The 57,253-nt window shown below is 60.9% G+C and carries 52 protein-coding genes, 8 pseudogenes and 1 riboswitch (1 of these 61 cut by a window edge); of the genes and pseudogenes, 22 read left to right on the top strand and 38 right to left on the bottom strand.

Features of this window, described 5'->3' with window-relative positions:
• The 24 genes and pseudogenes from NKH17_RS09895 to NKH17_RS09780 form a co-directional block, all read right to left on the bottom strand.
• Window positions 1-335 carry the 5' portion of a thiamine phosphate synthase gene (locus NKH17_RS09895; RefSeq protein ID WP_352707751.1) on the bottom strand. It extends 271 nt beyond the left edge of the window, so only the first 335 of its 606 coding nucleotides appear in the window; it begins with the start codon at window positions 333-335; the stop codon falls past the left edge of the window.
• Window positions 332-1,105, bottom strand: coding sequence for a thiazole synthase (locus NKH17_RS09890; RefSeq protein ID WP_352895606.1), 774 nt, complete (start codon window positions 1,103-1,105; stop codon window positions 332-334). Before NKH17_RS09890 ends, NKH17_RS09895 begins: the two co-directional genes overlap by 4 nt.
• A gap of 3 nt (window positions 1,106-1,108) precedes the next feature.
• Entirely contained in the window at window positions 1,109-1,306 is a 198-nt protein-coding gene (gene thiS, locus NKH17_RS09885) for a sulfur carrier protein ThiS (RefSeq protein WP_254818579.1), read from the bottom strand.
• A complete protein-coding gene (thiO, locus tag NKH17_RS09880; protein ID WP_352895604.1) occupies window positions 1,275-2,276 on the bottom strand; it encodes a glycine oxidase ThiO in 1,002 nt (333 codons plus the stop codon). The genes thiS and thiO overlap by 32 nt, the downstream gene beginning before the upstream one ends.
• Window positions 2,273-4,108 carry a phosphomethylpyrimidine synthase ThiC gene (thiC, locus tag NKH17_RS09875; RefSeq protein ID WP_352895602.1) on the bottom strand — a complete coding sequence of 612 codons (1,836 nt, stop codon included), beginning with the start codon at window positions 4,106-4,108 and terminating at the stop codon, window positions 2,273-2,275. The genes thiO and thiC overlap by 4 nt, the downstream gene beginning before the upstream one ends.
• 103 nt (window positions 4,109-4,211) lie before the next feature.
• A riboswitch (TPP riboswitch) is annotated at window positions 4,212-4,328 on the bottom strand.
• Window positions 4,329-4,494: 166 nt separating this feature from the next.
• Window positions 4,495-6,039 carry a Fic family protein gene (locus NKH17_RS09870; RefSeq protein ID WP_352895600.1) on the bottom strand — a complete coding sequence of 515 codons (1,545 nt, stop codon included), beginning with the start codon at window positions 6,037-6,039 and terminating at the stop codon, window positions 4,495-4,497.
• Between the two features lie 149 nt (window positions 6,040-6,188).
• Window positions 6,189-6,534 (bottom strand): annotated as a pseudogene (locus NKH17_RS09865) (cyclic nucleotide-binding domain-containing protein); the annotation flags it as partial.
• A gap of 355 nt (window positions 6,535-6,889) precedes the next feature.
• Window positions 6,890-7,960 (bottom strand): ABC transporter ATP-binding protein, encoded by a 1,071-nt coding sequence (locus tag NKH17_RS09860; RefSeq protein ID WP_352895598.1) that lies wholly within the window; start codon window positions 7,958-7,960, stop codon window positions 6,890-6,892.
• Complete coding sequence (locus tag NKH17_RS09855; protein WP_352452724.1) at window positions 7,960-8,748, bottom strand: ABC transporter permease; 789 nt, start codon at window positions 8,746-8,748, stop codon at window positions 7,960-7,962. Before NKH17_RS09855 ends, NKH17_RS09860 begins: the two co-directional genes overlap by 1 nt.
• Window positions 8,748-9,617, bottom strand: coding sequence for an ABC transporter permease (locus tag NKH17_RS09850; RefSeq protein WP_254816071.1), 870 nt, complete (start codon window positions 9,615-9,617; stop codon window positions 8,748-8,750). Before NKH17_RS09850 ends, NKH17_RS09855 begins: the two co-directional genes overlap by 1 nt.
• Before the next feature lie 60 nt (window positions 9,618-9,677).
• Entirely contained in the window at window positions 9,678-10,739 is a 1,062-nt protein-coding gene (locus tag NKH17_RS09845; RefSeq protein ID WP_352895596.1) for an ABC transporter substrate-binding protein, read from the bottom strand.
• Window positions 10,740-10,777: 38 nt separating this feature from the next.
• Complete coding sequence (locus NKH17_RS09840; protein ID WP_352895595.1) at window positions 10,778-11,761, bottom strand: PfkB family carbohydrate kinase; 984 nt, start codon at window positions 11,759-11,761, stop codon at window positions 10,778-10,780.
• The gene (locus NKH17_RS09835; RefSeq protein WP_352895593.1) at window positions 11,758-12,813 is read right to left on the bottom strand and encodes an ADP-ribosylglycohydrolase family protein; all 1,056 of its coding nucleotides are present in this window, start codon (window positions 12,811-12,813) and stop codon (window positions 11,758-11,760) included. Before NKH17_RS09835 ends, NKH17_RS09840 begins: the two co-directional genes overlap by 4 nt.
• 3 nt (window positions 12,814-12,816) lie before the next feature.
• Entirely contained in the window at window positions 12,817-13,542 is a 726-nt protein-coding gene (locus tag NKH17_RS09830) for a GntR family transcriptional regulator (RefSeq protein WP_352895591.1), read from the bottom strand.
• Between the two features lie 478 nt (window positions 13,543-14,020).
• Window positions 14,021-15,439, bottom strand: coding sequence for an NAD(P)/FAD-dependent oxidoreductase (locus NKH17_RS09825; RefSeq protein WP_352895589.1), 1,419 nt, complete (start codon window positions 15,437-15,439; stop codon window positions 14,021-14,023).
• Between the two features lie 2 nt (window positions 15,440-15,441).
• Window positions 15,442-16,308, bottom strand: a complete 867-nt coding sequence (locus NKH17_RS09820; protein ID WP_352895587.1) for a PfkB family carbohydrate kinase — start codon at window positions 16,306-16,308, stop codon at window positions 15,442-15,444.
• A complete protein-coding gene (locus tag NKH17_RS09815; RefSeq protein WP_352806602.1) occupies window positions 16,305-17,159 on the bottom strand; it encodes a sugar phosphate isomerase/epimerase family protein in 855 nt (284 codons plus the stop codon). The genes NKH17_RS09820 and NKH17_RS09815 overlap by 4 nt, the downstream gene beginning before the upstream one ends.
• A gap of 21 nt (window positions 17,160-17,180) precedes the next feature.
• A complete protein-coding gene (locus tag NKH17_RS09810; protein ID WP_352895585.1) occupies window positions 17,181-18,041 on the bottom strand; it encodes a carbohydrate ABC transporter permease in 861 nt (286 codons plus the stop codon).
• Window positions 18,038-19,003: a carbohydrate ABC transporter permease gene (locus tag NKH17_RS09805; RefSeq protein WP_352895583.1), complete on the bottom strand. Its 966-nt coding sequence runs from the start codon at window positions 19,001-19,003 to the stop codon at window positions 18,038-18,040. The genes NKH17_RS09810 and NKH17_RS09805 overlap by 4 nt, the downstream gene beginning before the upstream one ends.
• A gap of 8 nt (window positions 19,004-19,011) precedes the next feature.
• Window positions 19,012-20,331 (bottom strand): ABC transporter substrate-binding protein, encoded by a 1,320-nt coding sequence (locus tag NKH17_RS09800; RefSeq protein ID WP_352895581.1) that lies wholly within the window; start codon window positions 20,329-20,331, stop codon window positions 19,012-19,014.
• A gap of 28 nt (window positions 20,332-20,359) precedes the next feature.
• Window positions 20,360-21,373: an SIS domain-containing protein gene (locus NKH17_RS09795; protein ID WP_352895579.1), complete on the bottom strand. Its 1,014-nt coding sequence runs from the start codon at window positions 21,371-21,373 to the stop codon at window positions 20,360-20,362.
• A gap of 192 nt (window positions 21,374-21,565) precedes the next feature.
• Window positions 21,566-22,588 carry a LacI family DNA-binding transcriptional regulator gene (locus NKH17_RS09790; protein ID WP_352895577.1) on the bottom strand — a complete coding sequence of 341 codons (1,023 nt, stop codon included), beginning with the start codon at window positions 22,586-22,588 and terminating at the stop codon, window positions 21,566-21,568.
• Window positions 22,589-23,280: 692 nt separating this feature from the next.
• The gene (locus tag NKH17_RS09785; RefSeq protein ID WP_352970657.1) at window positions 23,281-24,360 is read right to left on the bottom strand and encodes an FAD-binding oxidoreductase; all 1,080 of its coding nucleotides are present in this window, start codon (window positions 24,358-24,360) and stop codon (window positions 23,281-23,283) included.
• An 88-nt stretch (window positions 24,361-24,448) separates the two neighbouring features.
• Window positions 24,449-25,306, bottom strand: coding sequence for a LysR family transcriptional regulator (locus NKH17_RS09780; protein ID WP_352705746.1), 858 nt, complete (start codon window positions 25,304-25,306; stop codon window positions 24,449-24,451).
• Window positions 25,307-25,439: 133 nt separating this feature from the next.
• On the opposite strand from NKH17_RS09780, the gene NKH17_RS09775 reads away from it, so the two are divergent.
• The 6 genes from NKH17_RS09775 (at window position 25,440) to NKH17_RS09750 (ending at window position 32,257) form a co-directional block, all read left to right on the top strand.
• Complete coding sequence (locus tag NKH17_RS09775) at window positions 25,440-26,522, top strand: amidohydrolase family protein (RefSeq protein WP_352895573.1); 1,083 nt, start codon at window positions 25,440-25,442, stop codon at window positions 26,520-26,522.
• Between the two features lie 11 nt (window positions 26,523-26,533).
• Window positions 26,534-26,887 carry a Rieske (2Fe-2S) protein gene (locus tag NKH17_RS09770; RefSeq protein WP_292653661.1) on the top strand — a complete coding sequence of 118 codons (354 nt, stop codon included), beginning with the start codon at window positions 26,534-26,536 and terminating at the stop codon, window positions 26,885-26,887.
• Window positions 26,888-27,000: 113 nt separating this feature from the next.
• Window positions 27,001-28,608, top strand: a complete 1,608-nt coding sequence (locus NKH17_RS09765) for an ABC transporter substrate-binding protein (protein WP_352895571.1) — start codon at window positions 27,001-27,003, stop codon at window positions 28,606-28,608.
• Window positions 28,609-28,708: 100 nt separating this feature from the next.
• Complete coding sequence (locus NKH17_RS09760) at window positions 28,709-29,755, top strand: ABC transporter permease (protein WP_352531700.1); 1,047 nt, start codon at window positions 28,709-28,711, stop codon at window positions 29,753-29,755.
• The gene (locus tag NKH17_RS09755) at window positions 29,752-30,636 is read left to right on the top strand and encodes an ABC transporter permease (RefSeq protein WP_352647125.1); all 885 of its coding nucleotides are present in this window, start codon (window positions 29,752-29,754) and stop codon (window positions 30,634-30,636) included. The genes NKH17_RS09760 and NKH17_RS09755 overlap by 4 nt, the downstream gene beginning before the upstream one ends.
• Window positions 30,626-32,257 (top strand): ABC transporter ATP-binding protein, encoded by a 1,632-nt coding sequence (locus NKH17_RS09750; RefSeq protein WP_352806575.1) that lies wholly within the window; start codon window positions 30,626-30,628, stop codon window positions 32,255-32,257. Before NKH17_RS09755 ends, NKH17_RS09750 begins: the two co-directional genes overlap by 11 nt.
• A gap of 342 nt (window positions 32,258-32,599) precedes the next feature.
• Here the strand turns inward: NKH17_RS09750 and NKH17_RS09745 are convergent, their stop codons facing one another.
• Window positions 32,600-32,767, bottom strand: a complete 168-nt coding sequence (locus tag NKH17_RS09745) for a hypothetical protein (RefSeq protein WP_352806573.1) — start codon at window positions 32,765-32,767, stop codon at window positions 32,600-32,602.
• A gap of 382 nt (window positions 32,768-33,149) precedes the next feature.
• Window positions 33,150-33,334, bottom strand: a pseudogene (locus NKH17_RS09740) (type II toxin-antitoxin system VapC family toxin); the annotation flags it as partial.
• A gap of 311 nt (window positions 33,335-33,645) precedes the next feature.
• Between NKH17_RS09740 and NKH17_RS09735 the strand changes: the two are divergent.
• The 3 genes from NKH17_RS09735 to NKH17_RS09725 all read left to right on the top strand — a co-directional run bounded on the left by NKH17_RS09735 (window position 33,646) and on the right by NKH17_RS09725 (window position 34,994).
• Window positions 33,646-33,900 carry a type II toxin-antitoxin system VapB family antitoxin gene (locus NKH17_RS09735; RefSeq protein ID WP_352806571.1) on the top strand — a complete coding sequence of 85 codons (255 nt, stop codon included), beginning with the start codon at window positions 33,646-33,648 and terminating at the stop codon, window positions 33,898-33,900.
• A complete protein-coding gene (locus NKH17_RS09730) occupies window positions 33,900-34,304 on the top strand; it encodes a type II toxin-antitoxin system VapC family toxin (protein WP_352895567.1) in 405 nt (134 codons plus the stop codon). Before NKH17_RS09735 ends, NKH17_RS09730 begins: the two co-directional genes overlap by 1 nt.
• 312 nt (window positions 34,305-34,616) lie before the next feature.
• Window positions 34,617-34,994, top strand: coding sequence for a hypothetical protein (locus NKH17_RS09725; RefSeq protein WP_352895565.1), 378 nt, complete (start codon window positions 34,617-34,619; stop codon window positions 34,992-34,994).
• Window positions 34,995-35,196: 202 nt separating this feature from the next.
• Here NKH17_RS09725 and NKH17_RS09720 read toward each other — a convergent pair whose 3' ends face one another.
• Window positions 35,197-35,445: a hypothetical protein gene (locus NKH17_RS09720; protein WP_502910591.1), complete on the bottom strand. Its 249-nt coding sequence runs from the start codon at window positions 35,443-35,445 to the stop codon at window positions 35,197-35,199.
• 464 nt (window positions 35,446-35,909) lie between these two features.
• Between NKH17_RS09720 and traG the strand changes: the two are divergent.
• The 4 genes and pseudogenes from traG to NKH17_RS09705 form a co-directional block, all read left to right on the top strand.
• Window positions 35,910-37,325, top strand: a pseudogene (traG, locus tag NKH17_RS09715) (IncP-type conjugal transfer protein TraG); the annotation flags it as partial.
• Window positions 37,319-38,740, top strand: a pseudogene (locus NKH17_RS09710) (transketolase-like TK C-terminal-containing protein); the annotation flags it as partial. The pseudogenes traG and NKH17_RS09710, both read left to right, overlap by 7 nt.
• Window positions 38,741-38,945: 205 nt before the next feature.
• Window positions 38,946-39,296, top strand: coding sequence for a hypothetical protein (locus NKH17_RS33400; RefSeq protein WP_502910583.1), 351 nt, complete (start codon window positions 38,946-38,948; stop codon window positions 39,294-39,296).
• 86 nt (window positions 39,297-39,382) lie between these two features.
• The gene (locus NKH17_RS09705) at window positions 39,383-39,838 is read left to right on the top strand and encodes a Ros/MucR family transcriptional regulator (protein WP_352970650.1); all 456 of its coding nucleotides are present in this window, start codon (window positions 39,383-39,385) and stop codon (window positions 39,836-39,838) included.
• A 130-nt stretch (window positions 39,839-39,968) separates the two neighbouring features.
• On the opposite strand, the gene NKH17_RS09700 is transcribed toward NKH17_RS09705, so the two are convergent.
• From NKH17_RS09700 to NKH17_RS09685, 4 genes are all read right to left on the bottom strand, one after another.
• A complete protein-coding gene (locus NKH17_RS09700) occupies window positions 39,969-40,142 on the bottom strand; it encodes a Fic/DOC family N-terminal domain-containing protein (protein WP_352806482.1) in 174 nt (57 codons plus the stop codon).
• Between the two features lie 206 nt (window positions 40,143-40,348).
• A complete protein-coding gene (locus NKH17_RS09695) occupies window positions 40,349-41,401 on the bottom strand; it encodes a Fic family protein (protein WP_352895562.1) in 1,053 nt (350 codons plus the stop codon).
• A 1,229-nt stretch (window positions 41,402-42,630) separates the two neighbouring features.
• On the bottom strand, window positions 42,631-42,924 hold the full coding sequence (locus tag NKH17_RS09690) for a hypothetical protein (RefSeq protein WP_352806477.1): 294 nt from the start codon (window positions 42,922-42,924) through the stop codon (window positions 42,631-42,633).
• Window positions 42,925-43,016: 92 nt separating this feature from the next.
• Window positions 43,017-43,268: a type II toxin-antitoxin system Phd/YefM family antitoxin gene (locus NKH17_RS09685; RefSeq protein WP_352507601.1), complete on the bottom strand. Its 252-nt coding sequence runs from the start codon at window positions 43,266-43,268 to the stop codon at window positions 43,017-43,019.
• A 272-nt stretch (window positions 43,269-43,540) separates the two neighbouring features.
• Between NKH17_RS09685 and NKH17_RS09680 the strand changes: the two are divergent.
• Window positions 43,541-43,723, top strand: a pseudogene (locus tag NKH17_RS09680) (aspartate/glutamate racemase family protein); the annotation flags it as partial.
• 222 nt (window positions 43,724-43,945) lie between these two features.
• Here the strand turns inward: NKH17_RS09680 and NKH17_RS09675 are convergent.
• Both NKH17_RS09675 and NKH17_RS09670 read right to left on the bottom strand, forming a co-directional pair.
• Window positions 43,946-44,233: a hypothetical protein gene (locus NKH17_RS09675; RefSeq protein WP_254818635.1), complete on the bottom strand. Its 288-nt coding sequence runs from the start codon at window positions 44,231-44,233 to the stop codon at window positions 43,946-43,948.
• Window positions 44,234-44,601: 368 nt separating this feature from the next.
• Window positions 44,602-44,826 (bottom strand): annotated as a pseudogene (locus tag NKH17_RS09670) (hypothetical protein); the annotation flags it as partial.
• A 253-nt stretch (window positions 44,827-45,079) separates the two neighbouring features.
• On the opposite strand from NKH17_RS09670, the gene NKH17_RS09665 reads away from it, so the two are divergent.
• Entirely contained in the window at window positions 45,080-45,997 is a 918-nt protein-coding gene (locus NKH17_RS09665; RefSeq protein WP_352806472.1) for an NADP-dependent oxidoreductase, read from the top strand.
• Window positions 45,998-46,124: 127 nt separating this feature from the next.
• A complete protein-coding gene (locus tag NKH17_RS09660; protein ID WP_352806469.1) occupies window positions 46,125-46,337 on the top strand; it encodes a hypothetical protein in 213 nt (70 codons plus the stop codon).
• A gap of 150 nt (window positions 46,338-46,487) precedes the next feature.
• Here the strand turns inward: NKH17_RS09660 and NKH17_RS09655 are convergent, their stop codons facing one another.
• From NKH17_RS09655 to NKH17_RS09635, 5 genes and pseudogenes are all read right to left on the bottom strand, one after another.
• Window positions 46,488-46,991, bottom strand: a complete 504-nt coding sequence (locus NKH17_RS09655; RefSeq protein ID WP_352806466.1) for an SRPBCC domain-containing protein — start codon at window positions 46,989-46,991, stop codon at window positions 46,488-46,490.
• A 3-nt stretch (window positions 46,992-46,994) separates the two neighbouring features.
• Window positions 46,995-47,596 (bottom strand): annotated as a pseudogene (locus NKH17_RS09650) (NADPH-dependent F420 reductase).
• Between the two features lie 577 nt (window positions 47,597-48,173).
• Window positions 48,174-51,377, bottom strand: coding sequence for an efflux RND transporter permease subunit (locus NKH17_RS09645; RefSeq protein WP_352806463.1), 3,204 nt, complete (start codon window positions 51,375-51,377; stop codon window positions 48,174-48,176).
• Window positions 51,374-52,477: an efflux RND transporter periplasmic adaptor subunit gene (locus NKH17_RS09640; protein ID WP_352806625.1), complete on the bottom strand. Its 1,104-nt coding sequence runs from the start codon at window positions 52,475-52,477 to the stop codon at window positions 51,374-51,376. The genes NKH17_RS09645 and NKH17_RS09640 overlap by 4 nt, the downstream gene beginning before the upstream one ends.
• A gap of 696 nt (window positions 52,478-53,173) precedes the next feature.
• A complete protein-coding gene (locus NKH17_RS09635) occupies window positions 53,174-53,473 on the bottom strand; it encodes a YidB family protein (protein WP_352895559.1) in 300 nt (99 codons plus the stop codon).
• A 954-nt stretch (window positions 53,474-54,427) separates the two neighbouring features.
• Between NKH17_RS09635 and NKH17_RS09630 the strand changes: the two genes are divergently transcribed.
• The 6 genes and pseudogenes from NKH17_RS09630 to NKH17_RS09605 form a co-directional block, all read left to right on the top strand.
• On the top strand, window positions 54,428-54,727 hold the full coding sequence (locus NKH17_RS09630; RefSeq protein ID WP_352480134.1) for a DUF1236 domain-containing protein: 300 nt from the start codon (window positions 54,428-54,430) through the stop codon (window positions 54,725-54,727).
• A gap of 506 nt (window positions 54,728-55,233) precedes the next feature.
• Window positions 55,234-55,422 (top strand): hypothetical protein, encoded by a 189-nt coding sequence (locus tag NKH17_RS09625; RefSeq protein WP_352689862.1) that lies wholly within the window; start codon window positions 55,234-55,236, stop codon window positions 55,420-55,422.
• A 385-nt stretch (window positions 55,423-55,807) separates the two neighbouring features.
• A pseudogene (locus tag NKH17_RS09620) lies at window positions 55,808-55,963 on the top strand (helix-turn-helix transcriptional regulator); the annotation flags it as partial.
• 341 nt (window positions 55,964-56,304) lie between these two features.
• Window positions 56,305-56,520: a ribbon-helix-helix protein, CopG family gene (locus NKH17_RS09615; protein WP_352806456.1), complete on the top strand. Its 216-nt coding sequence runs from the start codon at window positions 56,305-56,307 to the stop codon at window positions 56,518-56,520.
• Window positions 56,514-56,879 (top strand): type II toxin-antitoxin system VapC family toxin, encoded by a 366-nt coding sequence (locus tag NKH17_RS09610; protein ID WP_352507629.1) that lies wholly within the window; start codon window positions 56,514-56,516, stop codon window positions 56,877-56,879. Before NKH17_RS09615 ends, NKH17_RS09610 begins: the two co-directional genes overlap by 7 nt.
• Window positions 56,880-57,094: 215 nt before the next feature.
• A partial coding sequence (locus NKH17_RS09605) for a transposase (protein WP_352970776.1) occupies window positions 57,095-57,253 on the top strand: 159 nt, incomplete at its 3' end.

The raw sequence follows: 57,253 nt of genomic DNA, 5'->3' as shown, positions 1-57,253 counted from the left end.
GCCGCTAGCGCCGTTTCCAGTTCGGTATGATCGTGGGTCGAAAGCCCGAGCTTCAATCCGGCGTACTTAATCGCCAGCAGGTCAGCCGCAGCCAAATCCTCTTGGCCGAGATGTACGAAGTCGCAGCCTTCCTCAATGGCGAGTCGCCAATAGTCGTTGACAATCAGTTGGCAACCATGGACCGCGCAGACGTCGTTCGCGCGGCGGATTTCCGAGCGCAGCGTGACCTCGTCCCTATCCTTGATGCGCAGCTGCACCAGCCTGACGCCGAGTGGCACTAGCCGTTCGATCCAGGCAGCGCTGTCGACGATCAGGTAGAAGGGATCGAGCTTCATGAAAAAACTGCTCTGCCGATCGTCGGTGTCGATGGCACGGCGACGTCGCGCGGTTCGAGCATTCCCGAACTGAAAGCCTCACGGCCGGCGTCGACCGCCTTGCCGAACGCACGCGCCATGCCGACCGGATCGGCCGCCCTGGCGACCGCTGTGTTCAGGAGGACGGCGTCAAAGCCGAGTTCCATGACGGTGGCCGCGTGCGAAGGTCGTCCCAGCCCCGCATCCACAATCAGCGGGACGCCAGGGAAATGTCCGCGCATCGAGCGCAGCGCTGTGATGTTGACCGGCCCCAGCGCCGAACCGATCGGCGCGGACCATGGCATCAAGACCTTGCAGCCCGCCTCCAGCAGCCGCTCGGCGACGACAAGGTCATCGGTGGTATAAGGGAATACATCAAAACCGTCCTCGCACAGGATGCGCGCGGCTTTGACCAGGCCGAACACGTCCGGCTGCAGCGTGTCGTGATTGCCGATCACTTCGAGCTTGATCCAGCTGGTGCCGAAGACCTCGCGCGCCATTTTCGCGGTCGTGACCGCTTCCTTGACGGAGTGACAGCCAGCAGTGTTGGGCAGGATTCTGACGCCGAGCGAGCGGATCAGTGACCAGAATTTTTCGCCAGCCCTGCCGCCTGCCATCTCGCGGCGCAGCGAGACGGTCACCACCGAGGTTCCCGACGCCTTGACGGCCTCGGCAAGGATGGCCGGCGAAGGATATTGAGCGGTACCGAGAAGCAGGCGCGACGGAAGCTCGGTTCCATAAAGCTCTAACATGGTCTAACCGCCTTGCATGGGCGAGAGGATTTCGATCCGGTCGCCGTCGCTCAACTGGAATTCCGCCCGCTTGGCTTTGTGCACGAGGTCGCTGTTGACCGCCGTCGCCAGCCAATCGCCCTCATAGTCGAGCGCGGCAAGCAGTTCGGCCAGCGTGGCGGCGGCAACCTCATGCGCCTCGCCGTTGACCATCAGTTTCATGAGCAAGTTCCTTGGTTGCGTCTTGATTGAAAACGAGGTCGGCAGCCTGGCGCGCCATGGCAGGGGCGAGAAGAAAACCATGGCGATAGAGTCCATTGATCGCGACGGCAGTTCCAAGTGCCTCCACGCGCGGCAGATTGTCGGGAAAGGCTGGACGGATGCCGACACCTGTTTCAACGATCCCGGCCTCGCCAAAAGCCGGGTGGAGGGCATAGGCGGCACCGAGCAGTTCCATCATCGAACGCGCCGTCACCGGTCCGGCGGACTGGCTTTCAACCATAGTCGCGCCGATCATGAACTGCGTGTCGGCACGCGGCACCGCATAAAGCGGAAAGCGCGGATGCAGCAGCCTGACCGGGCGCGACAGCGAGATATCAGGCGTGCGCAGGATCAGCATTTCGCCGCGAACGCCGCGCAGCCTGTCATCGGCTGCTGCGATTCCAGTGCAGTCGATCTGACGATCGAAATCGGAAACAGGCTGGGCGTCGGCGCCGAAGCGGAATTCGACGCCCATGGCCGCGAGCTTGTCATGAAGTGCTACCATTGCCTGGCGCGGGTCGAGATGAGCCTCATCGGGGAAGAGCAATCCGCGCCAGAAGCGGCCGGCGAGGTCGGGTTCCAGGAGTGAAATTTCGTCTTCGTCGACCCGCCGATATCCCGACGTGCGGCTGGCGAACCGGTCGAGCTCGCCAGTATCACGCAGCGCGGCCACGACCAACGTTCCGGCACGTATCACCTGACCCGGTAGCACCGCATCCCACCAGTCGGCAGCATCGCGTCCGAGATCCAGCACCGGCTGCTCGGCGCTTTCACGCTCGCACCATGGCGCGAGCATACCACCGGCGAACCACGACGCATTGCCCTCGATAGCAGGCCTTGTCTCGGCAACGGTGGTCGCCGCGCCGCGTGCGGCGAGCTCGAAGGCGGCGGTGAGGCCGGCAACGCCGGCCCCTTTGACCAGCACCCTCATGATGGCGCACGCGCCTGTGGCATGGCCGGTGCGCCGGTCTCGTCAGCCGGTATGTAGAGATTGCCGCCCTCGCGGTATTTCGCCGCCATCGCCGCCATGCCCTCCGTCTGCGCCTCGGCGCGGATGTCGTGGGAGATACGCATCGAGCAGAATTTCGGCCCGCACATCGAGCAGAAATGCGCCAGCTTGTGCGCCTCCTTGGGCAAGGTCTGATCGTGGAAGGACCGCGCGGTTTCGGGGTCGAGCGACAGGTTGAACTGGTCCTCCCAGCGGAACTCGAAGCGCGCGCGGGAAAGGGCATCATCCCTGAGTTTCGCCGCCGGATGACCCTTCGCCAGATCAGCGGCGTGTGCGGCTATCTTGTAGGTGATGACGCCCGTCTTGACGTCGTTGCGATCGGGAAGGCCGAGATGTTCCTTGGGCGTGACGTAGCAGAGCATGGCGGTGCCGAACCAACCGATCATCGCCGCGCCGATGCCGGAGGTGATGTGGTCGTAGCCCGGCGCGATGTCGGTCGTCAGCGGCCCAAGCGTATAGAACGGCGCCTCGCCGCAGACGGCGAGCTGCTTGTCCATGTTCTCCTTGATCTTGTGCATAGGCACGTGGCCGGGGCCTTCGATCATTACCTGGCAATCCTTCGCCCAGGCGATCTGTGTCAGCTCGCCGAGCGTCTCCAGCTCGGCGAATTGTGCTGCGTCATTGGCGTCGGCGATCGAGCCGGGACGAAGGCCGTCGCCCAGCGAAAAGGACACGTCATAGCCGCGGCAAATGTCGCAGATCTCGGCGAAATGTTCGTAGAGGAAGCTTTCCCGGTGATGGTGCAGGCACCATTTGGCCATGATCGAGCCACCGCGCGAGACGATGCCAGTGACCCGGTCAACGGTCAGCGGGATGTAGTGCAGCCGCACGCCCGCATGGATGGTGAAATAGTCGACGCCCTGTTCGGCCTGCTCGATCAGCGTGTCGCGGTAGACCTCCCAGGTCAGATCCTCGGCAATGCCGCCAACCTTCTCGAGCGCCTGGTAGAGCGGCACCGTGCCGATCGGCACCGGCGAGTTGCGCACGATCCAGTCGCGGATGTTGTGGATGTTGCGGCCGGTCGACAGGTCCATCACCGTATCGGCGCCCCAGCGGATCGCCCACACCATCTTTTCGACCTCTTCGGCCATGGACGAGGTGACGGCGGAGTTACCGATATTGGCGTTGATCTTGACCAGGAAATTGCGACCGATGATCATCGGTTCGCTCTCGGGATGGTTGATGTTGGCGGGAATGATTGCGCGTCCGCGCGCCACCTCCTCTCGGACGAATTCCGGCGTCACGAAATCGGGCAGCGTCGCGCCGAAAGCCTCGCCGTCACGGTCAAGCTTGCCATGCAGGATCTCACGACCAAGGTTCTCGCGGATGGCGACGAACTCCATTTCGGGCGTGATGATGCCGGCGCGCGCATAGGCAAGCTGTGTCACCGCCTTGCCGGCCCTGGCCCTAAGTGGCCGGTTGCGAATGGGAAATTCTGGCGTCAGGCGTTCGCCCGTAGCGAACCCGTTGTCCTCCGGCCGGACATGGCGCCCGTCACAGGCCTCGGCATCACCGCGCGCCAAAATCCATTCGTGGCGAAGTCGGGCTAGGCCTTTTTCGATGCTGGTTGCGACAGCCGGATCGGTATAGGGGCCGGACGGATCGTAGACGGTGACGGGCGGCTCGCCGGCCGTCGGATGGACGGAGACTTCGCGCATCGGCACCCTAATCTGTGGGTGGATGGTGCCGGGCTTGTGGATTTTCCGTGAGGCAGGCAGCGGTCCCGTTGAGACGGCTGGGGTGAGGGCATTCATCTTGAGGCTCCTTTGCTCATGCATTGGAGACCCAGTTCTGTGCCGGAAGGATGAAAAGACGCTTTGGTTGACCTGCCGAAACAGGACCTGGGGCGTAAACTCCCGCTAAGCGCTTGCACCGTCCCTACGCCAGTATGAACTGGATCAGGTTCAACGGGTCACTGCGCCGCGAAAGCCAGCAGTATCTCAGCCCCTTGCCGGGACCCCCCTGGTGAATGCCTCAGGTTGAACGGGCCGGCGTCGATTTGTCAAGCGCATTTGGGCCGAGGCCGTGATCGGCGGTCGGTCAGACGGTGCGGAAAAAACTCGACAACCAAGAGTTGGTGACGAAGGCCGGGATAAGGATCGCAACCGTTGGCCTGAAGATCCTTGTGAAGGTTACGCCTTCACTTGCCACCAAAGGTTTGCGCGTAGATGGCCTCGATTCTCCCTGCCTCCTCATTGGTCAGCGCGGCGAATTCCTTTTCGCATGCGCGATTGGACAGATGGCCACCATTCTGGTGAAGGAAACGGAAGAGCAGGTCCGTCAGCCGCTCGGGCATGTCGATAGAGGCGTCCACCTGCCGCCGAAATTGGTCATAGCGCTGCAAAAAAGCGGTTTCCTCCGGAAGGTCCCGTTCGATCGTCCGCTGAACGCAGGCATAGAGGAATTCGGCGTGTGGGGTTGCATCGAAGAAACGGTAGAAATCACCGGTGTCATTCAGAACCCGGACGTTGAATTCGGGCGTCGGTTCCCATTCAACCAACGGCAGAAGGCGTTGCGAATAGCTCTCGAGCACGCCCCTGTACTCGTTGATCTTGTCCTGGATCGCCGCTGAGACGGGAAAGACCACTCCCGGTGGATTGAAACCGTGCATGGCAAGGACGTGGTGGATTAGGTAGCGGTGAATGCGGCCGTTTCCGTCCTCGAACGGGTGGATGTAGACAAAGCCGAAGGCGAGAATTGCGGCGGCTATAACTGCATCAAGGTTTTGCGCCGCGCCTTGATCGAAGGCCACCATTCCATCAATTAGCTGCGGCAGGTCCTCGGGCCGAGCGCTAATGTGATCGGGCAGGGGCATGCGGTTGTCTCGGTCATGCCCACCGACGAATCCTCCTTCTTTTCGGAAGCCCAGTCTGACGAAACGGGCGTCGCCGAGTACAATTCTTTGCAGACGCAGCAGCTCATCGCGATCTATTGGCCGGCCGCCGGCTTCGCCGATCGCGCGGCCCCAGCGTTGGATGCGATCTTGCGGCGGCCGCTCGCCCTCGATCGCGTAACTTGATCGCGAGTCTTTGAGCAAAAGAAAGGCGGCGGTCCGAGCAAGGACGTCGCGCGGCACGTCCGCTACGATTGCCTCCGCGCGCCTCGATAGTCCGAGGCCGATGAATTTTTCGAGAATCTTGGTGCGGAACACCAGAGGGCAGAACTCACGCGTGCCGGGGAGATTGTCCCTTACACGGTAGCGCGAAGCGGTCTTCTCGCGTCCGGGCCACTGCAGCTCAGGATCGACAACCGGAACGTATCTTCCGGCATCCGCGTCCGGCAGATCGATACGCGCGCCCCTCAGCCATTCATATAAAAACCAGATGCGGCGGGCATAACTGCCGGTCCGACTTTCACGGACCAGCGCCTCGATCGGCGCGGGACCGGTCACTTGGAACAGCCGCTTGAGGACGGCAAGGTCCAGTCCCTCGTACTTGAGCGCGAAGGTCAGGTGACCTTCGAGGGTAGGATTTGGGGCATGGCGGGGAGTCATGATCCGCCAGCCATCCCGTTCGGTAATGCGATGATGCTCGCCAGTAGCGAACAACGTGCGGGGCAAGGGCACGGCGAGCCTGTAGGCTCCTATCAGGGCGCTGTACCCGGCCGGGGTGGCCCTTTCAGGAAGGCGGATTTCCTGAAAAACAGTAACAGGACCTGAAAATTGGTGCTGTTGCGCCGCAGGCATGAAAAGCGAATCCTTTTATCGAATTTTGGTCAGTTCCGCCGAAACTATGAAAAATGATCCTATTCCATGAAAATTGATGCCACAAGGCCACTTTTTCCGAAAAACGATTCTAACACATTGCTGAAGTCGACAAAGTAACAATTCCGCCATCGGCTGATATTTGCACCAGTGGCAAAGCGGATGACGCGCACACCCGTGGCATTGATGGCTTCGGCGAAGAAATGATGGGTTGTGTCGGCTTCGAAGCCGAATGTCTCCCCAGCCAGATGGAAGGCGCTTATCTGCCTGCGACCGTCCGCAAGCAGGCGGTAAATACGGACGCCGCCAAACTCGACCTGATAGAAGGCTCCGGCTTTTTCACCTTGGGCATAGATCTCCGAACCGGAGGGAAAGAAGCTGACCGGCTGTAGCGGTGTCGGATCGAACGCGAGCAGGCAGGCTCGACTGCAAAGAGTGTGACGGCAGCGAAATTCTGGAGGTCGATTGGGCGTGCATGGCTGTTTTCCCGGTTGGTCCGTGACACGGCAATCGCGCGATTCCGCAGGCCGCGAAATTCGGTTATGTCCCTCCGGGAAATTACCTAGCGCAGAGGCGCTAGCGGTCTGGCCCAATGCTGCACAGGATCGTCAGGCCGTTGGGAGCAATGCAGAACGGTTTTCGGGGTACCATGCACGATCCGGGAGAGAAGAGGGCGCCGGATTGACACCATCCAAATACACCGACCGATCCTGTCGCTCAGGGAAATTGAGGCGCCGACCTCAACCAGGAATGCTGCAATCTTTTTGCCATCACAAACGCCATGCCATCCACACTCCCCATCTGAGTCGGTCAGTGGTGCATCTTTGGCCTGCTACCCCGACACGATCGAGACCGTGCTTTCCGGCGACCAACGCAGCACGACATCCTGACCTTCCGGCAGCCTGACGGCACCGGTGTTCAGCACAATCACCTTGAGCGTCTGGCCAGCACGCTCGACAAAGTAGGTGCTGCTATTTCCGGCGAAGATGCGCTTCGACACCTGGCCTCGCAGCACATTCGCATTGGCCGCATCCGTAGCCTCGGCATCATCAGTGAAGATGCGGATGCGTTCGGGCCGTACGGCGCAACTGGCCTTTGCGCCAGGGGCAAGGTTGGCGCCAGATCCAGCGAAAATCGCTGTGCCGTCCGGCAGCCGGATGCCGTTGCCTGTGCTCTCGCCACGAAAAATGTTGGCATCGCCGAGGAAGGTGGCGGCGAACTCGCTCTTCGGCCGATTGTAGATCTCCTCGGGCGGGCCTTCCTGCACCAGCTTGCCGTCTCGCAGAATGCCGACGCGGTCGCTCATCGTCAGCGCTTCTTCCTGGTCGTGGGTGACGAAGATTGTGGTGATGCCGATCTCGCGTTGGATGCGCTTGAGCTCGAGCTGCATTCCGACGCGCAGCGCTTTGTCGAGAGCGCCGAGCGGCTCGTCGAGCAGAAGCACACGCGGCTTGGTGATGATGGCGCGAGCGAGCGCCACCCGTTGGCGCTGGCCGCCGGAGAGCTGGTGTGGCCGGCGACCACCGAGCTTGCCGAGTTGCACGAGGTCGAGCGCCCCCTGCACCTCGGCAGCAATCACTGCCTTGGGCTCGCCGCGCACGGACAAGCCGAAGGCGACATTGTCGGCGACGCTCATATTGGGAAACAGCGCGTAGTTCTGGAACACCATGCCGATGCGCCGCTTCTCCACTGGCACCCGCTCAACACTTTCGCCGCCTATGGAGATGCGGCCAGAGTCGGGAAAGTCGAAGCCGGCGATCTGGCGCAGCAGCGTGGTCTTGCCGCTGCCGGAGGGACCGAGCAGGGCGTAGAAGCCGCCGTCGGCAAAATCGATGGAGACATCGTCCAGCGCCTTGTGCGCGCCAAAACTGCGCGACACATTCGATACCTGCACGCCCGCCATTATTTCTCTCCGCCGAATTTGAAGAAGCGCGCCGTGAGCAGCATCAATGCCATCGACACGACAATGATGATTGTCGAGACCGCATTGATCTCAGGTGTGAATCCCTTACGGATCGCGGCGTAGATTTCGACCGGCAGCGTCGTTTGGCCGGGCGTCGACAGAAAGTAGGATACGACGAACTGGTCGAAGGACACGGCGAAAGCGAACAGCCCTCCGGCAATGACACCCGGCATGATCCAGGGCAGCGTGACGCGGTTCGTCACCTGCCATTGATTGGCGCCGAGCGAGCGCGCCGCCTCTTCCAACTCGGGCGCGAAGGTCTGCAGCCGGGCCGATACGACGACGATGACATAGGGCAGTGCAAGCGCGACGTGGCCGAGCAGGATGGCGAACAGACCGCGCCCGATGCCGACGCCGAAGAAGAAGATCAGCATCGCCGTGCCGGTAATCAGCCACGGAATGGCGATTGGCGGAAACAGCAGCGCCTGCAGGAATTTTTTGCCGCGAAACTCATAGCGGTAGAGCGCCAGTGACGCCGCGGAGCCAAGCACCACGCAAATGATGGTGGTGATGACCGCGATCTCGAGGCTGTTCCAGGTGGCTGAGATGAGCTGGTCGTTCTGCCACAGCGAGGCATACCATTCCGTCGTCCATTCGAACGGCAGCTGATAGAAGGGCGAAACGTTGAAAGACATCAGCGCCATGATGATGATGGGCACATAGAGGAAGGCGAGCAATAGCCAGATGTAGAGGCGGCCGAGCCATTCGAGGACCCGTGTCGTCGCCATCACATAGCCCTCCTCAGCACCGGCGAGGCAACCGCCAGGATGACCAGCACGACGGCCAGCAGGATAAAGGAGAGCGCAGCACCCAGCGGCCAATTGAACACGGCGACGAACTGGTCCTCGATGACAGTGCCGTAAAAGGTGCCGGTACGGCCGCCAAGTATGCGCGGCTCCATGAACGAGCCAACGACCGGGACGAAGATGAGGGCCGCGCCAGCCACCAGCCCCGGCATCGACAGCGGAATGATGACCCGCTTCAGCATCTGCAGCCGCGATGCGCCGAGCGAGCGCCCGGCCTCGATCAGCGAGTCGTCGATGGCCTGTAGGGTCAGGTAGCAGGTCAGCACCATGTAAGGAACGTAGGAGTGCACTAGCCCGATGATGACAGCCGGATAGGAATACATCAGGTCGATATTGATCTTGAACGGCAGCACGGCGTTGAGCGCGGTATCGAGAATGCCCCCTTCGCGCAGCACCATCGCCCAGGAGAAGATGCGCACAAGCCCATTTGACCAGAACGGCAGGATGACGAGCAGGAAAATCGCTTCGCGGCTACGGCCTTTCAGCACCTTGGCTAGCACATAAGCGGCGGGATAACCGACGATGATGCACCACAGCGTCACTTCGAGGCCGAGGCGCAGCGAGGCGAGCAGAAGCGTCAGATAGAGGCTTTGCGAGAAGAAGGCGGTATAGTTTTCGAGCGTGAACGCCCACGGCTTGCCCGACAACGGCAGCTCGGTCATCAGAGAGAAGAAGACCATGGCTGAGAGCGGCAAGAAGATCGCAACGGTCAGCCAGAGATAGGCAGGCGCCAGCAGTGGCAAGGCCGATCTCAGCCCGCTGCGCGACGCGGCCGCAACCTGTGCTGCCATGACATCCTCCCAGGGAAGGATCAGCCGACATGTAAGATCGGCTGATCCCGCTTTCTGCTGTTACTTCACGTTGACCTTGAGCTGCTGCCAGAGCGACAGATAGGCTTCGCGCTGGGCGTCTGTGATCGGCGCCTGGAACTGAATGCGCTTGGCAACTGCCGGGTCACCCATCACCTTGCGGTTGAACGCATCCTCGGGAAGTGCTTCCACAGCCTTGGTATTGGCGGATACCGGGGCTCCGACCTTGGTGACCCATTCGACATAGAACGTCGGGTCGACCATGTAGTTGATGAAGGCCTCGGCGCCGGCGACATTCTTGGAACCGACGGGAATGGAGAAGGCGTCGAGCCAGGCGACAGCGCCCTCCCGCGGGATCACGAGCGAGACCGGCAGCTTGAAATGGGTCTTGGCGCGGTCGGCCGAGCCGCTCCAATAGGTGCCGATGTCGATCTGGTTAGAGGCAACCATCTGGTTCCAGTCGTTCTCCGAGCTCCAGAACGTCTTGATCTGCGGCATGAGCGAGGTGAGTTTCGCCTTGACCGCCTCCATGTCCTTGACATCGTTGATGTTCTGGCCGGTGGCAATGGCGCCGAACTGCACCGCCTCGACGGCATCGTCACGGATGGTGACGCGGCCCTTGTGGGCGGGATCCCACATTTCAGCGATGCTCGTTGGCGGCTTGTCGAAGGACTTGTCGTTGATGGCGAGCGCCGTCAGTCCCCAGACCCACGGTACCCCATAGACCTTGCCGTTATGGACAAGCATCGGCGAACTCGCCTTGTCCTTGCTGATGTCGGCATAGTTCGGCAGCTTGGATGTGTCGATCGGCTGGATCAGCTTTTCCGCCATTGCCTGGTCGTTGAAGGCGGCGTTGATCATAACGACGTCGTAGAGGCCGGGATTGGTCCTGAGCTTGGTCAGCATTTCCTGTTCGGAATTGAAGAAGTCGTTGACGACCTTGTTGCCGGTCGCCTTCTCGAAGGCCTCGATGGCCCACGGCTCGTCGGCGCCGTAGCCCTTCCAGTTGAGTACGTGCACCTCGTCGGCGTTTGCGGCAAATGCAAGTGCGGAGGTGAGGACGGCGGTCGCCGTCAGCAGGGCAGTCAAGTCGGGCATGCGCATGTTCGTTCCTCTCTGTGTTTGCCCGCTTCCCGGGCTTGTCAGGCTGTCGGGCGTTTGGCCTCTTGCTTCTGGCCATGGAGGCCGATCGGCGGACCGCCATGGCTCAGGAATGTCTGGATCTCGTGGTCGGTCGGCGCTGATGAACCACCGTGGCGGGTGACGGAAATGGCCGCCGCCGCATTGGCGTAGCGCGCTGCCGCAAAAGGCGGCATGCCGCGCGCCAGCGCACTGACGAAAGCGCCGATATGGGTGTCGCCGGCGCCATTGGTGTCGAGGGCGGCGACCTCGAAGCCGGCAATCGTTTGCGCCGAGCCGTCGGCCAGCCGCACATGGCAGCCTTTCGCGCCAGCACGAATGACGACGCCAACGGCCTTAGGGGAGTGGTCACTTAGCAGCCGTGACGCGAGTGTCTCGACGGCGCCCGGACCGGCAATCGCGGCCGCTTCCGTCGTGTTGCAGCTCAACCAGGTAGTACGGGCGAGTATCCGCGACAGGATAGGGTAGGGAATGTCGGTGATGACAGGTGTCGGGTCGAGGACAAGCGGTGTGTCGGCCGGAAGCGCCTCGATCCAGTCGGTGAGCGCGTCGCGGCCCTTGGGATAGCTCAGCGTATAGCCTGACGTGAACACCCAGTCGTCTGCAGCGACCACCACGGGCGCCAGCATGTCGAGGCTGAGTACGCTTTCAGCGCCCGGCCAAGACACGAAGGTGCGTTCGGCATCGCTCGAGATCAAGGCGACGCAATGGCCGCTGTCCATCATGGGCGATGGCGGGGTCACAGTACTGATACCCTCGGCGTTGAAGGCGCTGCGCAGGAAGTCGCCATTGGGTCCGCTGCCGAGTTGGCCGCCGAACACCACCTTCATGCCGGTGCGGCTGGCCGCGACCATCATGTTGAAGCCGCCGCCGGCGACTCGTGCATAGCTCGACGCAGTCTTCTCCGTGCCCGGGGCCGGCAAGGCATCGATGCGGTAAACATAGTCGACCACCGCGCTGCCGACATGGACGAGACGCCCTCTCATGCCGCCGCATCCTTGCCGCCACTGCCCTTGTCCACACGGCCCTTGGACATCCGCGCCACAACAAGGTCGGCGGCGAGCGCGCTAACCCCCGTCATGTCGATGCCCTTGAGGTTTGCAATGCGGTTCTGAGGCAATCGGGAAAAGCCGGTGCAGGCACCGGCCATGCCGGCCGCGATGGCGCCGATCGTGTCGGTGTCGCCACCGAGATTGGCACTGATGACTGCCGCCTGCCAAGGGTCACCACCGGCGACTTCCAGCACTGCGAATGCAGCCGGAACCGACTCCTGGCTGGCGACGCCGGTGCCGACCAGATCGATGATCAGTCGGATCGCGTCCTTCGTCGCCTTGCCGCGCACAAGCTCCTGCGCCCAAGCAATGCGCGCAGCAATGTCACCGCCGGTCGCCCAATGGCCGAGCGTCGCCCCTCGTCTCGCTGCCGTGATGGCGTTGTCGGAAGCGGCACGCCAGTCGCCGCCAGCGACGCCGCGGCTGATGGCGGCAGCGACCGCTGCGGCCGAAGCGATTGCGATCGACGTGTTGTGCGTCGCCATGCAGGTTTCGGCCACTTTGGCGACCAGCGCGTCAAGCGGCTCCAGCGGCATCATGATACCTACTGGCGCGATGCGCATGGCCGCACCATTTGTGTCGCCACTGCGCCCGGCTTCCTCGGCTGGTATACCATTGTTGATGGCGTCGATGGCGCGTTTGGTTGATGGTCCCAGCAGATCGTAGCTGCCGCGCGCCTTGACATCGCGTTCCCAGTCGAGCAGCGCGTTGACCCACCGCGCATGGTCGAACCGGTTACCGGATTCGACCAAGATACGGCCAAGCAGAAGCGCCTGTTCGGTGTCGTCGGTGATCGTTCCGGCCGGGAGCCCCTTCGACACCGGATGGTCGGCGAAAGGAGTAATGAAGCCTTCGACCTGGCCGTAGAGTTCGGCAATCCGCGCCGGCGACAAAAGCTGCGTCGGCATGCCCAGCGCATCTCCCAGTGCCCCGCCGACAAGCGCTCCCATAGCCCGATCGGTCGTGTCCCGGGTGTCGTCGGGCATCTCTCAGAACCTCATATGCAGCGCAAAATGCGCCGGGTTGAGCAGGCTGGTCACATATTCGATCGGCCGGTCATCGGCGGCGCGGGTCAGCCGACGACCGCGCAGGAACGGCGTGCCTTGCGGGCAGCCGAGGATTGCAGCGTCCTCAGGGTTGAGCATTTCGATCCCGACCCATTCCTCGCCATGGTCGGGAATGAGGCCGGCGCCGCGAAGCGTCTGGTGCAGGGAGCCTTCGCGCAGGCCGCGCAACGGCACATCCTCCAATTCGGGGGATAGCGGCAGGCGGCTGCGCTCGATTGAGATAGCGTGGCCGTCGCTGGCATTGGTTCGCACCCGATCGACAGCGATGAAGAAGGGGTTTTCTATACCGAGCAGCGCGGCAAGATCAGGGTCCTCGATCACCTCGAGCCGCAGCGTGCGGGTCTCGGCATTGGCGCCGGCGTTGGCCAGCGCCCGCGACCAACCGATCGAGTCATCAACGGGCTTGCCATCGAAGGTGACGAAAGAGCCGATCCCGACTTTGGTGGTGATCAGCCCGCGGCTAGACAGTTCCTCGAGACCCTTGCGAACGGTGTTACGGCTGACGGAGAAACGCTGGACGAGCTCGTTCTCGCTTTGCAACCGGTCGCCGAAGCCCAGAACACCGGAGCGGATTTCATGTTCGAGAACGGTAGCGATCTGTTCGGGCTTGCCCGTGCCGGGAGACAGTTGAACCGAGCGCCGCTTCATATGGGTACCTGTTCAGTGAGCCTGTATAATCCTGTTCATATCACGGCAGGCTTGTCAACGAGTGCCGCATGGAGCTGCTGTTGGGCTTGATTAGGCGTCGCGACGAGCAAGCAGAGCGGCAAAAAGGCCGAGTCATCGAGCTGAAGAGGCAGGCGGCGGAGGCTGAAGCCAAGCTAACGCGATTGTGCGAGGCGATCGAATGGCGTCGCCGATTTAGATGATTGCAATCTCAAAGGGCGAATCAGTGAACTGAAGCGAGCCCGAGACGCTGCACGTGCCGACGCCAAGCGTGCTGAAGGGCACAGGGAAAGTGGGGAAACCAGGATCACGCCTGAGTTGCAGCACCTCTCTATGTCGAGGTCGATGCCGTGCAAGGATATTGACCTGCTGTATGTTTCTTCGCCTGCCTACCATGACATCGGCCCAGTGCGGATCGGCTGGGCTGAATGCAGCTGAAGCAGACTGCTAGGTAGGACTATTATGGCTTGCGATGCCCCGGCGTGAGCTGGGCAAGAAAACGGGTGAGCGCATCCGGCTTCCGGTTGTGGATCTCGACGTCGTTCTTGCGTCGGATTGCGCTGCGCACAAGCTTGGCGCCGAGATAACGGAACGGCTCCGGAGGCAATGCCTGCCGCCGGTCGATGCCGACAAGGCCGCTGGCGCTCCAGCGATCATTGTGCTCGAGCACCAGGCTGGCGAGGATGCGGCCGCCGATCGCCGTCTGCGCAATTCCGGTCCCGTTAAAGCCCATGCCATAGAAGATATTGGGATGACTGTGCAGGTGATCGAAGACGGGGACATGCTCGGGCACGCAATCGATCGGCCCGGCCCAGTCATATTCGATCGGGACGCTACGCAGCGCCGGGTAGACCCGGTGCAGTTCGCGCAAATTGTCGCGACCATGCTCCGGGCTGCGGTTGAAGCTGGAGCCGAAATTGCCTCTGAAAGCGACGTTGCCGCTTCCCCGGCCGAACACGACCCGGCCCTTTTGGGTGCGCTGATAATACAGAACCTGACTCTGCGAGTCGCAGATCGACGCGCCGTCGCGCCACCCGATGCGGTCAAGCAACTCCGGTGTTTCAGCGGTGGCGATCACCTGGCTGGCAACGACGTAAAGATGGCGGCGCAGCTCCGGCAGTGCCGAGAGCCACGCATTTGCCGCAAGCACCACTTTCTCGGCATGCACGGTGCCCTGCTGCGTACGCACCGCACATGTTTTGCCGGTTTCAATGTCGATAACCGGGCTGCGCTCATGGACGATGACGCCGCGTGAGATCGCCAGGTCGCGCAGTCCTATGGCAAGCTTGGCCGGATGCACCGTGCCTGCGTTCGCCTCGATGACGCCGACGTAGGACGCAGACGATCCAGTGCGGCGCGCGATCTCTTCTGCCGTGAGCGGCCTAAACCGGTTCTGGCCAGCTGCCGCGGTCATTTCGACCGCGCGCTCCCATGCACCCTCCTGCGCAATCGAGCTCGCCGTCCACAGCCAGCCATCTAGCCGCAGATCCATGTCGATCGTGCCCTGTCGCTGCAGCTCATCGAGCTCGGCAATGGTGTCCACCGTGTCGCCACACAGCTGCCGCGCCTCCTCGACCCCAACGACACTGCTGATCTGGTCGAGTTCGGCGAACCAAGAGTGAACCTGACCACCATTGCGGCCCGAGGCTCCCGAGCCGCAGAGATCGGCCTCTATCACGGTTACACGGGTTTCCGGAGCGAGCTCACGGATGCGCAGCGCCGTCCACAGGCCGGTGTAGCCGCCGCCGACAATCACCACGTCGGCGCGCTCGCTGCCCTGCAGCGGCTCAGTACAAGCAGCGGCACCGATGTCCTGCAGCCAGAATGAGCGACTGGACGGGGCTGCGACTGTCGGCTGTCGCAAACGAAGCGTCGCCACGTTCAAGCTCCCTGGGCGTCGATGATCGAGCTGGCATATTTGGCGAGCAGCCAGTCCGGAATAGGACGCGGCTTCTGCGGAAACCCGCCGAGATGAGTGCAGGTCTCGGCAGCCGCGACGGAGGCCCTGTGCAGCGCTTCGGCGGCGCTCAGCTTGTCGCAGCAGAAGGTGGTCAGGAATGTCGCGATAAAGCTGTCTCCCGCACCGCACGTGTCGACGACATCGACCGGCGTGGCTGCGGCGTGCACGATGCTGGTGCCATTATCGAAGTAGGAGCCGCGGCGGCCGCAGGTCAGCACCACCTGGCGTGCGCCGGCTGCCCTCAGCGCCCCTAGAAGCGGTTCAACGGGCGTATCGGCGTCGTTGGGTCCGGACGCAAACAGCAGCGACACGCCCTCGAGCGGTAGCAGCAGATGTGCCGTCGATATGTCGACACTGAACGACACATGGTCGGCCACCAGGCGGCGGACGAGCTCCTTGTTGGAGTTGGTGCCCAAATGCACCCAGTCAGCAGCAGCGATATGGGCGTAGTGTTCAGGAGCCGGCATATAGTTTTCGCCGACTCCAAAGGATTCATGCAGAAATTTCCGCTCGCCGGACTGATCACGCAACAGGGTGACGGCCGTGTCGCCAGGAAGACGTTCAACATCGCTCGGCGACAACCCGACCCTGGCCAATTCCGCAAATACGATCTCGCCCTCGGTATCCTCGCCTATGGCGCCGAAATAGCGAGCCGACCAGCCGTTGCGTCGCCATTGCGCTGCTACATTCAAGGCGTTGCCGCCAACGGTCAGCAGCCCATTCGTGAGATAGGCGTCGAGACAATTGTCGCCTACGGCGACAAGTTTTGGCGATGCCTGTGCGGTCATGCCGGCACCACGGTGCGGTTCAGATAAGGTTCGATCGCAGACAGGCAGCGTGTCCAGGCCTTTACCGGATCGAGCGCATAGGACCCGTTGCCGAACGGCTCGAAAGTAATCTTGCCTTTGTATCCAGAGTTCGCCAATTCGCTGACATAGCGACCGAGCGGCAGCGACCCGTCTCCCCAGACCAGATGTCCGGCCGGGGTGCCGTCGACCAGCTGCACATGCGCCAGCCGCGAGCCAAACAGATTGACGTAGTCCGACACCGTGTCGCCCGCCGTCGCCATGCAGACCGAGTCCAGCACGACGTCCATATTGTCGGCGCCCACCTGATCGAGCATGCGGCGCAGGCCGGCCGCATCATTGACAATGTTGGTCTCGAGCCGCTGCAGCGGCTCGAGCAGGCAACGCACGCCGTTGCGATCGGCATGCTCTGCGACCTCGCCGAGCGCCTCGGCGGCGCGTGCCCATGCCTGCTCAGGCGCCTCGCTCTCGTAGCCTCGCCCGGGCGTCAGGAAGAGGTAGCGCGCGCCCAGTATGGCGCAAATGTCGGCGGCGCGACAAAACCGCTCGATGCTGGCGCGGCGGAAATCCTCGTCACCCGAGGCTATATTGATCGGGTACAGCACCTGTTCGGGAGTGAAGCACCAGGTGGACAGGCCGTTGTCGGCGAGCACACGACGCACGGAATCGACACGGGCGTCGGTAGCATGAAATAGGTCGAGATGCGGCGCAACGCCCCATAGCTCGATCTCCCCGACGCCGAACCCACGGATCATCTCGGCGACCCGATCGAATGGAAAGTGCTGAAAGCTGAAATTGGCTCCGATCAGCTGATTGGCAGCAAGCTGCGGCATAAAGGCTCCTTTCAGGAATTGCTATTTGCCGATGCCCTCGGACAGGCCACGAATGAAGTAGCGCTGCGCGGCAAAGAACACGACCACGATAGGCAAGGCCGAGATCGTCATAGCCGCGAAGACCACGGGATAGTTGGTCCCGTGCTTTGCCATGATTGAAGTCAGGCCGACCGGCAGCGTCTGCACATTGGCGCCGCTCGTAAAGATCATCGCGAACAGGTATTCGTTCCAGGCGAACAGAACGTGCAGGATAACGCAGGAGATGATGATGGGCCGGCACAAGGGCAGAATGATCCGCCAGAATATCTGCCCCTCGCTGGCGCCGTCCATCGTCGCCGCCTCGTCGAGATCGCTGGGCAGATCGAGCATATAGGCGCGGATCAGGAAGGTGGTGAACGGCACGCGAAACGCCGTATAGAGGATGATCAGCGCCCAATATGTATTGTAGAGACCGAGCGCCTGCAGCATCTTGACCAGCGGAATGACCGCCACCGTCGGACTGAGCATCAATCCGCCGAGCACGATGGCAACGACCAACGGCTTTGCTGGCATTTTGGTTCGAGTGAGTCCAAACGCCGTCCAGGCGCTGATTAGCACGGTACACATGGCCGATGCGACCGTTACAAGGACGGAGACGGTCACATAGTCGCGCACACCGTGATTCCAGGCCTGCACATAGTTGCCCCACAACCAACGGGCAGGCAGGGCGAACGGATCGCCAAAGATCTGTGCATTGTCCTTGAAACCGTTGAGCGCCATCCAGACCAGCGGATAGATGACCACGACGCCCAGGCAGACGAGGAACGAGTACAGCAACGACCTCGCGATGACGGCCCACACATTCGCGTGCCGGGCTCGCCCAGCGGCGACGGCCGCGCTCATAGCTGCACCCTGCGGCGCCTGGTGTACCAAAGCTGCGCCACGCCGGTAAGCATCGTCACCCCGAAGATGACGGCGGCAATCGCTGCGCCATAACCGAAATTGTCCTCGATGAAGGCCTTTTGATAGAGCCATGTACCCAAGACCTGGCTGCTGTTGTTGGGCCCGCCGGCGGTCATGACCATGACCTCGTTGAATACCTGGAACGCTCCAGCCACGGTGACGATCACCATCAGTCCCGTCATCTCCCGGGTGAGCGGAAAGGTGATGCTCCACAGCCGTCTCAGCGCACCCGCGCCATCCATTGTGGCTGCGTCGTAGAGGTCGCGCGGAATCTTCTGGATCGCGATGGCAAACAGCAGTGTGGAATATCCAAAGCCCTGCCACTGGCTCATGGCGATGATCGCGTAGATCGCTGTGTGCTCATTGCCGAGCCAAGGCTGGACGAGTTGCCCAAGGCCGAGCCGAGTAAGCACCGCGTCCAACAATCCGATCTGCGGCTGGTAGATGAAGTAAAACAGCAGGCCAGTGACAGTGATCGAAATGGCCGAGGGGACGAAATACACAGCCCGCCAGAAGCGGCGCCAGCGCTCGCTTTTCAGGTCCTCGATGATTGCTGCCAGCAGAAAGGCGCCAAAGACCTGGAAGACGACGGAAATCAGAGCGTAAAGGCAGTTGTTCAGGAGCGCGACCAGCACGATAGGATCCTGCAACAGCCGCTCGTAATTGGCGAGGCCGACATTGGTGACCTCGCCCGTGTAGATGTCTTCATCCGTTGTGCTGACGATGAAGTTGTCGACGATTGGATAATAAACAAACCAGCCGATAAGAATCAGCGCGATCGTCGCCCATCGGAACGACAACAGTCTGCGCAGCCGAGCCAGGGACCTTTTGCCTGGCGCATGCCGCCTCGCGGCGCCATGGATGATGGCGCCGCTTTTCGTTGTTTCCGCAGCCTCGATCATCGTCTCAGCTATTTGGCCGCCGAGGCGGTCCGCCGGACCTCCTCCATGACCTGTTCGGGCGACATCGAACCTCCGGTGAGCGCCTGCAGGCTGGACAGCCATGCGGCGGCAACACGCGGGGGATTTGCGGTGTCGAGCCAGGGCATCAAATACGAGGCCGAGTTGATCTGCTTGATGCCCTCGATGACCGCCTTGCTCATGGTCGATTCCGACGTTCCTCCGATCGTGGCGCTGGGCTGCCCATAGGGGGGCGCGGAGAGGACCTGCGCGTTTTGCGGGGATGTGACAAACTTCATGAAGTCGATCGCCAGCGGGATGTTTTCTGACGCCGAGCTGATCATGTAGCCCTCGGGCGCTCCTTCGATCGCTTTCGGGTCACCCTTGACGCCATCGGGCACCGGCAGTTTGAAGAAGCCGAAATCGGCAGTCTTCAGGGCTGTGTCCGGCGTCGCGCTCGAGTCAAATTCGAGGATCTCCTGATAATACATGGCCGATTGCGTGTTGCTGAAGGCTTGTCCAGCAGAGTTGTAGGACGTGCCATTGACCGCGGCGCCGTCGGTGCAGCGCTCAAGAAGTTTGCCCAACTGCTTCAGAGCCTCGACATAGCCGGGATCGGTATATTGCGCCGTGCTCGGATCGAAGTCGCGTTCCAGGGCCGCCTGCGGCACGTTGTAGGCCAGCAGTTGGCCGATATAGTGGATAACGGGCCAGGCTTCCTTGTTGCCCAGAGAAATAGGCGTCATCCCGGATTTGCGAATTGCATCGCAGCTTGCGAGCAACTCTTCGAAATTCGCCGGAGCCTTCAACCCAAGTTTGCCAAAGATGTGTTTGTTGTAGCCCATGAACTTGGCATCCTGATAGAGCGGTATGCCATAGAGCTTGCCGTTGTATTCAAACGCCTTGACGGCGGCGGGAGAGAGGGTTTTGCCCCAGTTCGTGTCAGCGGCAATGACCTTGGTCAGATCGACGGCGCGATTGCCGCGTACGAAATTAGCGCCCCAACTCCCCGTCCAGGAGAAATAGATGTCGGGAAGCGAGTTCGATGCGACCAAGGTCTTGGTCTTGCCCTTGACGCTGTCGTCGCTCTCCTGAATGAGCTCCACCTTCACATCCGGATGGAGCTTCTCATATTGCTGCGCCACATTCACGAAATAGGGGGACAGCTGCTGCGACCCGAACTTGGTCAGGACCGACAATGTGCCACTGTATTCGACCTTTGCGTTGGGGTCTGCGGCAACGGCTTCGGCACTGACGGAGCTGCTGATCGACAGCCCCATCGATGATACTGCGGCCAGTGCAACCGCTCCGACTTGCAGGGAACGTTTCATGAGCAACTCCTTCAGATGTGAGAGGGGTTCAGTACTCTACGCGTTTGTAGTAGCGACGTGTCGTCAGCGGGTGATCGCGCAGCACCTCCAGGTGAGCGCTCAGCCGTTCGAGCAAGGTGGCGAGCAGGACCGGCGAGATCAGGCCGCGCACCCGGGCTGAAATACCTGGAAGCTCGACCGAGGCGGCATCCAGTGTGCGGACGCGATCGGTGTAGCGCCTGGCGAAATTCTCGACCCGGTCGGCCAGAGGGCGTGTGCCATCCTCGCCCTTGAACACGAAGACGCTGACGCCGGGTTCGACCAACTCCAGTGTGCCATGGAAGAAATCCGCGGCGTGCACCGGCCGGGTGCGGATCCACTGCATTTCCTCGAGTATGCACATGCCGTAATAGTACGCTTCGGGCCACACCGATCCGGCGCCGGTGAAGATGTGATATGTTTCGTCCTTGATCGTTTCGGCCAGCTTGGCGGCCGGTGCCTCGAACGCAGCTTTCGCGTCGGCAAGCAGACCGGGCAGCAGTTGCAGCTCCGCCACGGTGGCGTCAAAGCCACCGTATTCTCCGCGCTCGGCCAAAAGCGCCAACACGATCAGCAATGTCTGGAGATAAAACGATTCCGACGAGGTGTCGTCCTCGGCAAAATTGGTGAAGTTGTGGTCGGCTTCCTGCGCGATCGGCGTGTCCGAATGACCGGTCAGCGAGATCGTGCGGACGTCACGTGCCTTTAGAAAAGAGAGAAGTTCGACGCTTTCCTTCGTCGTGCCCGACAGCGAGGGAATGACGACCACCGCCTTGTGGTCGAGCCCAGCCGGCGGATCAAGCACGACCTGGGCAGGATACAGCGCGCTCACCGGAAAGGTGGAGTGGCGCTGCGCCAGCTCGATGGCGGGAAGGGTGAGGAGCTGCACGCCGCCGGTTCCCATGAAGTATAGCCGCTCGACTCCGTCCGAAAGCAGCTTGCGCAGCAGGGATCGCGCTTCGGCGGCGATGGAAACGGCACCGCTTTGGATTCTGACGAAGCGGTCCCTGTCGAAGTTGAGCATGCAGTTTTCCTTGTGTTTCGGGTGTACGGCAGCGCCTCGGCGTAAGCGTCCTGCGAGACGTTGCGCCAAGTTTTCGGCCCCAAGTTGAGCCGATGTGAGATCGATCTCACACCATAATATAGGGCACGCATTCTTGCGGCTGGCAAGTCCCTCGCACGAGATTTGTTAAGCAGTTTGATTTTGAAATTCGGATCAGCGTTTGGGCAGGCGCGAAACCGAGCCCCGGACGACCAGGCGTGTTGGGAACCTAATATGACGCGGTGCGACTTTCTTCCCGGCGAGCCGTTCCAGCAGCAGCTTTGCGGCAAGCGGCCCGATTTCAGAGATGGGCTGGGCGATGACGGTGATCTGCGGGTCGGTGAAGGTGGCGAGATTGAAGTCGTCGAACCCAACCAGGGACACGTCGTGCGGGATCGACAATCCCATCGAGCGCAGGCCTAGCAACGCGCCTTGCGTCATCAGGCTGTCCACGGTGAACAGCGCAGTCGGACGGTTTCGGCGGCTGAACAGGCGAATGGTGGCTTCGATGGCATGCTCGACGGTCGAGCGGGAAACACTGACCAGAGTTTCATCAAGGTCGATGCCATGCGAATGCAATGAATTCTGATATCCCGCCAGGCGTTCCTGCGCCGTGAAGATGCGGGATTCGTCTCGCAGCAGACCTATGCGGCGGTGCCCATTGGCAACGAGGTAGTCGACGGCCTCGCGCGCGCCGCCTTCATTGTCGACGACGACGCTGTCGCAGTGCACCTCTTTGGCGACGCGATCGACGAGCACGATCGGGATGCCTTCGCGAGCGAGCTGCACAATGTGCTGGCTATCGGTCGCCGATGTCGGTGCCAGAATGAAACCGCGGATGCTGAGCGAGCGCAGGCTCTCCAGCAGCTCCTTTTCCTGTTCGACATTCTCCTCACTGCTGGCAATCAGAAGATTGTGGTGGTGCTTGCGCAACTCCGCCTCGACGTCATGGGCAATGCGGGCGAAGAACGGATTCTGAATGTCGCCGGGGACGAAACCGACGAGAGGCAATTGCCCGCTGCGCAGCGCCTGGGCGACGCGGTTGGCCCGATAGCCCAACCTGTCGGCTGCCTCGATCACGCGAAGCGCGGTCTCGTCGCCGACATAGCCGTAGCTGTTGAGCGCCCGCGCAGCCGTCGCGCGCGATACGTTTGCCGCGGCGGCAACGTCTTTCAGGGTGATCCCCTTCTGCGTCAAGACCTATCGATCCTCCGGCGACCTGGGCGGCATGCCGGGACCATCCGGCCCAGCATTGCAGCCACCTTGTGCCGCATATCGGCGCGTTCTCAAACTACCAAGGCCGCTTGTGCACGTTCTTTCCAAAAATAGGTTTTAATCGTGTTGCCGGGCCGACCGGCGGGTCAAGTGCATCTGGGCAGGCAATCGTTCCGGCATCTCATAACCTGTACCCAACATAATAGATGTTCGCCGCTCGTGGCCTTTCGTTCAAAGCGAGATAGAAAGGGGAGGAGTGGACAAAAACCGCTCTCAGCGGGATTAAATATCGCACAATCAGCGAACATCGGTGGTTGCGTGTCCCCGCAACCACCGCGCTTATAAACGTCGGAGGGCTCTAGCGTCACCTTTCGGCTAGGACAACTTTACGAGTCGGGCAGATATCATTTGATGCTGTAAGTCACCGGATTCGCCACCGCATCCGAGTAGCTGCGAAGGATCTGGCTGGGCTGACCACCACTTGCCTTGGTTTTGGTTGCAAAGACAGCCAATTGGGCACTCATTCCCTAGCGATTGTGCACCAGACGATTTCGCTGGTGAAAGTGGTAGGCTGGACAACAGGTTCCGAAACGCTAACCACTTGCGGTCGCATTAGGATGGCTTGGTCGTGGAACGCAAAGGCTGACCCGATTTCGTCCCGCGATGCGCTACAGTTAGAGATCAAGCAAAACGTCGCCTTGCGGGCGGGTGCAGCACGCCAGGATGTAGCCTGCCGATTTGTCCTCCAAGGTCAGCCCGCCTAAGTCATCCATGACGACTTCGCCCGACAGCTTGGCGATCCGGCACGTACCGCAAACTCCCTGCTGGCAGGCGGTGGGGACGTAGACGCCACATTGGCGCGCCGCTTCCAGCAGGGTCTCTCCGGGCGCGCAGTGATGCACAATGCCGGAGCGGGCGAAGCGGACTGAAGACGAAATCTCTGAAGCCAGTACCGAACGCGAACTGTTGCCGCCTCCGAAGCTCTCCTCATGATACTGCGAAGGGGCGAGGCCGATCGCGTCCAGGCAGCCGCGTACCGCCTTCATGTAGGATTCCGGCCCACAGGCAAACACCGTGCGGCTGTGGAGATCGGGAACCAGATTGAGAAGCATCTGACTGTTAATGCGTCCAGTTGGACCCGTCCATGCCGGGTCTTCCCGACTGCAAATGCAAGTCACTTGAACATTGGGAAAGCGAGCGGCAAGTGCGTCCAGTTCTAGCCGAAAGATGATGTCGTCCGGCGTTCTAGCACTGTGAATGAAGCGGATATCCTGGTCGGCTGCGCGGTCGGTAAATGCGCGCAGCATCGACATGACGGGCGTTATCCCGCTGCCACCCGAAAGGAAAAGGGTCTTTCCGTGCGGCAGATCGTCGAGATTGAACGATCCGAGCGGCCCTTCGATCTCGATCCCATCGCCCGGCTTCAAATTGGCATGCAGCCAATTCGAAACGAGCCCGCCCGGCGTTCGTTTCACGGTAATCTGCAGGTCGAGCGGTCGCGTCGGCGGTGACGAAACAGAGTAGGAGCGCGTCACTGCGGCACCGTCGATCGTAAGGTGCACCAGAACATACTGGCCAGCGCTGAAGCAGAACATCCGATCTGAAACGGGTGTGAGAACGAATGTTTTCACATCGTGCGTTTCGTCGATCACGCGCCGGCAGAGCACAAGTTGCGGCGTGCTCTGGGCCCACTGCCGATGACGCTTCGTCGGGACGAAGCCGGAGGGCCCAAAGGCGGCGTGTGCATTCATCATTCAACTCGGGTTTGAAGTCGAGCCAAGATGCCATTTCAAAACCCGCTTAACAGCCGCGCAATCCTACCTTTATGATCGGCAATTTCGATTAAACTTCCAGTGACATGACCGCCACCTGGAGAGCTCGGATGCCTTTACGAATAATGGGTTCGTGTTTGCGGCGCGCAAGTATCGCGGTATGGACTGGCTGGTGCAGCGTCGGCGCGCCCTCGACGAGGAACGATGGAAGTTCAGCTGTGAACCTGCGCGCATCATCGCTGCGCATGTAGCAGGTGCCGCCCGTTCGCCGCAGCATGATCTCCGCCAGAGTTTCCGATCCTGTCGAAAGCCGGCAGATCGCCAGTTGGGCCAGCAGTTCTGCGTGCGTCTTTTCCAGCACGGCGGTGTAGCCCGGGCGAATGTAGGTTTCAGGGTCGACGTCGGACAGCGTTCTGGCAGCCGTCGAAACCATCACATATTCCTCCACCATCAGATGTTCGTAGGCGATCTCAGGCAGGTAGCGAGGCGCATAAAGGACGGCGATATCCAGATTTCCCATGCTTAGGTCGCTGACCATCTGGTTCGAATAATCCGACTCGACATGGATCGAGGATCTTGGAAGCGCCTGGCACAATGTCTCGACCCATCCGGGCAGGACCGAGCGGGTCATGCCCACCTGTGCGGCGATGCGCAAGGTGCCCTCGAAACGGTTGAATGCTCGCACATCGTGTCGAGCTTGCGACCAGGTCGACAGCAGGGATCTGGCGTAGGCTTCGAACCGCCGTCCGGCGGCTGTCGGCTCAGCACCGGCGCGCCCGCGCTGGAAGAGCTCGGACCCGATCGCGCTCTCCAGATTCTTGATCCGGGTGCTGATCGTCGACTGGGTCAACCCCAGCCGATCGGCGGTACGATTGAAATTTCGCGACTCGATGATGTCGAGAAAGGTTTCGATGTGATCTAGCTGCACGCGACCTCCGATCGAAAAAGTCGATCATATTGCGCAGGATCATAAGCTTGATCAAACAATACTCAAGGCCGAAGCTGCACTCGGTGAAATCGGCCGGCAGATCGACCAGGCTGAAGCTACGGAGCTGAGCAACGTGTTCATAGTCGACTGCGATTGTCACAATTACTGGTCAAGCGCGACCGTGTTGGAGCCTTACCTTTCCGGCCTATGGAAGGACATGTTCGTCGAAGGCGAGAAGACAGGTCCCGTTGGCGCCTTCCCGCATGGCCATCGTCCCTGGTTTCATCCGCAGGACTTCTCCCGCAAGGACGTCCGTCCGAAGACGGAAGCCGACAACTATCTCATCATGAAGGAGAAGCACCTCGACAAGTACAACGTCGATGTGGCGATCCTGACTGGCGATGAGCCGATCGAGGCTTCCACTCTCGCCAATCCCTATTATGCCAGCGCCCTCGTCAGCGCCTATAATGACTACCAGATCGACCAATGGCTGCCGAAGGACGACCGCTTCATGGGCTCGATCATCATCTCGCCACAGGATCCGAAGCTCGCGGCCGCCGAGATACGCCGCCTGGGCAATCATCCGCGCATGGTTCAGGTTCTTGCCTCGCAAGGCTCCGTCAAGCCCTATGGCGATCCGTTTTACCATCCGATCTACGAAGCATGCGCCGAGGTGGGGCTGCCCTTTGCCATACATCTGGGCGGCCATGGCGGCGTGAATTCGACTGCGATCGCTCCTGCGCCGACGACATTCTTCTGGGAGACCCATGCTATCCTGCACATGTCGGCAATTTCGCATGTCGCAAGCATGATTGCGCATGGCGTCTTCGAAAAATGGCCGGACCTCTACTTCGTCGTCATCGAATGCGGCGTCGCCTGGGTGCCGTCGGTGCTGTGGCGCCTGGACGCAGATTACAAAGCCCTACGAAAAGAGACGCCATGGCTGAAGATGCTGCCTTCCGAATATTGCCGGCGCAACATCCGCTTTTCCACACAGCCGCTGGAGCAGCCCGCAAATATTCAGCATCTCTGGTCCACTCTCGAGGCGATGGACGGTGAAAACACGCTGATGTTTGCCTCCGACTATCCGCATTGGGACTACGACGATGCCAACACGCTGCAAATCCCTCCCGCCTGGAAGAGCAAGATCATGGGGCTGAACGCGCTGGAGGTCTACAAGCGCATCCCTCGCGCGCAAGCAGCGAATGCCGCCTGAGGAAGCACACGATGCCCGAGAAGACATACATCTGCAGAGTCGACGAGATCGAAACCGGATCTCCCTTCATCGCCAAGATCCGCAGCCTTTCGGTCGGCGTTTTTCGCATCGGAGATTCATTCCACGCGCTGCTGAATGTTTGTCCGCACCGTGGAGCTCCGCTTTGCGAGGGGCCGCAATGCGGAACAACTGCACCGGTCGAAGAGGCGCAATTCATCTATCACCGCGAAAACGAGATCGTGCGCTGCGCCTGGCATGGCTGGGAATTCGACATCAAATCAGGCGCGGCTTTGGTCGATCCGTCCGTTCGCGCGCGCACATTTCCAGTCACTGTCGAGGCGGGCAGCATCTATGTGACGGCCTGATTGAGGTGCGGATTTGAGCAGTCAGAAGAAAGGGTGATCGCAGCTAACAAGCAGATTTCTACACAGGGTGCGTGACGAACAATAACGCGGAAAATCCGCAATGGGAGAGTCAAATGTCAGAATCTGAATACAAGCTTGGTATCGCTCAAAGCCTGATTGGTCGCGGCAAGATTTCCCGTCGCGACTTCATTCATCTTGGGCTGGCCGCTGGGCTGACGCTCACCGCTGCGGACAAGCTCTTCGTCAGCACGGCACGAGCCGAACCGCTGCAGGGCGGCTTCGCCAAGCTCGGCATGGCACATGGCGCAACAACCGATTCGATCGATCCGGCCGGCTACCTGGATACGTTCACACAGACCGCGTTCTCGGGCTCGATGTCCAACAGCCTCACCGAGGTCGACGCGAAAGGCAACGTCCAACCAGACCTTGCCGAGAGCTTTGAATCATCGGACGGGGCCAAAACCTGGGTCTTCAGGCTGCGCAAGGGCGCAACCTTCCACGATGGCAAGAATGTCACGGCGGACGACGTCGTGGCTTCGCTGCGCTATCATATGGGCGACGAAACCAAATCGGCGGCGAAGCCGCTGCTTGAGCCCGTCGCAAGCATCAAGGCGGATGGCCCGGAGACGGTTGTCTTCACGTTGAAGAGCGGCAACGCCGATTTCCCCTACATCATGAGTGACTACCATCTGGTCATCATGCCGGCCAAGGACGGCAAGGCGGATTGGGGATCGGGCGTTCGCACCGGCGCTTTCGTGCTCGAGAATTTCCAGCCCGGCGTTTCGGCCAAACTCAAGCGCAATCCGAACTATTTCAAGAACGGCAAACCCTACCTCGATGAGGTGGAGTTCATCGCCATCACCGATCTCGCCGCCCGCATGGCCGCGCTATCGACAGGGGAGGTGGACTATATTGGCCGCGCCGACCTCAAGACTCTCGGCATGCTGAAACGCAACCCCAAGGTGGAGATCGTCGAGGTCACCGGCTATGGCCACTATACCTTACCGATGAATGTCACGATGGCGCCGTTCGACAATCCGGACGTCCGAATGGCTTTGAAATGGGCGATCAACCGTCAGGAGATCGTCGACAAGATATTTCTCGGCCACGCCACTGTGGCCAACGACAACCCGATCGCGCCGGCGATCAAATTCGCTACGAATCCGCAGCCGCAACACAGTTTTGATCCCGAAAAAGCCAAGCACTATCTGAAAAAGGCCGGAATGGAAAAGCTGAAGGTGGACCTCTCGGTCGCCGATGCCGCCTTTGCAGGCGCGGTGGACGCGGCTGCGCTCATCCGCGAGACGGCAGCCCAGTGCGGAATCGATGTAAACGTCGTGCGTGAGGCCGAGGACGCCTATTGGGACAATGTCTGGCTCAAGAAACCTTGGTGCGCTTCCTATTGGAGCGGTCGCGCGACGGCCGACTGGATGTTCACGCAAGCCTTCGCCGCAGACTCCAGCTGGAACGAGTCGTTCTGGAAAAATCCCCGGTTCAACGAGTTGCTTGTCCAGGCGCGCGCCGAGACGGACGAGGCCAAGCGGGCGGCAATGTATGCCGAGATGCAGCAACTGACCCATGATGATGGCGGCAGCATCGTGCTGGTGTTCAACAATTTCGTCAGCGCCAAATCCAGCAAGCTCGCACATGGCGAGGTGGCGCCGAACTGGGAGAACGATGGACTGAAGATGGCCGAACGCTGGTGGATTGCCACTGCGTGAAAGTGCGGGCCGGACCCGCGATGGCTATTAGGCTCCGGCTTGCAACCGCGTGCCCTGACTGGTGTGGCAGGGCGGCGGCAGCAACGGGAAACGCGTACCCATGAACCCCGTCGCAAGAACGGTTCTGCAGCGGCTTGGCCTCGGCCTGGTCACGCTGTTCATCGTGTCCATCATTATCTTCTCTGCGATTGCAATGCTGCCGGGCGACTTCGCCAAGGCGATGCTCGGGCAATCCGCGACACCCGAAACGGTCGCCGCCTTCCAGCGAGAAATCGGCATCGACCGTCCGCCTGTCGAGCGCTACTTCGTCTGGGTCGGGCAGATGCTCCACGGTGATTTCGGCTCTTCATTCGCGAGCCGCACCGGGTACCGGCGCACCGTGGCCGAGATCATCGCGCCACGCCTCTACAATACGATGTTCCTTGCATCGATGACCGCGCTGATTGCAGTTCCGCTGGCCCTGGGACTGGGCATCCTCGCTGCGCTCTACCGCAATGGCTGGTTCGACCGGCTGGTGAACGCAGTGACGCTGACAACGATTTCGTTCCCGGAGTTTTTCGTCGCCTATATGCTTGCCTATCTCGTCATCTCGCGCGACACGTTCATCGGATCCGAGTTCGCACAATCACTGCCACACTGGCTTGCGGTCTCATTGAACTGGATACTCAATGCAGTTCCCAAGTTTCCGACATTGTCGAATGTGAACGACCAGACGCCGTTCTGGGAGCATGTTTGGAGAGTAGCCTTGCCGGCGATCACGCTTACGCTCGTCATCGTGGCGCACATGATGAGAATGACACGAGCGGCGATCATCAACATGCTGGCAAGTCCCTATATTGATATGGCGCGGCTCAAGGGAATGTCGCCCATGGCTATCGTACTCAGGCACGCCTTGCCCAACGCATGGGCGCCGATCGTCACGGTGGTGGCGTTCAATCTGGCTTATCTCGTCGTGGGAGTGGTCGTGGTCGAAGTGGTGTTCGTCTATCCCGGCATTGGTCAGCTGATGGTTGATGCGGTCAAATCCAGGGATGTTCCGGTTGTCCAGGCCTGCGCCCTGATTTTCGCGGCGACCTACATCCTGCTCAATCTGACCGCCGACATCATTTCGATCGCCACTAATCCAAGGCTCTTGCATCCACGATGACCAGCTACGAACCAATCGCTCAGGTTCACAGGCTGAGGCGCTCGCGCACCACCCGGGCGAAGACGGCGCTGAAGAAGGCACCCTTCAGTGCGTGGTTCGGCATCCTCGTGATCCTCGGCTATGTCATCGTTGCGGTGTTCGCGCACTGGATAGCCCCATACGGCGAAACGCAGGTCTTCAGCGAAGCCTTCGCACCGTGGAGCCAGCAGTTCAAACTGGGAACCGACCAGCTCGGCCGCGATATGCTCACACGCTTGATCTACGGAGCGCGCAACACCATCGGTATCGCGGTCGCCACCACATTGCTGTCCTTCGCGGTTGGCGTCTCGCTCGGCCTTCTTGCCGCATTGTACAGGGGATGGCTCGACCAGATACTGTCGCGTGCCGTGGATGTGTTGATGTCGATCCCAAGTCTGATCTTCGCCCTGGTGCTGCTCTCGATCTTCGGCTCGTCGATCACCAGCCTGATCATCATCATCGCGCTGCTCGATTCCACGCGCGTGTTTCGGCTAGCACGTGCCGTCGGGCTTAACGTGGCCGTGATGGAATATGTCGAGGTGGCGCGATTGCGCGGCGAAGGCCCGAAATGGATCATCGCCAAGGAAATCCTTCCCAATGTCATGCCGCCGCTGGTCGCGGAGTTCGGCTTGCGATTTTGCTTTGTATTCCTCACGATCGCAGCACTGTCCTTCCTGGGCGTTGGTATTCAGCCGCCGACCGCTGATTGGGGGTCGATGGTGCGCGAGAATGCGACCCTGATCACCTACGGCGATGTCACGCCGCTGCTGCCGGCCGGCGCGATTGCCCTCCTCACGGTCTCCGTGAATTTCGTCGTCGACTGGTTCCTCCACGCAACAAGTGGGTTGCGGGATGAAAAATAGCGCCCCCGGCTTGCGCGAAAAAGGCAAGGATCTGCTTCAGATCCGCAATTTGCATGTGGAAGGCTTCTCGGACGAGCGGTGGCATCCCATTGTCCGCGGGGTCGATCTGGCGCTGAAGCGGGGGGAGGTTCTTGGCCTGATCGGCGAGTCTGGCGCAGGCAAATCCACCATTGGCCTTGCGGCGATGGGTTACGCCAAGCCGGGCTGCCGAATCACAAAGGGCTCGATCCTGTTCGACGGGATCGATCTTCTGGCACTCAGCGAGACAGGGCGCCGCCGCCTCAGAGGCTCCCGCATCGCCTATGTCGCGCAAAGCGCCGCGGCCTCTTTCAATCCAGCTCACCGACTCCTCGATCAGACTGTCGAAACTGTGGTGGCGCATGGGATTGCCAGCCGAGAAAAAGCGAACCGGAGTGCGGTCGATCTCTATCGCCGTCTTCAGCTTCCAGATCCGGAGACCATCGGCTTCCGCTATCCTCATCAGGTTTCCGGCGGACAATTGCAACGGGCAATGACCGCGATGGCGATGGCTTGTCGTCCCGACCTCATCGTCTTCGACGAGCCAACGACGGCGCTCGATGTGACGACGCAGGTCGAAGTTCTCGCCTCCATTCGCAACATCGTGGAGGAATTCAACACGGCTGCAATCTATGTGACGCATGATCTGGCGGTGGTGGCGCAAATGGCGGACCGCATCATGGTTTTGCGTCATGGACTTACCGTGGAAGAGGCTGAAACACGCCAGATGCTCGCCCATCCCAGCCAGGAATATACCAGAACGCTCTGGGCCGTGCGCAAGCTCGCCAAGCCCGAAGTTCCGGCCGATGAATATCTGCTTACGATAGACAACGTCACCGCGGCTTACGCCCGGACGGTAAAGGTGCTCCAGGATGTCTCAATCAAAGTTCCACGTGGAAGAACAGTGGCTGTGGTCGGCGAATCCGGTTCCGGGAAATCGACGCTCGCTCGCGTTGTTACCGGCCTGTTGCCGCCGCTTTCGGGGTCGATTTCCTTTGCCGGCCATGCCCTTTCCAAGACCCTTAAGGCGCGCCCAAAAGAGATTCTGCGCCGCATACAGATGATTTATCAAATGCCCGACAACGCCCTAAATCCGCGCCAGACAGTCGAAGAAGTCATAGCTCGGCCGCTTGAATTCTACCTCGGCCTCAAGGGCGCGCAGCGGGATCGGCGGATCGGCGAACTCATGCACATGGTCGAGATGAGCGAAACTTACCTGGACCGTCTGCCGGCCGAACTGTCGGGGGGCCAGAAGCAGCGCGTTTGCATAGCCCGAGCGTTGGCCGCCGATCCGGAACTCATCATCTGCGACGAAATCACGTCTGCGCTCGACCAGATTGTGCAGGAGGAGATCCTGAAGCTCTTAATGCGGCTTCAGCGCGAGCTCGGCATGAGCTACGTTTTCATCACCCATGACATTGCCACCGTGCGGGCGATCGCCGACGAAATTGTGGTCATGCACCAGGGTAAAGTCGTTGAGCAGGGATTAAAGAGCGAAATTCTCACGCCGCCGCATGCCCCCTATACCGAACGGCTTTTATCCTCCGTGCCAGAAATGGATCCGGACTGGCTCACAAGGCTGCTGGCCAGCCGGAGGATGTGATCGTCGGGCAGACCGTCGGGTGTCTTCCATACCGCACGATTTACAGCTTCGCGGTCGGCTGTACGAGACAATGCGGGAAAATTGATGGTTCTCGCCGCACCATCCAATTGGGCACGGCATTAAGCGTCAGGTTCATCAAGACCTTTATGACCGCCGATGCATGACCCTGCGACTCTGCCATATGTCGAGGACATTCAAGATATACGTGATTGGCCCGCCAAGCATGAAGACGATGCCCAGCGGCGCCGACCGAAAATTTTCAGCATGTTCTAAGCGGCGGCGCCAAGCAGTTCCGAAGATAGCAGTACGAACGGATACGGAGAGGGCCCGAGGTATGGTAACTTAGTCCACCATGTCGCGCAGTGGCTTCTTGCGCTTCTGTGGCCGGTATCTCTCGACCAGCCTGGCCCTGTCGATGTCGAGCGTAACGAGCAGTCCAAGGTCGATCGTCACCTTCTCGTCCATCTGGGTGACCTCACCACTCAGTTCAATGTGCTGGGCGCGATGCACCTTCGTGCGATCGACGGTCGAGTGCCGAGAGCCATAGCTCGGAATCGAGACGCTTGCGCAGTCCTCTGTGGCCCCGCCTCCGTATGATTGCCGTGATTGCGACCACGCCACCAATTCCAATTGCCCGCACCACTGAAATGAGTCTGGAGCGTGCACGGCCTGAAAACGGATTGCTAATGTGCGAGACAGCCCGCTTCGCTCTTAGTCTAGCGAGTATGGCCCAGCGGCTTGGTTGCGGGGGGACTGGCAGCTAGACGCCGCTGGGCCACCAGCGAGCTTAAGAGGAGGCGCTGTGCTGGCTGACGAAAACTTGCGCTCAAGGCAACGGAAACGCATCATTCGAACGAACACCGCCCGCCGCAAGCTTATTCCCAGTGACTCGCGCCGCCTTGATGTCGGTGTGCGCAAAATCGTCGCCTTTGAACACCAGCGGCTCTCCCGTGAGCGAGGCCCATAGGAACAGTCGCCGAAATTGAGCCCCGCAGGATGCCGCCCCTTTCCATAGCGATGCCACGCCCGCCGAGCCTGGTCGGCGTGTTCCGCCGCGACGGCGATGATTTCGACGCGCAGTTCATCCACCACGATCATCCGCACAAGGGCTACATCTGGGTGATGCAGAAGTTCAAGCGTTAAAACAATGAGCCTTGCGCCGGCGCCTGCTGCGGAAACATACCTCCTGGCATCAGCCGCCGCGGATTGGAGGGCAAAAGTGTCAATAGATCCGAACCACCTGTCTCCGGGTGCATTCGCAGGTCGCTCATCATCCTGGCGACGGCGCTCCGATGATCGCTGCATACGCCGCCCCGCCGCCGGAACGACGGAGCATTGAAAAAAGCTACACAATAGCGTAATGATGGATACGCGATTGGAGCTACACATTGACCTTGAACATCCGAAATGATGAAGCTGACAAACTGGCGCGGGAGCTTGCCCGCCTCGACCGCACCAATATCACCGACGCGGTGATTTCCGCTCTCCGTGAGACAATCCGAAACCGGATGCACAAGGAGCGGCCGCGCGAGACTGCACAGAAGATTCTGGCAAGACATGGCCTGTCTTTCCAACCTGATCGAAAGCCGGTCCCACAAGAAGCCTATCACGACCTGGATCACGATCTGCAGGGCGACGAATAATGTTCGTGGATGCCTGTGCCATCGTCTCGATGATGGCTGGCGAGGACACGGCCGATAGCTATGAAGCCGCCTTGCTGGAAGCGGCCTCCCCCTTCACATCGACGCTCGCCGCGTGGGAGGCGATTATTGTTCTATCCCGGCCGGACCAGCTGAATTGCCTGTACAACGCCGCCGAGGCCGTCGTGGTCGAATGGCTGGAAGCCAGAAGGATCGCGCTTCGCGAGCCAGGATCGCCGCTGCGGGTACTGTCCTATGCCATCGCGGTTGCCGAAAGACACGGAATTGGCAGACGCTACCTCAGCAATTTCGATTGCTTTCACTACGCCTATGCCAAGGCGATGCGCGCGCCCCTGCTGACGCTCGACGGGCTCTTGCGCGAAACCGACGTGAAGACGCTGCCATAAAGCGGACGGCCTTTCCGCGGAAAAGAGCCGTAGCCGGAACGCGCCCCCCATAGAGCGCCGTGTGTATGCCATTGCGATGAAGTCGGGCGAGCCGTTCGCCTTGGCGGCGCTCTGGGAGAATTGGCGCGACCCGCTACCGGCGACAACATCCGCACCTTCACGGTGCTTACCGTGAGCATATCTGGGGACGCGTCTATGATCAGGTCCATTGGGCGACGACTGAATTGGGTCCCAATCAAAAGGATTCGTCTGGTTCTTTTCTTTCCTCGCATGGTATGATGACGTGAAACGGGCAAAAAAAAGAAGCTCGTCATGCTCCTCGACGAGCCGGGCCTGTCGCTTCACGGGCGCGCAAGCGGACCTGCTCCGATACGTCGAGGAGGAACTAAAGCCCAACCATCAGGTCATCTACACTACGCACTCTCCCTTCATGAATCGCGCTCGCCGTTGACCCACGAGACGGCCAGCGCGCTGCCGGTCATGATCGCGATTGCCGAATTCGAGAATCCCTTGCTCGATCTCTACGGACTGGAGCTCGCGTACCGCATTGCCGTTGCGCGACGTCGCTCATCGCGCTTCCACGTGTGCTCAGTAGGCAGAAAACGTCTGGCGCCTGTTCAGACTCTCCGCGCTGATTGGCGTAATCTGCTCGGATTGGCAATTGGGCAGGTCGTGGGTAGCGCTTGCTGAAGACTACCGTGCTTCCCGCCGGGAGCGGGGGCATGGGATAGATGCCGGCCAGAGGCCAACGCGCAGAACCATCAGCAGCGACGACATCGCGAAAATGGCCGAGGCCGCAGCACTGGCGGATGTTGCCGCATCCAGTCGACCTGACAGAAGCAGCATTAATCTCTTGCAGGCCATCGCTGCCGCGCGCCAGCGCAAATAACGGCTATCGAGAGCGTTTTTCAGCTATCCCAAGCCCATGCCCAAACGGGGTTGCGAGGGGGTCCCATCGATTGCGCACTAAGCGTCTTCGCTGGCCGCGCCGATGATCTCGTCGGCGCTGCGAGCATCGAGCACGGGCAGGGCGGCCACAGCGCCGGCGGCTGGCAGCTCGGTCTTCGAGCATTGCCGCCTTGCGAGTGTCTGATCCGACTCGAGGTAGGCGCTCCTCAAGTGGGCGCTTGATAGCGATGATAATAGTCTCGCCGGTGCGCTGTGCCAGTGCGCTCGCCAGTTGTTCGGTATCTTTGTCTTTACGGCGCGTTGTACGTCAATTGCCGACGTTCCCTATCGCTGAGGACAAGTCGACCGGAGGAACGCCGCGTGAACGTGACCTTTGTGAGGTGCATTCAGGAGACTCCGCCGATTTCATGAAGCTCGTCCGTGTCAAGGTAGAAGATCTGGCTGCTGGCAGCTAGGTACATGCAAATCGACTGATGCCAGCCATGCTGCCGGGCCCTTCTGCAAGGCACAGGCTCGCCCGCTCCACTTTGATGTCTCTGCCCAAGTGAAATACTTTCCAAAGAAATCTCGAACCGAATTCTGCAAGTCTTTCTCTCTCAGAGTACGTCCTGCCGCTTTTGACAGCTCCGTCCCCTTGCAGATCTCGACGCTCGATCTTTTCTCGTTGTTGGGATCATCCAGGTCGGAGAAGCGACAATGCCGGCAACCAAGATTTTGTGGGGACAGGTCCTCACCGCCCTTGGGTTAGTCCTCGTGACAACATGGGCAGCGACAGAATGGACGGCATGGCGGCTCGGCTTTCAAAGCCAACTCGGTCCATCGTGGTTCGAACTGGCGGGACAGCCCGTCTATCCTCCGCCAGCATTTTTCTGGTGGTGGTTTTTCTACGACGCGTATGCGCAGAAGGTCTTTCTCGAGGGCGCGGCGATTGCGGCGAGCGGCAGCCTCATGGCCATCGCCGCCGCGATCGGGATGTCGCTGTGGCGGGCGCGCGAGGCAAAGGACACCGCGACCTATGGCTCGGCGCGCTGGGCGACGCGAGACGAAATCAGAGCCGCTGGCATGATCGGTCCAGACGGCCTGGTGCTGGGTAAGTTTGACCGACACTATCTGCGCCATGACGGTCCGGAGCACGTGCTGTGTTTCGCACCGACCCGAAGCGGCAAGGGCGTCGGCCTGGTCGTGCCGTCGCTGCTGACCTGGCCGGGTTCGGCGATCGTCCACGACATCAAAGGCGAAAACTGGGAACTGACGGCCGGATGGCGGGCACGCTTCGGCCGGGTGCTTCTGTTCGATCCAACCAATGCTGGATCCGCAGCCTACAACCCTCTGCTTGAGGTGCGACGAGGCGAGTGGGAGGTTCGAGACGTGCAGAACGTGGCGGATGTCCTTGTCGACCCAGAAGGCACATTGGAACGCCGCAATCACTGGGAGAAGACCAGCCATGCGCTGCTGGTCGGCGCCATACTGCATGTGCTCTATGCGGAAAAAGACAAGACTCTTGCCGGCGTGGCAAACTTTCTTTCCGATCCACAGCGGCCAATTGAGACAACGCTGCGCGCCATGATGCTGACGCGACATTTGGGCGACGCCGGTCCGCATCCTGTCGTGGCGTCGGCTGCCCGAGAACTGCTCAACAAATCCGAAAACGAGCGCTCCGGCGTGCTCTCGACGGCCATGAGTTTTCTGGGCCTCTACCGCGATCCGGTTGTGGCCAAGGTGACGTCATGTTGCCACTGGCGGATCGCCGACCTTGTCGAGGAGAGACAGCCGACGACGCTCTATTTGGTCGTGCCGCCATCGGATATCAGCCGCACAAAGCCGCTAATCCGCCTGGTGCTTAACCAGATCGGCCGCCGACTGACGGAAGATCTCCATGCCAAGGACCGTCGACAGCGTCTTTTGATGATGCTCGACGAGTTCCCGGCGCTCGGCCGGCTCGATTTCTTCGAAAGCGCGCTGGCCTTCATGGCCGGCTATGGCATCAAGTCGTTCCTGATCGCACAATCGCTCAATCAGATCGAAAAGGCCTACGGACCGAACAATTCCATCCTCGACAATTGTCATGTGCGGGTGAGTTTCGCCACCAATGACGAGCGGACAGCCTGCCGCTGGCCGGCCACAAAGACAATCATGCCGGGCTGATGACCAAGGATCAGATGGCAGCCTTTCGCGCTTCGATGTCAATCGGTGAGGGGCGGGAGTGGGATCCCTTCGAAGGCTTGGACATCGGCAAGGTTGATCTCCGACGCTTCCTCGATGCGGTGCCTTTCGCCGCGAAAGGCCGACGCCGCCGACACGCCCAGCGCATCCTCGTCCCCGATCGTCTCGGCCCGGAAGCCAAGGGCAGCATTTCCACCCAGGTCGGCTTCGGTAGGATCCTGGATGAGATTGCACGGGCCGGCGGGCTGCTTGCCGACGCGATCGTCACGACGTCGCCCGATGTCACCGTTTCAACCAATCTCGGCCGCTGGGTCAACCGGCGCGGCCTGTTCGCGCATCGCTCGCTTGCCGACACGTTCCGTAGCGAACGCATAGCCTCGGCGCAGAAATGGGAATTCGGCCCATCTGGCCAGCACATCGAGCTCGGTATCGCCGAGAACAATCTATTCATCTTGCTGTCGGCGCTCGGGCTGTCTCATTCGATCTTCGGCAAGCGGCTGCTACCGATCGGCACGCTCTACGATCCGTTCATCCAGCGCGGTCTCGATGCGCTCAACTATGCCTGCTATCAGGATGCGCGCTTCCTCCTTGTAGCCACGCCATCCGGAGTCACACTGGCGCCGGAGGGTGGCGCGCATCAGTCGATCGCCACCCAGTTGATCGGCATGGCGCAAGACGGGCTTGCCGCCTACGAGCCGGCATTCGTCGACGAGTTGGGCGTCATTATGCGCTTTGCGCTGGATTATATGCAGCGCGACGGCGACGCCGTGCAGTCGGAGCGTACCTGGCTGCGCGACGAGACCGGCGGCTCGGTCTATCTACGGCTCTCGACGCGCCCGGTCGAGCAGATCATTCGTCCCATGGAGCGTGAGCTCGAGCAGGACATTGTGGACGGCGGCTATTGGCTGCGGCGTCCCGGTCCGAATGCCGAGGTGATCGTCGCCTATACAGGCGCCGTCGCGCCGGAAGCGATCGAGGCGGTCGGCATGATGGCAGAGGACCGTCGGGACGTCGGTCTTCTGGCCGTGACTTCGGCCGATCGCTTGAACGCAGGCTGGACGGCGGCAAGCCGCGCACGTGAGCGCGGCCTTGTTCATGCAAGAAGCCATGTCGAACGGCTGTTCGCCGACCTTCCAGCCCATTGTGCGATCATTACCGTCGCAGATGGCCACCCAGCGGTACTCGGCTGGCTGGGCTCAGTTTACGGCCACCGCACGCGCAGTCTCGGCGTCGAGCACTTTGGCCAGTCGGGGACGAGCGGTGACCTTTACCGCCACTTCGGCATCGACGCCAATTCCATCGCCACAGCCGCAGATCGCATTGCTGGTGGCCGGCCAATCCGCCACCTGCGCGCGCTGGATTGATGCTGTGAGTCGCCGTCCGGGATCGTCGGCGTAGCCAGCCGCCAATCGCGTTCGTGGCGAAGCGAGGGTAACTCGCCATCGGTGCTGCCAGACATCTGCACGAGCACCTGAAGCGGGAGATTGGCAACTCGGGTTCGCTAACAGCACAGCGCAATTCGTGTTCCTCCCGCACGGTTGACATTCCTCCTTCAACGTCCATGCTGCATTGCAACATGGTCCGAGTTCGGCACGAACGCCTGGCGCGCGGGGCGGACTGGTTCTCAACCTCAATGCGTCACTCGAAACAGGCGACAAGTTCGTGCTGCACGATCTCGCGCCAGGCTCCAAGGTGCGCAAGTACGGAGACGTGATCGGTCGCCTTGCAACTCCGGCCGTCGCAGGCGACCATGTCCATGTTCACAAACTTGAAAGTCTGCGCCGAGTTGAACCGCGCCCGCTTCGAAGCGCACGACGATGCCCGTGCGTGATGAAGTTGGGTCGATCGGCGAGAGCGGGCCGATCGATCTCCTTTTTTGGTTGGCAGGCGTCAGTGCACCGAAGTCGGCCGTTAGAGTAATCTGGCGTCAAACAATCGTTGTTTGCAATTGCGCAAGCCGAGTTTTCCAAATAGGAACGCCAGAGATCAACAAGGGAATGATTTTGATGGACGAAGCAATTTGGCAGAGAAATGCGGATCTTCTAGGACTGACAGCAGATATCGTCGCCGCCTATGTCCAGAGCAACGCAACGCCGGTGGCGGATCTGCCGAATTTGATCGCCAGCGTTAATTCTGCGTTGTCTGGCCTGGCTAAGCCGGTCGCTGCACCCTCACCAATACTTATGCCCGCGGTAAATCCCAAGAAGTCGATCTTTCCCGAATACATCATCAGCCTTGAGGACGGGCGCAAGTTCAAGTCGATGAAGCGCCACCTGGGCTTGCTTGGGATGACACCCGATGAGTACAGAGCCAAGTGGGGTTTGGCGTGGGACTATCCTATGGTAGCGCCCAGCTATGCGGCCCAGCGGTCTGCTCTTGCCAAAGCTGCCGGTCTCGGCCGCAAGGCGGGTGCCAAAACGCCGCCAAAGAAAGCACCAGCAAAGCGCAAGGCCAAGGCCTGACAGTGCATGACAGTCGGGCCAGGCCATCAGGTCTAGATGGTCTTCGCGACAGAGTTGTTGCGTCGGTCTCCGGCGCGGCCGAAGTTCTGCTGAGAGATTGGCCGAGGAGCGCCTGACCTGGTTGCCGGACTCATTGGCGAAGCGAACAGCCTACGGTCGTGGTGACGATGTTTTCGATTTCCGAGCTTGCCTGGGCTTCAAGCGGAGGCATCGAGTTGATCAGGACCGCCTGGTTGGGAATGAGCTGTCCGGACACGCACAGTTCCGCCAGTGCTGCTTGCGCCGCGATGCAGGCCTTCAGCACCGCCCTTGTCTCCACATCCTGGCGCGGAGGAAGGGGCGGGAGGTCGCTGTAGGGGCGAAACGGTCGGCCAATCCCCATGCGATCAGCATGTCGGGCGGGATATGTCCTCGACAACGACATGTCGTCAAATCATAGGATCGCAATCCATTGACATAATTGGGCGCCGCAAGCGGCCCTCCCGATGCTGCAACTTGCTACAATTCCACTCAACTGAAAGACAGTGAGGGCGGTTTGGGAACATTGACTTCGGCATCGGTGAAGAGATTCGGAAACAGCCGTTCCCTGAAATCGAGAGGAAAAGCGATCCGCACCGGTGTCTTCGGAGTGTCAGACTTCAGGAAACCGCGGTCGACGAGATCCGATAGCGTGTTCCGTGCCGTGCGCTCGGATGTCTTCAGCACTAAGTTAGCATCGCCGCGGGGCAACCTACCGTGCCGCAGTACTGCCGCCACCAGATCAGGTGCCCGTTTGTCGTCGACGAGATCCTTCACCAGCGCGCGGTAGCGAGCCTCGAGCCGTCCGAGGTCGAACATCGTGGTCGAGAACCGCACCTGGTCGAGCGCGACTGTCAGGAACCATTCGACGAAATCCTTGAGTGCTGATTCCGAAAGATTTCCTCGGCCGTCGCGGTCGCCCTGTCTTGGGCTGTCGGCGTGATCCATCATGCGCTTGTATTCGCCCCGATCCTTCAGTCCACGAGCGAGACCACGAGATATCGACCACAGGCCATTGCCGCCGATCCCGGCCTTGAGCGCCATGGCGTGAGACATCAGCCGACTGACGCGGCCGTTGCCGTCTGGAAACGGGTGGATGTAATTGAGGCGATGATGAGCTGACGCAATCGCGATGATCCGCAGGCTGGCCTGCCTTTCGGCCATCGCAAACCGCTTCTGGAAATACTCCATAAAGGCCACCATCCTGTCAGACGATGGCGGCTGATGGCGCCCGACAACGACATCATGATCTGCGGACAACCGAAACTCGCCGGGCACGATCTCGGCGGCCTTGGTGCCGTCAGGATTGTCGATGAACCGGAATTCCTCTGGCATCCCGTCGTAAAAGGCACGATGAACCCACCGGATGAAATCGATCGAAGTCGGGCTCGGCAGTTCCCCACGCAAACCGAGACCATCAATCATCCTCTGAACTTCGACATGGGCCTTGGCCTCCAAGGCGAGAGGGCGGCGTTCGGGATCAATCTCGGCTCCGGCCAATGCACTCTCGATATCTCGAGGTCGGGTGTTGTGGCCTTCGATCAAGTTCGAATAGTAAGAATTCATGACGCGCACGAGATCGGCTAGTTCGGCAGCCGATTCCGGATGCAGGCCTCGGCCGAGGTCATCGGCGGCCTTCTGCAACTCGATCGCGAGATCTGCCAGGACGGTCGGTACCGCGTCGCCAAAAAACAGTGGCTCGATGCGGGCAGGGGTTTCAAGCATTATTTGCCGATCTCAATAGTTCTCAATTGCCTGCAATGTAAGGCATTCGAGACCACAAGTCAGCATAATTGCCGATATTGATTGCCGATCTCTCTTGCCGAGGCCGGCCGCCGATCAGGAGGCGAACCCGAAATGCCTCAAAGGTCGGCCGGGCAGGGCGCGACTGGAATCACCGATGGCGTCAGTGCCATTGGGCTGAGTTGCTCGTTGGTCGGAGCAAAAGGATGTGCCTGAGGCAGCGGCCTGCCGCCTCCGAGTTGCTCTATCGTCAGTGGGGCGCGTGAACGCTTTGCTCTGCTAACCCCACGATGGCGAGTGCCAGCAATTTCCTTGGTGGCTCCTTCTTGATTCTCGCTACGCCGCTGAAAAGGGCTTGCCTCGCACAGTGTCAGGCACCGCTTCTGTTCATCCAGAGGCAGGGGGCTTTCGCAACGATGCCCTCGAAGCATTCCGCATGAGTGCCCCGGCACGGGATCGTTTGCGTCGGCTGTTGCTGAGTCTCAAATTCTTCTTTTCGTCGGCGGCTTCATGAATCGCCGCACTGACGATGTTCGTGCTCATGGAAAAGATCATTCCAGCCAGCCAGATGATATCGGGATTTGCCGGGACTGGCCTGATCTCGGCGGGCATACGCCTGCTCGTCAATAGACGGATCGGCACCATGTTGCACAGGTGGTCTTTGGCCCAGACTGTCCCAGCCTGTAGTGATGACGTTTTCTGACGGCCAAGCCCTGCAGCCGCATCACATATCTTGCGCTTTCGGCCAACGGGGCTCGCCGTCCTCCAGGGGGCGACGCGCCAGGGAGCGCAGATCATGGCCTCGTTCGAGGCCGAGCAGAAGCAGCGGGTGTTGGAGCGATGTGGAGCACCGGAGCGTATGCCGAAAGGTCGTAACTCATGCGCAGTCCTCCGGTCCGCGCCGCCCAGGGCGTGCCGCAGCACCGTGATCTCTTCGCACCCGGTCGCATCCCGCGCTGGGGCGCCCTCGCTCCGACCCTGGCCCGCTCGATGCGGTAATGACCCGAGGCCTGCCAAGAAAATCGGTCTGGCTACTGGCGAACGATGCCGCGCAATCGACGCTGCGCCGCCGTCTCTTTTATCGCGCCAGCAATCTTGCGGAGAAATGCGGGACTGAACGCGCCGATCGGCGTCGTCGCCACCAGATCATAGGCTTCATCGACCTGCACCCGGTTATCTTCGTCCAGGATCAGCCATGACGGATAGTCGAGGCCGCCGCGGCGGCATTCGATTTCGCTGATGGCAAGATGCGGGCGCGACCGGGGTTTTTGCGACGTCAGCGGAAAAGAGAAACAAGGCTGCGGGCGTCGCTGGCGTCCGGACAACGACGCAAACTGGCCTCGCCTTGCGTCCGGATTCCTCGCCAGCGTCTGCTTCCCGCGCCCATAGGTAATAATATCGGAGCAGATCGCCGGCTTTAAGCATCGGGCTTGTCGCCAGAAATTATTGCATCCAGTCCATTCATGAGTTCATTGTGGACTTCATCCGGCGCGTCCTCGAGCGTATAGGCGACCGAATGCGGCTGGCCGACGAGCTGGTGGTACTGAGCAGCGGACAGGATGACGAGCTTTTCCTTGCCGCGCTTGGTCAGGGCCACCGGCTCAATCAATGCCGTTTCGAGGATTTCGCCTGACACGCGGTTCATGTCCGAGAATGTGAATTGTTTCATCGCCGTACGTCCTTTGAAGTACCTACAATAGGTAATTCACGTAAGAAAAGCAAGGATGGTAGCGGGCGAACGCCGCCATTCTTGTCAGGATCCATCGCTCTTATCAGGATCGATTCGCTCGAAAGAGCGGCATTGTCCGTTTATTGCTGAGTGCGGCCCGCGCGGTCTGGAACGCGTAGCCGTCCCAATCCACCCACGCCTCCCAACCTTGCGCGTGGCGCGTTCGCGAGGCCTCGCTCCATGCCGTCAGCCTTGTCGCTCACAGCTTCTGTGTGGTGACAACTCTGTCGCGTTCCGCACCGCTCATTGAAGACAACATCCGGCGGTACGGATTCTCCCATCGCTGCCGCCGTGTGTTTTCTTCCGACATCCCGGTTCTCGAGCTCGAGAAATCCGAGAGTGGTGCGTCCGAACGAATTTCGGAGCTCATACTCGAAGGCATCAGGCTGGGGGCGGAGGGGGTTGCGCTGGGTTGCGCGGGCATGGCTGATTTTGCATCCGCCGCTCCAGCGCAAGCAGGATATTCCCGTGGTGGATGGAGTCGGCGCTGCAGTCGGTCTTGCGCAGACCCTGATACGCTGCGGCGTCGCGCCTTCCAAACGTGGCGTGTGGGCCATGCCGGCGCGCGCGAAGATGCTGGACAGGTTCGAACGACCAGGAGCGATTCGTACCTGATTCTATGTTCCTTTCACGACTCTCGGCTTAATCGGCCGGCGGGATTGGGCCGCGCTCTCGAGTGTCAAGGCCAACCGCTTCTCGTCTTCGATGGCGCGATCGACTGCCTCGATTTCCTCTTGGAGGACCTTCAGCTCGACTCCGTAGCTGGAGCCATCGCTGTCGCCAATTTGAAAGCCACTTGCCCGCATTGCGTCGCGAGTATGGTGCACGTTACGGACTCCTTCGCGTCGAGTCGCGACCAGAATTTCCCTGAATTCTCTAAGACGTTCAACGTGATTGCGAGCCATTTGCGTTCTCCTATTTCGTCGTCATCGTCGCTGACGGCGATTCAGCCCGACAAAAACCTACGGCGCAGAAGGTTTAAGCGCCTATAAGAGATACGCTCGACAGAGCATGAATGCGGAAGGTCAAATTTGAACGTCTTGCAATAGTTTGAAGCACGGCAGCTGGAGAGACGCTTCGGCCGAGCGCCTCTGCTGCTCGGCGCTCTTGCTGGTCCCTCCGGCTTCAGGATTGCGAGGGTTCATCTGTGAGCGTGCAGCGCGGCATGGTCTCATGTCTGGTATGCGGCGCAGTCCCGACTACAGTTGGCAAATCGCCGGATCGGCCCATCACTCCCAACGGCGCGCCTGAGATCGCCCGCGCTCGGTTTTACCGAAAACCTCACGCTCACGCCGCGCTGCCGAAAATAAGCCTGCATCAACTTGCGGCCCGAGCGATTGTTCTGCGCCAACTTGGTCGGATCGAACACCGCCTGTTTTATCCCCTCTCGTGTGAGCGCTGCCTTGAGCGTCGCGATACCTGCGTCGATGTCGGCATTGCCCGCCCAGAGCGAGGCATAGATACTTTCGGTCGCCTCGGCCACGGTCAGTTCGCTCACAGATGTGGTCCTTTCGTACAGGGCGGCGGCTTAGCATGGTTTCGCGGCTCGCCGATACCGATGAGACCGTCATTGGAATCCTGTCGGCGGCGCTGAAGTAGCGATATTACCTCGACCGGCAACGAGGGCGTGCTGCGGCTCGGCGTGATGACATGCCTTTATGGGGACCTAGTCTAACTGCGTGAGAGATCGAAAAGACCTTCCACGCCAGCAATTTACCCCGAACCAACAAATCACTGAGGAGACAATTCCCATGAAAGCGATCGTAGTGACGGACCAGGCTGCAGGAACGGCCGGAATGAAGCTGGGGCAGCGGCCCGAACCGCAGGCGGCAATAAACGATGTCGTCGTACAAGTTCATGCGGCGGGATTCGTCAACACCGAACTGGAGTGGCCTTCGACCTGGGCCGATCGGGCCTTCCATGACCGGACGCCGTCGATCCTCGGCCATGAGCTGGCCGGTGTGGTCACGGCCCTCGGCTACGGCACCACGGGGCTTTCGATCGATCAGCGGGTGTTCGGCCTCGCCGACTGGCATCGCGACGGCACGCTCGCCGAGTATGTCGCCATGGAGGCACGCAATCTCGCACCGCTGCCCGGCGACGTCGACTTCACGGTTGGCGCAAGCTTACCGATCTCCGGCCTGACCGCGTGGCAGGGACTGTTCCAGCACGGCCGCCTTCGGGCGGGGCAGAGCGTTCTCGTGCATGGCGCGGCCGGTGCCGTCGGTTCGATGGTGGCGCAGCTTGCAAGGGAGGCCGGAGCTTATGTCATCGGCACCGGACGCGCCGCCGACCGCCAGAAGGCGCTCGACTTCGGTGCAAATGAATTCATCGATCTCGGGAATGACACCCTGGAAGAGGTCGGCGGTGTCGATCTGGTGTTCGATGTCATCGGCGGCGATATTCAGAAACGGTCCGCCACGCTGGTCCGGGCCGGAGGAACGCTTGTGACAGTCGTCGGACCAACGGATATTCGACCTGCAGATGGCCTGACGGTTGACTTCGTCGTCGAGGCTGATCGAGCCCAGCTTTCGGAGATAGTTCAGCGGATCCGGGATGGACGACTGCGGACGAACATCGGCAAGGTCTCGAGCATGGATGACGCCGTCGCCACCTTCAACTCAACCGAGCGACGCACGGGAAAGACAGTCATCAGCGTTCGTCCGTAAGAACGCGCGGAGAGAGGGCGGTTCCTCTCTCCTCGTCTACTCCCATCAGCAAGATACCATCAGCAAGATAATTGCCTCGGCCATGCCGGTCTTCGTCGCTTAGACTCTCCGTGTCGCGATCGGTGTATTGGCGCTGTTCCCCTCCGCGAGGGCCCCGCAATGGCTGCAGGACTACCGCGACGACGTCGGTGCGCCGGACCTCCAGTCGGCCGTGTCGGTGAGCGCAGGGTGGAGCGTCTTCGCGATGGAGGACGGAGCGGTCTACAACACCTACCGCCGCTATCCACCGCTTGTGGGGCCGCCCTACGCGCCGTTGCTCGAGTTCGTGCCAAAGCCGTGACATCCACAACTTGCGCGCCTGCCTTGGCGAAGCGGGCATTCGCCAATAGAGAGCGTGTCATGCAAGCACGTGACCGCTTCTTATCGCGGGGATGTTCCTAAGGCGGAGGCCCTAAAATCAGCCGCGAGCGAAGAAGACGCAGATGCGGAATTAGCGTGCCGTCCTCGCCGCTTCCGCCTCGGCAGCGCGAGCAAGGTCTTCGACCCACTGCTGATGATAGCGGTAGAGCCCACCGGGGTGCTTGTGTCCGAGCACGTCGAGGAACCAAGGGCCCTGCTGCGTCTCTTCCGTCAGCACATGGCAACCCGTGTCCGTGGGAGTGATGACCCAACCGTGATAGGCGGTCGAGCCGGTCTCGTCGCCGTCGACCACCGTTTTCCACGCGAGCCTGTGGCCGGGCTCGCACTCCGTCACGACAAGGCTCATCGGAAATCCAACTGTCACCCGACTGAATCTGGTTCCGAGCGCCAGTTTAGGCTCACCGGTCAGGATCTTAACCTGATCCTCAGGAGGAAAGTAGCTCGACCAGTTCTTGGCGTCGACCAACAGCTCCCACACCACTTCAGGCGGGGCTTTCACGTCAATGTCATTGAGCGCGTAGATCGACGAAATCTTCGGGTCGAAATGGTCAGGCCATATTACACGATCATACATGGCTCAAGCCTGCTTCTTGAAGAGATCTTTGAAAATTAAAGGCGCCCAAGTGTTTCCTCGCGCCTGAATGAGCAGCCCACCCTCTGCGAGCCTTCCAAGGTTGACCGGTGCATAGCCGAGTTGCTCGACCAGCGTGGACACCACCGGAAGGGCGCTGTCCTTGTCGCTGGAGAGAAAAACCACTCGCCGCCAGCCGTCGATGGAGGGCTCCTGAGCAAGGACGCCTGCAGGCAGGTGGTTGAACGCCTTGACAAGCGCGGCAGCGCCAAACGCCTTGGCGACCACGGCCGAAGACGGGAGGCTGCCCAAATCGCTTGGTCAGACGCCGTGGGCGTTCGTCACATCGATAATGATCTTGCCCCCCAGTCCTTGGCAGTGTTCGCAACCTCCCCGTGCGCCCAGAACGGAACAGCCAGCAGGATAATATCGGCCTTGATAGCTTCGTTCAGGGAGCTGGGGATGACCGTGGTTCCGATGGCCGTTGCGAGCGGCGCGAGCGCCTTGGGCGCACGTGTGCTTGCTATGGCCACTTCGATACCCTTGCGGGCGAACATTTTCGCGAGCGCCTGACCGACGGCCCCGGCGCCTATGATTGCGTAAGTCATTTCATATCTCCAGATCGGCGAATTGCCGGTACGTTCTGGAGCTTAGCTAAGGTCGTGGAGCCTCAACCGGGATTGGCGATTTCTCGACAGCGGCTGTGCATCGGCGCACCATTCACGGATCGGTCGCGCCTCAGCGTCCCAGTGAAGGTCGACATCCGTGGCCAGGGACAGTCGCTCGTCATTCGCTGGAGTCGGGTTGTCCCGCCAATAGCGGCGCGTATGCGGCGAGCCCCTGCCGTTCGCAAGGCCGCTGCCAGCGCGTCCATCAAGTACGGCCGAAACAGATTAGTTCGCACGTAGCCGCCGACCGAGAAAGCAGACACCGCAAGCGAGGACTCCGGAGGTCGCGGTTGCGCCCTTAAGCCCCGCCTGGCCGACCAGATAGAAGATCGCATTGGCCTCGCCGCCCGGCATCGTCTCGCTGAACTAGATGCGGCTGTTGGGCTGGATTGCTGGCTCAGACCGAGCAGGGTCTCCGCTGCACCTCGACGCCGAGGTCGCGCAGATCGTGGCCGTTGCCGCGCCGCGCCGATTTTTTGGAGTGGTAGGCCGCGCCCGACGCGGCGAATTCGTAATCCTACTCGGCGGCCGTCTCCGCTGGCGCCCCTGCCGGCCGCGAAGGCTCGGCCTCGGCACGGGGCTTGCGCCGCGAAAACAGCGACCTGAGCGTGACGTAGAACACCGGCGTCAGGAAAAGGCCGACGAAGGTGACGCCGAGCATGCCGGAGAATACCGCGGTGCCGAGCGACTGGCGCATTTCTGCGCCCGGGCCCGTTGCGATCATCAGCGGCACGACGCCGAGGATGAACGAGAAGGCGGTCATCAGGATCGGCCGCAGCCTGAGCCGGCAGGCTTCGACGGCAGCCTCGGCGGCCGACAGCCCGCGTTCCTGCGCCTGCCGCGCGAATTCGACGATCAGGATCGCGTTCTTGGCGGCAAGCCCGATTAGCACGATGAGGCCGATCTGCACGAGGATGTTGTTGTCCAGCCCTCGGAACGACACGCCGAGCAACGCCGCGAGCACGCCGAGCGGCACCACCAGCACAATGGCGAACGGCAGCACCAAGCTTTCATATTGCGCCGCCAGCGCCAGGAACACGAACAGCACCGAAAGTCCGAAGATATAGAGAGCGGCATTGCCGGTGTTGCGCTCCTGATAGGCGAGCTCGGTCCATTCATAGGAGGTACCGGCCGGCAGCGTCTTTGCCGTGATCCCTTCCATCAATGCCAGCGCGTCGCCTGTGGAAACGCCGGGCGCGGCGTTGCCCTGCAGCGGCACCGAGACGTACATGTTGTAGCGCTGGACCAGCGCCGGGCCGGTGGCGTCGCGGATCTCGACCAACGTGCCGAGCGGAACCAGCGCGCCGGTCGCCGAGCGCACCTTCAGTTTCAAGATGTCGGCGCGATCTAGGCGGAACGCCTGGTCGGCCTGCGCCCGCACCTGGTAGACGCGCCCGAAAGCGTTGAAGTCGTTGACGTAGGCGGTGCCCAAATTGATCGACAGCGTCTCGAAGATGTTGGGGATCGGCACGTTCAGGATGCGCGCCTTGTCGCGATCGATCGCCAGGAAGAATTGCGGGCTCGACACGGAGAAGGTGGTGAACACGCCCGTCAGCCCCGGCGTCTTGTTGGCCTTGCCGGCGATTTCGTAGGCAAGCGCCAGGATCTGCCGCATATCGGCGCTGTTGCGCTCCTGGATCTGCAGCTTGAAGCCGCCGGCATTTCCGACGCCGCGGATCGGCGGCGGCGGCAGTGCGATAATGAAGGCTTCCTTGATGCTTTGCAGGCTGCCGAACAGATTGCCGATGACCTGGGTCGCCGACTGGTCGGCTTTCAGTCGCTCGTCAAACGGCTTGAACCTGGCGAAGATCACGCCCGCATTGCTAGCGTTGGTGAAGGTCGCGCCGGAGAAGCCGGCGAAGGCGACTGCGTAGTCGACGCCGGGCGTTTTCTGGATGATCTGCGACGCCTGCTGGATGACCGCATCGGTCCTCGACAAAGACGCGCCGTCCGGCAACTGGACGACGACGATCGCATAGCCCTGGTCAAGCGACGGAATGAAACCGCGCGGCACCGCCTGCACCAGGTAGACCGTGGCGTAGATGAGGCCCGCGAAAACAGCCAGCATGGCGGCGATCGTTATCCACGAGCCGATCAGCACGCGGATGATGCTCGAATACCAGTGGGCGACCCTGTCGAAGCCGCGATTGAAGCCCTCGGCGAGCGCCCGTCCGAACCGCGCCAGGAAAAAGCGCGGCGGCGCCGCCGCGGCGTGGTGCGGCTTGAACAGCAGTGCGGCCAGCGCTGGCGAAAGCGTCAGCGAATTGAATGCCGAGATCGCCGTCGACACCGCGATGGTGATCGCAAACTGCAGGTAGAACTGCCCAGAAATGCCGGGGATGAAGGCTGTCGGTACGAACACGGCTATCAGCACCAGCGAGATCGCGATGACCGCGGTTCCGACTTCGTCCATGGTCAGGTGCGACGCCGGATTGGGCGCCAGCCCTCTGGCGATATTGCGCTCGACGTTCTCGACCACGACGATCGCATCGTCGACGACGATGCCGATCGCCAGAACGAGGCCGAACAGCGTCAGCATGTTGAGCGAGAAGCCGGCGGCGTAAAGCACCGCCAGCGTGCCGATCAGCGACACGGGGATCGCCACGATCGGCACGATCGCCATGCGCCACGATTGCAGGAAGACGATGATGACGATGATGACCAGCAGCATCGCCTCCAGGATTGTCTTGTAGACCTCCCGGATCGACTCGGCGACGAACTCGGTCGGATTGTAGACGATGTCGTAGCTCAACCCCTTCGGGAAGTCGCGGGAAAGCTCCTTCATCTTGTCCTGGATTTCCGCCGCTGCGGCAAGCGCATTGGTGCCCGGCCGCTGGAAGATGGCGAGCGCCACCGCCGGTTTGCCGTTGAGATAGGAGTTGGTGACGTAATCCTTGGCGCCGAGCTCGATGCGCGCCACGTCCTGCAGCGAGATCAGGCGGCCGTCGTCGGTCGATTTGACGATCACGTATCGGAAGTCGCGTGCGTCGTTGAAGCGGCCTTGCGTGGTGACCGTGTACTGGAACGCCGTGCCGGTGCTGGTCGGCGGCGCGCCGATCGCGCCACCCGACACCTGGACGTTCTGGTCGCGCAGCGCCTGCACCACATCGCCCGAGGTCATCCCCAGGGCGGACAGTTTTTGCGGATCGAGCCAAATGCGCAGCGAATATTCGCGTTCGCCGAAGATGATGAGGTCGCCGACGCCGTCGAGTCTGAGCAGTATGTCGCGCACCCGCGAGCGGGCGTAGTTCGAGACGTAGAGCTGGTCGTAGGTATTGTCGGGCGACAGCATGTGCACGACCATCATCAGGTCGGGCGAGCTCTTGGTGGTCGTTATGCCGAGGCGGCGGACTTCTTCGGGCAGGCGCGGCTCGGCGACCGATACGCGGTTCTGCACCAGCACCTGCGCCTGGTCGAGATCGGTGCCCAGCTTGAATGTGATGGTCAGCGCCATCGCCCCGTCGCCCGACGAATAGGACGACATGTAGAGCATGCCCTCGACGCCGTTGATCTCCTGCTCGATCGGCGTTGCCACCGTCGCTGCGACCGTCTCGGCGTCGGCGCCCGGATACTGCGCGCGAACGACGATGGTCGGCGGCGCGATCTCGGGATATTGCGCGACCGGCAGCTGGGTATAAGCAATCCCGCCGAGGATCAGCAGGATGACCGAAACGACCGATGCGAAGATCGGACGGTCGACGAAGAAATGTGCGAACCTCATTGCTGCAACTCGGCGATCTCGGCCTTGGGCGGCAACGTCACCATTTCGACCTTCACCTTGGTGCCGGGCCTGGCGTGCATCAGCCCGTTGACGATGATCGTCTCGTTGCCGGTCAGGCCCCCGCGGATCACCCGGTAGCCGTCGAGAAGCGGGCCGGTGCGCACGGGCTTCGCCGACACCATCCCGGCCTCATCCACCAGGAACACGATGCGGCGATCCTGATCGGCGCCGATCGCCTCGTCGGGCACCAGCACGCCGCTATGCGGCAGCGACCCCGGCACGTTGATGCGCCCGAACATGCCTGGCTGGAGAATGCCGTCGGTGTTGGGAAACCTTGCACGCACCCGCATGGTGCCGGTCGCGTTGTCGATCCGGTTCTCGGCAAAATCGAGCTTGCCTTTGAATACCGCCTCCGCGCGGTCGGCGACGCGAACCACCACCTCGAGCCCGCCGGCGCCTTCCTGCATGCTGCCGCCGCGCTCCTTCGCGTCCCGGGCGTAGCTGAAATACAGGCGCTCATCGACGTCGAAATAGAAGTCAATCGGATCGCGCGTAACGATTGTCGTCAGCAAGGTGGAATCCGGCTGCACGAGGTTGCCGACCGACACCAGCCGGCGGTCGATGCGGCCGGACAAGGGCGCCTTGATCTCGGTGAATTCCATGTTCAGGCTAGCCGTCGTCAGCGCAGCTGTCGCGCCCTGCATCTGCGCCTGCGCCGAAAGGTATTCCCGCCGGCGGTCGTCGAGCGTCGCGGTTGAGATATTGCCGGTCTTGGCGAGTTCGTCGGCGCGATCCAGCTGCATCTTGGAGAATTCGAGCAGACTCTTGGCGACGTCCACTTGCGACTTGGCGGCATCATAAGCCGCCTGGTACGGACGCTGGTCGATGGTGAAGAGCAGGTCTCCCTTGTTGACCAGTGCGCCGTCCTGGAAGCTGACCTTGTCCAGATAGCCGCTGACGCGCGAACGGATGGCGACCTGGTCGACGGCTTCGAAGCGCCCGACGAACTCGTCGTCTTCGACGATTTCACGGACCACTGGCTTGGCCGCCGTCACCACGGGTAGCTGCTGGTCCTGCGCAAACGCAGTGCTGAAAGCCATGCCGAGCAGGAATGTCGCCGATACGGCGGCGCGGGCAAGCCAGTCGGCCGATCGACGGGCTCGCCCGCCCGCGTCGCGATGCAATTGCCCATTCTCTAGGGTGTCCATTTGCGTCCCCGCTCGCTGGACCCGGAGGCCGGTTGATCCGCTTCTACGTTCAAGCTACTCGTCGAAATCAGAGCACTGCAGTGTTGTGCATGGCAAGATGATCATTTTCCATGTGGGCTGAAATGTCCACCCTGTGGCTGCCCCGCCACCCGCGACTGGCGACGCAGATCCACCGGGCGATCCGGGATGCCATTGAGACGGGGCGGCTAGACCTGTGAGCAGATCTTGGTCCCGTCGGGCTGAACGTCCGCAATCCTTCTTCAAACGTTAAAGCCGCCATTCCGCCATCGTGATGAGTTTCGGGCGCCGGCAGGCGTACGAAAGTCCGCGACGAAGGAACCCGTGGGCCACAGGCGATGGCTATGGGGATTTCGGATTTCGGCGGATGTCGGCGATGGCGTGACCGCCGTCGGGAAGCTCAGGGGTGAATGCGGACAGACCGCTTCGTTGCGCCTCCGCGCGGTCTTGTCGGGACGGTGGGCGGCTGGGCGCGGCTCTGTCGGCGTCGATAATCACCATAGACGTGCGTCGATCCGTTGCCGAAGGCTGAGTGCCTGCAGCTGAAGGCTGAACCATTCCATGCCGGGGTCATGGCGTACTGCTCCCGGTCGACGGGGAACCGTGTGGCGGTCCGCGCGGCTGCTCCAAGGTTTGCGGGTCGATTGCTTTCTCGACCTGTTCGCGCTGAACCGGTCGGTTGGATCCTTTTCCTACCCAAGAATCTACCTGATCGCCCGCACCTGCATTTCTGAGACGGTCCAGGATGTCGCCGAGGCCGCCGTGGGAGCCGGCGCTAGCGTTGGGATCTGTCGATTTCCTGCCAGCGATCAGCTCGCCGATCTTGTCCCTGTTCTTGTAGGCAAGCAGGCCAAGCAACGCTATGGCCACCTTTCTATGTCAAGGCTCATTTCGTATCTCCTTCCACAAGAAAGCAAAAGCCATGCGCTTTTGAAAGGTTCCACGGTTCGGCCTCCCACCGGGAATTCCGGGCTAGCCCCGAACCTGCTGTATATTAACATCTGCGGAGACTTTCGGGCTTTTCGCGTGTTGGAACTTTGTCCTCCAGCTACATAGCAATCGTGATCGGCTGTCGGTCACACCTGGCCTGTCGGCTTCGGTCGGCGGACTTTTTGTTGCGTTGGGTGAACATCCGCCTGCGGCGATGGTTCGATAAGTAGCACTATCCCCCAGATCGGGCCCCGCATAGGAGAGCGCCGCTTGGCCTCGAGAAGCAAAGACACGACAGAGCGCACGTCAGATGCCGCACGGGCGCTGATCGACGACGAGCGCACGGCACGAGACGCAAAGACCGCTCGGCTCCGGGAGCAGCGGCTGAGGGCTGAAACCAATTGGGACCACGCGATGGAGCAGCTTCGCAGTGAAATGGCGTTGTTGGCGGATCCGGGATTTGGGTCGCGCTGGCCGCAGTTCTGGTTCGCTACGGAATCGGCGCTGCAATGCTTCTGGGGTAGTTCCCTACAGGTGGCGGTTTTTCGCGTTTCTTCGCGGCGAAACGTTTCGCTGCTCAGAGATGATCCGGGGCCTCTTGGGAACTAAGGGTCCGCTTGCCAAATCCAGCAATGGCCGGCGGACCCCGTCAGCGCATGAAGGGACTTTTTATGCGCCAAATCTCCTCCCGGAGATGACGCTACCAACAGGCAATGGCGAGGGCTGGTTCCCGCCGCGTCTTGCGCACCGGACCATTGCGCGGCCAGGCCAGACTTAAGTCCTACGGTCTAGTGGTTTAAGCCCCTTCGAGGAACGTTCGTTGGTTGGCTCGCGTTGAGGTGAGCTTGGCGCGATGAAGCTGCGTCCCGGCAAAATCTCAACAAGGAGACGGCTATGAGAATGCATCTTTCCACCGCAGCGGCGGGATTTCTGTTGTTGGCCGGCATTGGTGCCGCTGCCGCCCAGGACGTGATCATCGAACCGCAGCAGGAAACCGTCATCAAGGAATACGTCAAGAAGCAGCCGCTCGCTTCGGTGAAAATTCCTGGGGTGGAGCTCAACATCGGCTCGCCTCTGCCCGATACAGTCGAGCTTCATGAAGTGCCAAACGTCAAATACCGTTATGTGATCGTCGACAACCGGACCGTTCTGGTGGATCCGAGCACGCGCAAGATCATCAAGGTCTACGACTGAGCTGATCTTGGAAGCGCTGGCCCGGATAGCGGTGGCAATCGCCAATAGTCCGGGTCAGCCGTTCCACAGTTTCGATCATCGCCTTTGCAAACGCCTCGCCTTCATGCACCCGTGGGTCCATAGAACAAGTGAACGCATCCTCAGGAGGCGAGGTCGATTGCCCGTCCCACGAGTTGGCCGCCGTGCTGCCACCGGATCGATTGTTGAAGAGATCAGCTGGGCGTATCATCGCGCGGCAATGGCGATCTGCGGCTTGACCTTGGCGTTTCCTTCTACGTCCCGTTGTCGGCCGCGATCCGCCGCCTGAGGCTGGTGCGAGCTTGCTCGGCGAAAATTGAGCGCGGGCGACCGGCGATATATGGGGTGGCTGCCCGAACGATTGCCAAGAGTCTTCGCGGCATCGTCCCACTGAGGTTTGCACTCGACGCGTACCATATGAGCGGTGGTCAAGGCATTTGGCCCGCGGCATCCAGCGGGATTTGTTGGTGACCCAGGAGACACTCGGCATGAGTAACGTCGTAACGCTTCATGGTGACAAGCGCTGGAAAGCGGTTCTAGTCTCCGCCCACCAGAACGGCCCCGTTGCGATCGAGCATTTTCTAGAAGAGATTTCCGAGCTTCATAACGTCATTGAACACGGCCCGGAATACCCTGATCACGTGCATGGTGACAATCAACCGCACGGACGGTGGTGAGGAACAGAACAGCCAGGAAAAGGCGCGCCTTGAACATCGGTGAAATCGCGAACCGTCTTATCCGGGCTGCCGAGATCGAGCGCGCCAGCCATGTGCGTGTAGAGCCGGCCGCGCCTGGTAGTCAGCAGCTCGCTAGGCCCAGACCTACACCGAGCTGGGTGGTTCTAGGTGGGGCGTCCATCTCGAACACCGACAGCAATATGATCAAAACTGTGAAAGCCGTGTCGATGCCAACGCGAACCGCAGCCCTGACCGCCTTCGCTTCGCGGTGTCGGAGCGCAAACCTCTGCAGCCACAGGTTCTCGATAATGTTGAGCATGTATTCCGAGCCGGCGGCCCTATATCGAGAAGTTAATTGGCCCTGAGATAGGGTTGGCGTTGCCGCCTGAACACCGTCCTTGCTCGCACCGCCTGTCACGATCCACAATCTACCGCAAAGATCGCCGAGGGGACGTTCCCGGCCCAGTTCTGGATCAGCGTCAACGGCGCAGGATGGCGGGAATCCGATATCAACGGGTGGGTTGCCGATCCGGTCAGGTGGGGCCAGAGGGAGAAGCCGGCTGTGACCGGTGAGCGGAAACGCACCGGTAGAGAAAGAGCGGGCCAATGGTCATGGCGACGCGACGGCCCCGGATCCCGAGGCGCTGCGAAAGGTCAACGACGTGGCCTCCAGCTTGCGCACATCATCGGCCGCCGCATGGCGCGTGAGGATTTTGCCGCGCGCACGGCAACGAACGACAACAAACCTCTGAACACCCCGACCATGGAAGACGAGGCCGCCAGGGAGTAAAGAGACAGCCTCGAGACATGCTCGAGACGATCTTTTCCCTTCCGCTGCATCGCAGCATATGATATGTATAAGGCATATCACTGGAGTGTGCGATGCGAGCCCTTATCGACATGAACGATGCCCAGGTTGAAGCCCTCGACAGTCTTGCCAAACGGGCGCGCCAATCCCGTGCGGCCCTGATCCGGGCGGCAATAGACGATTATCTCGACCGCCATCATCGCGAACAGGTCGAGGAAGGCTTCGGCCTGTGGGGTAAGCGCAAGGTTGATGGGCTGGTTTATCAGGAGAAAGTGCGCCGCGAATGGTAGGCGCGCTTTTCGATACCAATATCCTCATCGACTATCTGAACGCCGTCCCCCAGGCCCGCGAGGAAATCGAGCGCTTCGAAAGCCGTGCCGTCAGTATCATCACCTGGATGGAAGTGATGGTGGGCGCAAACGCCGATCTCGTCGAGCCGACCCGGCTTTTCCTCGAAGGCTTCAAAGTCATCGCTCTGGACGACGAGATCGCCAACCGTGCAGTAGCGCTGCGGCGAGCACATCGTATCAAGCTGCCCGACGCCGTGATCTGGGCTACATCGCAGACCGCCGGACGCTTGCTTGTGACCCGCAATACCAAAGACTTTCCACCTGACGATCCGGGGATTCGCGAACCATACACCCTGTAGCGAACGCGCCCCCGGCCCGTGAAGGGAGAGCCAGCCCCATGACCCGTATTGCCTTTTACGCCCATTATTCCTCCGACAACCAGCGCGACGTCCTCCATCGAGGACCAGTTGCGCCAGTGTTGTGAGCGCACCGCGCGAGGGGGGCCGAGTAGAGAACTAGGGCCTGTTGATATTCATGATTCCCATTCAGGCTTGATCGTGATTCCAAGCTTTGGATGGAAGGATTCGTGCTGACGGACGCCCAGTGGGCGAAGATGGAACCGTATTGTCCGGGTAAGCCAGCGGATCCTGGGCGAAGCGGCCACGACAATCGCCTGTTCGTCGAAGCGGTTCTTTCGATCGTGCGGACTGGCAGTCCGTGGCGTGATCTGCCT

This window comes from Mesorhizobium sp. M1334 (assembly GCF_040317995.1).
In the GTDB taxonomy this organism is placed as follows: domain Bacteria; phylum Pseudomonadota; class Alphaproteobacteria; order Rhizobiales; family Rhizobiaceae; genus Mesorhizobium.
Note: the sequence above shows the minus strand (reverse complement) of the source record. Positions and strands in the feature narration are given on the sequence as shown.

Bases quoted from the DNA above. Each gene is read 5' to 3' on its own strand.
- NKH17_RS09810 (WP_352895585.1), bottom strand. From the start codon at position 18,041: ATGAGCGCGGCCGTCGCCGCTGGGCGAGCCCGGCACGCGAATGTGTGG.
- NKH17_RS09850 (WP_254816071.1), bottom strand. From the start codon at position 9,617: ATGGCAGCACAGGTTGCGGCCGCGTCGCGCAGCGGGCTGAGATCGGCC.
- NKH17_RS09755 (WP_352647125.1), top strand. From the start codon at position 29,752: ATGACCAGCTACGAACCAATCGCTCAGGTTCACAGGCTGAGGCGCTCG.
- thiS (WP_254818579.1), bottom strand. From the start codon at position 1,306: ATGAAACTGATGGTCAACGGCGAGGCGCATGAGGTTGCCGCCGCCACG.
- NKH17_RS09820 (WP_352895587.1), bottom strand. From the start codon at position 16,308: ATGACCGCACAGGCATCGCCAAAACTTGTCGCCGTAGGCGACAATTGT.
- NKH17_RS09725 (WP_352895565.1), top strand. From the start codon at position 34,617: ATGCTCCTCGACGAGCCGGGCCTGTCGCTTCACGGGCGCGCAAGCGGA.
- NKH17_RS09800 (WP_352895581.1), bottom strand. From the start codon at position 20,331: ATGAAACGTTCCCTGCAAGTCGGAGCGGTTGCACTGGCCGCAGTATCA.
- thiC (WP_352895602.1), bottom strand. From the start codon at position 4,108: ATGAATGCCCTCACCCCAGCCGTCTCAACGGGACCGCTGCCTGCCTCA.
- NKH17_RS09665 (WP_352806472.1), top strand. From the start codon at position 45,080: ATGAAAGCGATCGTAGTGACGGACCAGGCTGCAGGAACGGCCGGAATG.
- NKH17_RS09610 (WP_352507629.1), top strand. From the start codon at position 56,514: ATGGTAGGCGCGCTTTTCGATACCAATATCCTCATCGACTATCTGAAC.
- thiO (WP_352895604.1), bottom strand. From the start codon at position 2,276: ATGAGGGTGCTGGTCAAAGGGGCCGGCGTTGCCGGCCTCACCGCCGCC.
- NKH17_RS09630 (WP_352480134.1), top strand. From the start codon at position 54,428: ATGAGAATGCATCTTTCCACCGCAGCGGCGGGATTTCTGTTGTTGGCC.
- NKH17_RS09645 (WP_352806463.1), bottom strand. From the start codon at position 51,377: ATGAGGTTCGCACATTTCTTCGTCGACCGTCCGATCTTCGCATCGGTC.
- NKH17_RS09625 (WP_352689862.1), top strand. From the start codon at position 55,234: ATGAGTAACGTCGTAACGCTTCATGGTGACAAGCGCTGGAAAGCGGTT.
- NKH17_RS09640 (WP_352806625.1), bottom strand. From the start codon at position 52,477: ATGGCTTTCAGCACTGCGTTTGCGCAGGACCAGCAGCTACCCGTGGTG.
- NKH17_RS09835 (WP_352895593.1), bottom strand. From the start codon at position 12,813: ATGCCCGACGACACCCGGGACACGACCGATCGGGCTATGGGAGCGCTT.
- NKH17_RS09805 (WP_352895583.1), bottom strand. From the start codon at position 19,003: ATGATCGAGGCTGCGGAAACAACGAAAAGCGGCGCCATCATCCATGGC.
- NKH17_RS09860 (WP_352895598.1), bottom strand. From the start codon at position 7,960: ATGGCGGGCGTGCAGGTATCGAATGTGTCGCGCAGTTTTGGCGCGCAC.
- NKH17_RS09830 (WP_352895591.1), bottom strand. From the start codon at position 13,542: ATGAAGCGGCGCTCGGTTCAACTGTCTCCCGGCACGGGCAAGCCCGAA.
- NKH17_RS09615 (WP_352806456.1), top strand. From the start codon at position 56,305: ATGCGAGCCCTTATCGACATGAACGATGCCCAGGTTGAAGCCCTCGAC.
- NKH17_RS09840 (WP_352895595.1), bottom strand. From the start codon at position 11,761: ATGAGAGGGCGTCTCGTCCATGTCGGCAGCGCGGTGGTCGACTATGTT.
- NKH17_RS09845 (WP_352895596.1), bottom strand. From the start codon at position 10,739: ATGCGCATGCCCGACTTGACTGCCCTGCTGACGGCGACCGCCGTCCTC.
- NKH17_RS09760 (WP_352531700.1), top strand. From the start codon at position 28,709: ATGAACCCCGTCGCAAGAACGGTTCTGCAGCGGCTTGGCCTCGGCCTG.
- NKH17_RS09855 (WP_352452724.1), bottom strand. From the start codon at position 8,748: ATGGCGACGACACGGGTCCTCGAATGGCTCGGCCGCCTCTACATCTGG.
- NKH17_RS09705 (WP_352970650.1), top strand. From the start codon at position 39,383: ATGGACGAAGCAATTTGGCAGAGAAATGCGGATCTTCTAGGACTGACA.
- NKH17_RS09675 (WP_254818635.1), bottom strand. From the start codon at position 44,233: ATGGCTCGCAATCACGTTGAACGTCTTAGAGAATTCAGGGAAATTCTG.
- NKH17_RS09770 (WP_292653661.1), top strand. From the start codon at position 26,534: ATGCCCGAGAAGACATACATCTGCAGAGTCGACGAGATCGAAACCGGA.
- NKH17_RS09685 (WP_352507601.1), bottom strand. From the start codon at position 43,268: ATGAAACAATTCACATTCTCGGACATGAACCGCGTGTCAGGCGAAATC.
- NKH17_RS09890 (WP_352895606.1), bottom strand. From the start codon at position 1,105: ATGTTAGAGCTTTATGGAACCGAGCTTCCGTCGCGCCTGCTTCTCGGT.
- NKH17_RS09765 (WP_352895571.1), top strand. From the start codon at position 27,001: ATGTCAGAATCTGAATACAAGCTTGGTATCGCTCAAAGCCTGATTGGT.
- NKH17_RS09655 (WP_352806466.1), bottom strand. From the start codon at position 46,991: ATGTATGATCGTGTAATATGGCCTGACCATTTCGACCCGAAGATTTCG.
- NKH17_RS09870 (WP_352895600.1), bottom strand. From the start codon at position 6,039: ATGCCTGCGGCGCAACAGCACCAATTTTCAGGTCCTGTTACTGTTTTT.
- NKH17_RS09750 (WP_352806575.1), top strand. From the start codon at position 30,626: ATGAAAAATAGCGCCCCCGGCTTGCGCGAAAAAGGCAAGGATCTGCTT.
- NKH17_RS09795 (WP_352895579.1), bottom strand. From the start codon at position 21,373: ATGCTCAACTTCGACAGGGACCGCTTCGTCAGAATCCAAAGCGGTGCC.
- NKH17_RS09730 (WP_352895567.1), top strand. From the start codon at position 33,900: ATGTTCGTGGATGCCTGTGCCATCGTCTCGATGATGGCTGGCGAGGAC.
- NKH17_RS09815 (WP_352806602.1), bottom strand. From the start codon at position 17,159: ATGCCGCAGCTTGCTGCCAATCAGCTGATCGGAGCCAATTTCAGCTTT.
- NKH17_RS09785 (WP_352970657.1), bottom strand. From the start codon at position 24,360: ATGATGAATGCACACGCCGCCTTTGGGCCCTCCGGCTTCGTCCCGACG.